This is a genomic window from Mesobacillus persicus (assembly GCF_900109925.1).
GTDB lineage: Bacteria > Bacillota > Bacilli > Bacillales > Cytobacillaceae > Mesobacillus_B > Mesobacillus_B persicus.
The window spans coordinates 1-56,325 of record NZ_FOBW01000019.1 but is presented as its reverse complement, the minus strand read 5'-3'; the positions used below and the strand labels follow the sequence as shown (position 1 = coordinate 56,325).

Annotated in this window: 71 protein-coding genes, 1 rRNA gene and 2 other annotated features (1 of these 74 only partly in view); of the genes, 68 read left to right on the top strand and 4 right to left on the bottom strand. The window is 41.0% G+C overall.

Annotated elements, in window-relative coordinates; all coding sequences use genetic code 11:
• From radA to rpsI, 62 genes are all read left to right on the top strand, one after another.
• A protein-coding gene (radA, locus tag BMX30_RS20195; protein WP_090749740.1) for a DNA repair protein RadA crosses the window boundary here: on the top strand, positions 1-534 show its final stretch. 846 nt of this gene lie to the left of the window's left edge; 534 of the gene's 1,380 nt are visible here — the last part of the coding sequence; its start codon lies beyond the left edge, outside the window; the stop codon is at positions 532-534.
• Between the two features lie 2 nt (positions 535-536).
• Positions 537-1,610, top strand: coding sequence for a DNA integrity scanning diadenylate cyclase DisA (disA, locus tag BMX30_RS20190; protein ID WP_090749727.1), 1,074 nt, complete (start codon positions 537-539; stop codon positions 1,608-1,610).
• A 200-nt stretch (positions 1,611-1,810) separates the two neighbouring features.
• A complete protein-coding gene (locus BMX30_RS20185; protein WP_090749725.1) occupies positions 1,811-2,899 on the top strand; it encodes a PIN/TRAM domain-containing protein in 1,089 nt (362 codons plus the stop codon).
• Positions 2,900-2,918: 19 nt separating this feature from the next.
• Positions 2,919-3,608 (top strand): 2-C-methyl-D-erythritol 4-phosphate cytidylyltransferase, encoded by a 690-nt coding sequence (gene ispD / locus BMX30_RS20180; RefSeq protein ID WP_090749723.1) that lies wholly within the window; start codon positions 2,919-2,921, stop codon positions 3,606-3,608.
• Between the two features lie 49 nt (positions 3,609-3,657).
• Positions 3,658-4,134, top strand: coding sequence for a 2-C-methyl-D-erythritol 2,4-cyclodiphosphate synthase (gene ispF / locus BMX30_RS20175; protein WP_090749721.1), 477 nt, complete (start codon positions 3,658-3,660; stop codon positions 4,132-4,134).
• Positions 4,135-4,183: 49 nt separating this feature from the next.
• The gene (gltX, locus tag BMX30_RS20170) at positions 4,184-5,638 is read left to right on the top strand and encodes a glutamate--tRNA ligase (protein ID WP_090749720.1); all 1,455 of its coding nucleotides are present in this window, start codon (positions 4,184-4,186) and stop codon (positions 5,636-5,638) included.
• 67 nt (positions 5,639-5,705) lie between these two features.
• Positions 5,706-5,930 (top strand) — a binding site (T-box leader).
• A 131-nt stretch (positions 5,931-6,061) separates the two neighbouring features.
• Complete coding sequence (cysE, locus tag BMX30_RS20165) at positions 6,062-6,730, top strand: serine O-acetyltransferase (protein WP_090749718.1); 669 nt, start codon at positions 6,062-6,064, stop codon at positions 6,728-6,730.
• Positions 6,711-8,108, top strand: coding sequence for a cysteine--tRNA ligase (gene cysS / locus BMX30_RS20160; RefSeq protein ID WP_090749716.1), 1,398 nt, complete (start codon positions 6,711-6,713; stop codon positions 8,106-8,108). Before cysE ends, cysS begins: the two co-directional genes overlap by 20 nt.
• Before the next feature lie 3 nt (positions 8,109-8,111).
• Entirely contained in the window at positions 8,112-8,531 is a 420-nt protein-coding gene (locus tag BMX30_RS20155) for a Mini-ribonuclease 3 (protein WP_090749714.1), read from the top strand.
• A complete protein-coding gene (gene rlmB / locus BMX30_RS20150) occupies positions 8,528-9,271 on the top strand; it encodes a 23S rRNA (guanosine(2251)-2'-O)-methyltransferase RlmB (protein WP_090749712.1) in 744 nt (247 codons plus the stop codon). The genes BMX30_RS20155 and rlmB overlap by 4 nt, the downstream gene beginning before the upstream one ends.
• Before the next feature lies 1 nt (position 9,272).
• Positions 9,273-9,782 carry an NYN domain-containing protein gene (locus tag BMX30_RS20145; RefSeq protein ID WP_090749710.1) on the top strand — a complete coding sequence of 170 codons (510 nt, stop codon included), beginning with the start codon at positions 9,273-9,275 and terminating at the stop codon, positions 9,780-9,782.
• Between the two features lie 72 nt (positions 9,783-9,854).
• Positions 9,855-10,505, top strand: coding sequence for an RNA polymerase sporulation sigma factor SigH (gene sigH, locus BMX30_RS20140; protein ID WP_090749708.1), 651 nt, complete (start codon positions 9,855-9,857; stop codon positions 10,503-10,505).
• 108 nt (positions 10,506-10,613) lie between these two features.
• Positions 10,614-10,763, top strand: a complete 150-nt coding sequence (gene rpmG / locus BMX30_RS20135; protein ID WP_090749706.1) for a 50S ribosomal protein L33 — start codon at positions 10,614-10,616, stop codon at positions 10,761-10,763.
• Positions 10,764-10,946: 183 nt separating this feature from the next.
• Entirely contained in the window at positions 10,947-11,126 is a 180-nt protein-coding gene (gene secE, locus BMX30_RS20130; RefSeq protein WP_090749704.1) for a preprotein translocase subunit SecE, read from the top strand.
• A gap of 116 nt (positions 11,127-11,242) precedes the next feature.
• Positions 11,243-11,776, top strand: a complete 534-nt coding sequence (nusG, locus tag BMX30_RS20125) for a transcription termination/antitermination protein NusG (RefSeq protein WP_090749702.1) — start codon at positions 11,243-11,245, stop codon at positions 11,774-11,776.
• A gap of 160 nt (positions 11,777-11,936) precedes the next feature.
• Positions 11,937-12,362 (top strand): 50S ribosomal protein L11, encoded by a 426-nt coding sequence (rplK, locus tag BMX30_RS20120; protein ID WP_139195424.1) that lies wholly within the window; start codon positions 11,937-11,939, stop codon positions 12,360-12,362.
• Between the two features lie 277 nt (positions 12,363-12,639).
• Positions 12,640-13,338 (top strand): 50S ribosomal protein L1, encoded by a 699-nt coding sequence (gene rplA / locus BMX30_RS20115; protein WP_090749698.1) that lies wholly within the window; start codon positions 12,640-12,642, stop codon positions 13,336-13,338.
• 50 nt (positions 13,339-13,388) lie between these two features.
• Positions 13,389-13,527: a sequence feature (ribosomal protein L10 leader region), on the top strand.
• Between the two features lie 35 nt (positions 13,528-13,562).
• Positions 13,563-14,063, top strand: coding sequence for a 50S ribosomal protein L10 (gene rplJ / locus BMX30_RS20110; RefSeq protein WP_090749696.1), 501 nt, complete (start codon positions 13,563-13,565; stop codon positions 14,061-14,063).
• 57 nt (positions 14,064-14,120) lie between these two features.
• Positions 14,121-14,483, top strand: a complete 363-nt coding sequence (gene rplL, locus BMX30_RS20105; RefSeq protein ID WP_090749694.1) for a 50S ribosomal protein L7/L12 — start codon at positions 14,121-14,123, stop codon at positions 14,481-14,483.
• Positions 14,484-14,594: 111 nt separating this feature from the next.
• Entirely contained in the window at positions 14,595-15,215 is a 621-nt protein-coding gene (locus BMX30_RS20100; RefSeq protein WP_090749692.1) for a class I SAM-dependent methyltransferase, read from the top strand.
• 220 nt (positions 15,216-15,435) lie between these two features.
• The gene (gene rpoB, locus BMX30_RS20095) at positions 15,436-18,996 is read left to right on the top strand and encodes a DNA-directed RNA polymerase subunit beta (RefSeq protein ID WP_090749690.1); all 3,561 of its coding nucleotides are present in this window, start codon (positions 15,436-15,438) and stop codon (positions 18,994-18,996) included.
• Positions 18,997-19,349: 353 nt separating this feature from the next.
• The gene (gene rpoC, locus BMX30_RS20090) at positions 19,350-22,949 is read left to right on the top strand and encodes a DNA-directed RNA polymerase subunit beta' (protein ID WP_090749688.1); all 3,600 of its coding nucleotides are present in this window, start codon (positions 19,350-19,352) and stop codon (positions 22,947-22,949) included.
• Positions 22,950-23,269: 320 nt separating this feature from the next.
• Positions 23,270-23,692, top strand: a complete 423-nt coding sequence (gene rpsL / locus BMX30_RS20085; RefSeq protein WP_090749686.1) for a 30S ribosomal protein S12 — start codon at positions 23,270-23,272, stop codon at positions 23,690-23,692.
• Positions 23,693-23,731: 39 nt separating this feature from the next.
• Entirely contained in the window at positions 23,732-24,202 is a 471-nt protein-coding gene (gene rpsG / locus BMX30_RS20080; protein ID WP_090749684.1) for a 30S ribosomal protein S7, read from the top strand.
• Between the two features lie 48 nt (positions 24,203-24,250).
• A complete protein-coding gene (gene fusA / locus BMX30_RS20075; RefSeq protein WP_090749682.1) occupies positions 24,251-26,329 on the top strand; it encodes an elongation factor G in 2,079 nt (692 codons plus the stop codon).
• Positions 26,330-26,449: 120 nt separating this feature from the next.
• Positions 26,450-27,637: an elongation factor Tu gene (tuf, locus tag BMX30_RS20070; RefSeq protein WP_090749680.1), complete on the top strand. Its 1,188-nt coding sequence runs from the start codon at positions 26,450-26,452 to the stop codon at positions 27,635-27,637.
• A 730-nt stretch (positions 27,638-28,367) separates the two neighbouring features.
• Entirely contained in the window at positions 28,368-28,676 is a 309-nt protein-coding gene (gene rpsJ / locus BMX30_RS20065) for a 30S ribosomal protein S10 (RefSeq protein WP_066102989.1), read from the top strand.
• A 35-nt stretch (positions 28,677-28,711) separates the two neighbouring features.
• Entirely contained in the window at positions 28,712-29,341 is a 630-nt protein-coding gene (rplC, locus tag BMX30_RS20060) for a 50S ribosomal protein L3 (RefSeq protein WP_090749678.1), read from the top strand.
• 25 nt (positions 29,342-29,366) lie between these two features.
• Complete coding sequence (gene rplD / locus BMX30_RS20055) at positions 29,367-29,990, top strand: 50S ribosomal protein L4 (RefSeq protein WP_090749676.1); 624 nt, start codon at positions 29,367-29,369, stop codon at positions 29,988-29,990.
• Positions 29,990-30,274, top strand: a complete 285-nt coding sequence (rplW, locus tag BMX30_RS20050) for a 50S ribosomal protein L23 (RefSeq protein WP_090749674.1) — start codon at positions 29,990-29,992, stop codon at positions 30,272-30,274. The genes rplD and rplW overlap by 1 nt, the downstream gene beginning before the upstream one ends.
• 24 nt (positions 30,275-30,298) lie before the next feature.
• A complete protein-coding gene (gene rplB, locus BMX30_RS20045) occupies positions 30,299-31,129 on the top strand; it encodes a 50S ribosomal protein L2 (RefSeq protein ID WP_090749672.1) in 831 nt (276 codons plus the stop codon).
• A gap of 57 nt (positions 31,130-31,186) precedes the next feature.
• Positions 31,187-31,465: a 30S ribosomal protein S19 gene (gene rpsS, locus BMX30_RS20040; RefSeq protein ID WP_090749671.1), complete on the top strand. Its 279-nt coding sequence runs from the start codon at positions 31,187-31,189 to the stop codon at positions 31,463-31,465.
• 18 nt (positions 31,466-31,483) lie between these two features.
• A complete protein-coding gene (rplV, locus tag BMX30_RS20035) occupies positions 31,484-31,825 on the top strand; it encodes a 50S ribosomal protein L22 (protein WP_090749669.1) in 342 nt (113 codons plus the stop codon).
• A gap of 3 nt (positions 31,826-31,828) precedes the next feature.
• Complete coding sequence (gene rpsC / locus BMX30_RS20030) at positions 31,829-32,485, top strand: 30S ribosomal protein S3 (RefSeq protein WP_090749667.1); 657 nt, start codon at positions 31,829-31,831, stop codon at positions 32,483-32,485.
• Between the two features lies 1 nt (position 32,486).
• A complete protein-coding gene (gene rplP, locus BMX30_RS20025; protein WP_090749665.1) occupies positions 32,487-32,921 on the top strand; it encodes a 50S ribosomal protein L16 in 435 nt (144 codons plus the stop codon).
• Positions 32,911-33,111, top strand: coding sequence for a 50S ribosomal protein L29 (rpmC, locus tag BMX30_RS20020; RefSeq protein ID WP_090749663.1), 201 nt, complete (start codon positions 32,911-32,913; stop codon positions 33,109-33,111). The genes rplP and rpmC overlap by 11 nt, the downstream gene beginning before the upstream one ends.
• Before the next feature lie 24 nt (positions 33,112-33,135).
• The gene (rpsQ, locus tag BMX30_RS20015) at positions 33,136-33,399 is read left to right on the top strand and encodes a 30S ribosomal protein S17 (RefSeq protein WP_090749661.1); all 264 of its coding nucleotides are present in this window, start codon (positions 33,136-33,138) and stop codon (positions 33,397-33,399) included.
• 40 nt (positions 33,400-33,439) lie between these two features.
• Complete coding sequence (gene rplN, locus BMX30_RS20010) at positions 33,440-33,808, top strand: 50S ribosomal protein L14 (RefSeq protein WP_090749659.1); 369 nt, start codon at positions 33,440-33,442, stop codon at positions 33,806-33,808.
• 34 nt (positions 33,809-33,842) lie between these two features.
• Positions 33,843-34,154, top strand: coding sequence for a 50S ribosomal protein L24 (gene rplX, locus BMX30_RS20005; RefSeq protein WP_090749656.1), 312 nt, complete (start codon positions 33,843-33,845; stop codon positions 34,152-34,154).
• A gap of 27 nt (positions 34,155-34,181) precedes the next feature.
• On the top strand, positions 34,182-34,721 hold the full coding sequence (rplE, locus tag BMX30_RS20000) for a 50S ribosomal protein L5 (protein ID WP_090749654.1): 540 nt from the start codon (positions 34,182-34,184) through the stop codon (positions 34,719-34,721).
• A 25-nt stretch (positions 34,722-34,746) separates the two neighbouring features.
• Positions 34,747-34,932 carry a 30S ribosomal protein S14 gene (gene rpsN / locus BMX30_RS19995; protein WP_001085700.1) on the top strand — a complete coding sequence of 62 codons (186 nt, stop codon included), beginning with the start codon at positions 34,747-34,749 and terminating at the stop codon, positions 34,930-34,932.
• Positions 34,933-34,960: 28 nt separating this feature from the next.
• Positions 34,961-35,359 carry a 30S ribosomal protein S8 gene (rpsH, locus tag BMX30_RS19990; RefSeq protein ID WP_090749652.1) on the top strand — a complete coding sequence of 133 codons (399 nt, stop codon included), beginning with the start codon at positions 34,961-34,963 and terminating at the stop codon, positions 35,357-35,359.
• A 30-nt stretch (positions 35,360-35,389) separates the two neighbouring features.
• Positions 35,390-35,926: a 50S ribosomal protein L6 gene (rplF, locus tag BMX30_RS19985; RefSeq protein ID WP_090749650.1), complete on the top strand. Its 537-nt coding sequence runs from the start codon at positions 35,390-35,392 to the stop codon at positions 35,924-35,926.
• 36 nt (positions 35,927-35,962) lie between these two features.
• A complete protein-coding gene (gene rplR, locus BMX30_RS19980; protein ID WP_090749648.1) occupies positions 35,963-36,325 on the top strand; it encodes a 50S ribosomal protein L18 in 363 nt (120 codons plus the stop codon).
• A gap of 24 nt (positions 36,326-36,349) precedes the next feature.
• A complete protein-coding gene (gene rpsE / locus BMX30_RS19975) occupies positions 36,350-36,850 on the top strand; it encodes a 30S ribosomal protein S5 (RefSeq protein WP_090749646.1) in 501 nt (166 codons plus the stop codon).
• 13 nt (positions 36,851-36,863) lie between these two features.
• Entirely contained in the window at positions 36,864-37,046 is a 183-nt protein-coding gene (gene rpmD, locus BMX30_RS19970; protein ID WP_090749644.1) for a 50S ribosomal protein L30, read from the top strand.
• A gap of 33 nt (positions 37,047-37,079) precedes the next feature.
• Positions 37,080-37,520 (top strand): 50S ribosomal protein L15, encoded by a 441-nt coding sequence (gene rplO / locus BMX30_RS19965; protein ID WP_090749642.1) that lies wholly within the window; start codon positions 37,080-37,082, stop codon positions 37,518-37,520.
• A complete protein-coding gene (secY, locus tag BMX30_RS19960; protein WP_090749640.1) occupies positions 37,520-38,815 on the top strand; it encodes a preprotein translocase subunit SecY in 1,296 nt (431 codons plus the stop codon). The genes rplO and secY overlap by 1 nt, the downstream gene beginning before the upstream one ends.
• Positions 38,816-38,873: 58 nt before the next feature.
• Entirely contained in the window at positions 38,874-39,524 is a 651-nt protein-coding gene (locus tag BMX30_RS19955) for an adenylate kinase (protein ID WP_090749638.1), read from the top strand.
• Entirely contained in the window at positions 39,524-40,273 is a 750-nt protein-coding gene (map, locus tag BMX30_RS19950; protein WP_090749637.1) for a type I methionyl aminopeptidase, read from the top strand. Before BMX30_RS19955 ends, map begins: the two co-directional genes overlap by 1 nt.
• A gap of 150 nt (positions 40,274-40,423) precedes the next feature.
• Positions 40,424-40,642, top strand: coding sequence for a translation initiation factor IF-1 (infA, locus tag BMX30_RS19945; RefSeq protein ID WP_025909748.1), 219 nt, complete (start codon positions 40,424-40,426; stop codon positions 40,640-40,642).
• A gap of 35 nt (positions 40,643-40,677) precedes the next feature.
• Positions 40,678-40,791: a 50S ribosomal protein L36 gene (gene rpmJ, locus BMX30_RS19940; protein ID WP_017473641.1), complete on the top strand. Its 114-nt coding sequence runs from the start codon at positions 40,678-40,680 to the stop codon at positions 40,789-40,791.
• A 20-nt stretch (positions 40,792-40,811) separates the two neighbouring features.
• The gene (rpsM, locus tag BMX30_RS19935) at positions 40,812-41,177 is read left to right on the top strand and encodes a 30S ribosomal protein S13 (protein ID WP_090749635.1); all 366 of its coding nucleotides are present in this window, start codon (positions 40,812-40,814) and stop codon (positions 41,175-41,177) included.
• Between the two features lie 24 nt (positions 41,178-41,201).
• Positions 41,202-41,591 (top strand): 30S ribosomal protein S11, encoded by a 390-nt coding sequence (gene rpsK / locus BMX30_RS19930; RefSeq protein ID WP_071458971.1) that lies wholly within the window; start codon positions 41,202-41,204, stop codon positions 41,589-41,591.
• A 164-nt stretch (positions 41,592-41,755) separates the two neighbouring features.
• The gene (locus BMX30_RS19925; protein ID WP_090749633.1) at positions 41,756-42,700 is read left to right on the top strand and encodes a DNA-directed RNA polymerase subunit alpha; all 945 of its coding nucleotides are present in this window, start codon (positions 41,756-41,758) and stop codon (positions 42,698-42,700) included.
• A 79-nt stretch (positions 42,701-42,779) separates the two neighbouring features.
• Positions 42,780-43,142, top strand: coding sequence for a 50S ribosomal protein L17 (rplQ, locus tag BMX30_RS19920; RefSeq protein ID WP_090749631.1), 363 nt, complete (start codon positions 42,780-42,782; stop codon positions 43,140-43,142).
• Between the two features lie 395 nt (positions 43,143-43,537).
• Positions 43,538-44,377, top strand: a complete 840-nt coding sequence (locus BMX30_RS19915; protein WP_090749629.1) for an energy-coupling factor ABC transporter ATP-binding protein — start codon at positions 43,538-43,540, stop codon at positions 44,375-44,377.
• Positions 44,353-45,222 carry an energy-coupling factor ABC transporter ATP-binding protein gene (locus BMX30_RS19910; protein ID WP_090749627.1) on the top strand — a complete coding sequence of 290 codons (870 nt, stop codon included), beginning with the start codon at positions 44,353-44,355 and terminating at the stop codon, positions 45,220-45,222. Before BMX30_RS19915 ends, BMX30_RS19910 begins: the two co-directional genes overlap by 25 nt.
• Positions 45,219-46,016, top strand: a complete 798-nt coding sequence (locus BMX30_RS19905; RefSeq protein WP_090749625.1) for an energy-coupling factor transporter transmembrane component T family protein — start codon at positions 45,219-45,221, stop codon at positions 46,014-46,016. Before BMX30_RS19910 ends, BMX30_RS19905 begins: the two co-directional genes overlap by 4 nt.
• A 10-nt stretch (positions 46,017-46,026) precedes the next feature.
• Positions 46,027-46,764 (top strand): tRNA pseudouridine(38-40) synthase TruA, encoded by a 738-nt coding sequence (gene truA, locus BMX30_RS19900; protein ID WP_090749739.1) that lies wholly within the window; start codon positions 46,027-46,029, stop codon positions 46,762-46,764.
• Between the two features lie 184 nt (positions 46,765-46,948).
• The gene (gene rplM / locus BMX30_RS19895; RefSeq protein ID WP_090749623.1) at positions 46,949-47,386 is read left to right on the top strand and encodes a 50S ribosomal protein L13; all 438 of its coding nucleotides are present in this window, start codon (positions 46,949-46,951) and stop codon (positions 47,384-47,386) included.
• Between the two features lie 20 nt (positions 47,387-47,406).
• Positions 47,407-47,799 (top strand): 30S ribosomal protein S9, encoded by a 393-nt coding sequence (gene rpsI / locus BMX30_RS19890; RefSeq protein ID WP_090749620.1) that lies wholly within the window; start codon positions 47,407-47,409, stop codon positions 47,797-47,799.
• Positions 47,800-48,431: 632 nt separating this feature from the next.
• On the opposite strand, the gene BMX30_RS19885 is transcribed toward rpsI, so the two are convergent.
• Both BMX30_RS19885 and BMX30_RS19880 read right to left on the bottom strand, forming a co-directional pair.
• On the bottom strand, positions 48,432-49,052 hold the full coding sequence (locus BMX30_RS19885) for a TetR/AcrR family transcriptional regulator (RefSeq protein WP_090749737.1): 621 nt from the start codon (positions 49,050-49,052) through the stop codon (positions 48,432-48,434).
• Positions 49,006-50,280, bottom strand: coding sequence for an MFS transporter (locus BMX30_RS19880; protein WP_090749618.1), 1,275 nt, complete (start codon positions 50,278-50,280; stop codon positions 49,006-49,008). Before BMX30_RS19880 ends, BMX30_RS19885 begins: the two co-directional genes overlap by 47 nt.
• Before the next feature lie 188 nt (positions 50,281-50,468).
• Between BMX30_RS19880 and BMX30_RS19875 the strand changes: the two genes are divergently transcribed.
• From BMX30_RS19875 to BMX30_RS19865, 3 genes are all read left to right on the top strand, one after another.
• The gene (locus BMX30_RS19875; RefSeq protein WP_090749615.1) at positions 50,469-50,912 is read left to right on the top strand and encodes a YbaK family protein; all 444 of its coding nucleotides are present in this window, start codon (positions 50,469-50,471) and stop codon (positions 50,910-50,912) included.
• A gap of 77 nt (positions 50,913-50,989) precedes the next feature.
• Entirely contained in the window at positions 50,990-51,703 is a 714-nt protein-coding gene (gene cwlD, locus BMX30_RS19870) for an N-acetylmuramoyl-L-alanine amidase CwlD (RefSeq protein ID WP_090749614.1), read from the top strand.
• A gap of 144 nt (positions 51,704-51,847) precedes the next feature.
• A complete protein-coding gene (locus tag BMX30_RS19865) occupies positions 51,848-52,909 on the top strand; it encodes an Mrp/NBP35 family ATP-binding protein (protein ID WP_090749612.1) in 1,062 nt (353 codons plus the stop codon).
• Positions 52,910-52,980: 71 nt separating this feature from the next.
• On the opposite strand, the gene gerD is transcribed toward BMX30_RS19865, so the two are convergent.
• Positions 52,981-53,565: a spore germination lipoprotein GerD gene (gerD, locus tag BMX30_RS19860; protein ID WP_090749610.1), complete on the bottom strand. Its 585-nt coding sequence runs from the start codon at positions 53,563-53,565 to the stop codon at positions 52,981-52,983.
• A 146-nt stretch (positions 53,566-53,711) separates the two neighbouring features.
• On the opposite strand from gerD, the gene BMX30_RS19855 reads away from it, so the two are divergent.
• Positions 53,712-54,374: a KinB-signaling pathway activation protein gene (locus tag BMX30_RS19855; RefSeq protein WP_090749608.1), complete on the top strand. Its 663-nt coding sequence runs from the start codon at positions 53,712-53,714 to the stop codon at positions 54,372-54,374.
• A gap of 430 nt (positions 54,375-54,804) precedes the next feature.
• On the opposite strand, the gene pdaB is transcribed toward BMX30_RS19855, so the two are convergent.
• Entirely contained in the window at positions 54,805-55,557 is a 753-nt protein-coding gene (gene pdaB, locus BMX30_RS19850) for a polysaccharide deacetylase family sporulation protein PdaB (protein WP_090749606.1), read from the bottom strand.
• Between the two features lie 133 nt (positions 55,558-55,690).
• Between pdaB and BMX30_RS19845 the strand changes: the two genes are divergently transcribed.
• Positions 55,691-55,924, top strand: coding sequence for a hypothetical protein (locus BMX30_RS19845; protein WP_090749604.1), 234 nt, complete (start codon positions 55,691-55,693; stop codon positions 55,922-55,924).
• A 265-nt stretch (positions 55,925-56,189) separates the two neighbouring features.
• Positions 56,190-56,325 (top strand): 16S ribosomal RNA (locus BMX30_RS19840); the annotation flags it as partial.

Here is a 56,325-nt window from a genome sequence, read left to right as displayed (position 1 = left end):
GAAATCTTCCTTGAGGAACGTTCCCAAGGCGCTTCAGGTTCGACGGTAGTAGCCTCAATGGAAGGGACACGTCCTGTGCTCGTAGAAATTCAATCCTTAATTTCACCGACCAGCTACGGGAATCCTAGGAGAATGGCTACTGGGATGGATCATAATCGGGTAAACCTCCTTATGGCTGTTCTGGAAAAAAGAGTCGGACTATTGTTGGGTAACCAAGATGCTTATTTAAAAGTAGCTGGAGGAGTGAAACTTGATGAACCAGCCATTGATTTAGCCATTGCGGTCAGCATTGCATCTAGCTTCAGGGATAGGCCAACTCGGGCTTCCGACTGTATTATTGGTGAGGTAGGCCTCACAGGAGAAGTGAGACGGGTTTCACGGATTGAACAGCGTGTTCAAGAAGCCGCGAAATTAGGTTTCGAGAGGGTCATCCTACCAGAGAACAACCTCGGGGGATGGACAGCACCAAAGGGAATTACCCTCATCGGTGTATCTTCTGTCAGCGAGGCATTAAAGGTCACACTGGAGGGGTAAGGTTGGAGAACCGGATGTCAGAAGATAAAGCATTAAGTGAAATTTTGCAGTTTATTGCCCCGGGGACACCGTTAAGGGAAGGCATTGACAATGTCCTTCGTGCGAACACCGGAGGGCTTATTGTGATTGGTTATAATGAAAAGGTCAAAGAGCTGGTCGATGGCGGGTTCGAGATCAATTGCAGATTCAGCCCAAGTTCTTTATATGAATTAGCCAAGATGGATGGAGCAATTATTTTAAATGATACAGGCAATCAAATTTTATTTGCAAATGCACAGTTAGCCCCTAACCCCGGTATTCCCTCTTCTGAGACAGGGATGCGGCATCGGACGGCAGAGCGGGTTGCGAAACAAACGAAGGCTCTTGTCGTAGCTATCTCGCAGCGTAGGACTGTCATCACCCTTTATCAGGGTAATCGAAGGTACTCGTTAAAAGATATTTCCGTAATACTAACAAAAGCAAATTTGGCTATTCAAACGCTTGAAAAATATAAAATTGTTTTGGAACAGAGCATTACGAACTTTGGATTGCTAGAGTTTGAAGAACTTGTTACTTATAATGACCTCCTTCAAGTGATGCATCGTTTTGAAATGGTATTAAGAATCAAAAATGAATTGTTAGCCTACTTGAGCGAACTAGGCATTGAGGGACGTCTTATTCGCCTCCAGATGCAGGAATTAATGACAGACATTGAAATTGAAGCCAATTTGATGATTAAAGACTATGTTTCCAATGCGGCGATTGACTCTGGGGATATAATGGTTCGCTTATTGGATATGGCAAGGTCAGGTCCAATAGAGGATACCGTGATATTAAAGATGCTAGGCTACCAAGGTTATGTTCATCTAGAGGAGCCAATCAATCCTCGTGGATATCGGATGTTGAATAAGATCCCTCGGTTACCACCCATAATCGTTGAAAATCTTGTAAGTCGCTTTCAGAATCTACCAACGATTGTCTCGGCGAGTGTGGCTGATTTAGATGATGTGGAAGGGATTGGAGAAGTGAGAGCGAAGAAAATAAAAGAGGGATTTAAGAGGATATTGGAACAACTTATTTCAGACCGCCATCTCTAACAGAAGATTTTGCTAATATTTGACACTACCTAAAGCGGGTGCTACTTTTAAACCAAAGGTAAGCACTATATAAATATGACAAATGAAGTGTTACAGATTTATTTTAAAAATGACATTCTGTTAAAAATGGACAAAAATCTCTTTAAGCGAAGGTTTCAATTTATGGAATTTGTTTATAATGTAAATAAGGAGGTGATGTGATGTTAAGACGCATTATTCAAGCTTGTTTTTTAATTATCGGAGGTACGTTAGGTATATTCTTAATCCCTGATTTGCTTTCCTTAATCAGCTTGGGAGATTTCCCGTTTCTAGCGAATCCGTATGTTTCAGCTATTCTTGGTGCACTTATTTTTTATTTCATTACTTTTTGGGCAGTCGATTATGTAACCAATTTTGTTAAATGGCTCGAAGAATCCTTGATAAAAGCACCGCTAGCCGACCTAATTACCGGTGGTGTTGGTTTATTCTTTGGTTTATTGGTTGCGTTTTTAATTGGTTTTGCCTTTAATGCGATCCAAGTTCCGGTTTTTAATACGGTTGCGCCAATTCTATTAACTCTCGTAATAGGGTACCTTGGTTTTCAGGTTGGGTTTAAGAAACGTGATGAACTGTTAAACCTCTTTTCTAGCCGTAAGAAAAAGGGTGGGGAAGAAGAAACGGAAGCGGAGAACAAGTCGGAGAACACTTGGAAAATTCTCGATACTAGTGTCATTATTGACGGGAGAATCGCTGATATCTGTCAAACTGGTTTCCTTGAAGGAACGATTATCATTCCACAATTTGTACTAGAGGAATTACAGCATATTGCGGATTCATCTGATGTGTTAAAACGCAATCGCGGTCGTCGAGGTCTTGACATCCTTAATCGTATTCAGAAAGAATTGAAGATTAAGGTTGATATTTATGAGGGTGATTTTGAGGAAATTCAGGAAGTGGACTCAAAGCTTGTTAAACTTGCGAAACTGACAAGTGGTGTCGTCGTCACAAATGATTTTAACTTAAATAAAGTTTGCGAACTTCAAGGCGTATCGGTACTGAATATTAATGATCTTGCGAATGCGGTGAAACCAGTTGTTTTACCAGGTGAGGAATTAAACATTCAGGTAATCAAGGACGGTAAAGAGCATAATCAGGGGATTGCCTATCTTGATGATGGCACGATGATTGTCGTCGAAGAAGGCCGAGATTATATCGGGAAGCGGATTGAAGTCCTAGTAACGAGTGTTTTACAGACCTCAGCAGGACGGATGATTTTCGCAAAGCCAAAGTTACTTGAAAAGGCGCTTTAGATAGATAGGAGATATGAATATGGCTTACCAGGTTATTCTCCCTGCTGCAGGGCAGGGAAAAAGAATGGGAGCAGGAAGAAACAAGCTTTTTTTGACACTTGAAAATACACCAGTATTGATACACACGTTGAGAGTATTTGAACAAGACCCTGAATGCGCAGGCATCATACTCTCAATTCATAAGGATGATGAGGAAACCTTCAAGGGACTATTGAAGGAATATCATATTCAGAAGGTGACAGACCTTGTCCACGGGGGCAAAGAACGCCAGGATAGCGTTTATAATGGCGTGAAGGCAATTCGGACCGATGGGATTGTTCTTGTCCACGATGCGGCAAGGCCGTTTGTTACATTGGATACCATTCATCAACTTGTGAAGGCAGCGGAAATAGATGGGGCTGCGATTGCTGGTGTTCCTGTCAAGGATACAATCAAAAAGGCTAAGGGTCTTCTAGTAACAGAAACAATTGAGCGTTCCAGCTTGTGGGCAGTCCAAACCCCACAAGCTTTTCTAGTTTCTGTGCTCCGAAAGGCACATGAAAAGGCGACAGAGGATCAATTTACCGGCACAGACGATTCAAGTCTTGTCGAAAGGCTGCCGCATAAAGTCGTTATTATTGAAGGAGATTATGATAATATAAAGCTGACAACGCCTGAAGATATTTATTTCGCTGAAGCCATTATAAAAAAGCGGAAAAGTTTGCGTTAAATAGAGAATTAGAGGAAAATATCTGTGACTTTAAAGGAGTAATTTTAAGATGTTTCGAATTGGACAAGGTTTTGATGTTCACCAGTTGACCGAGGGTCGCCCGTTAATTATTGGGGGAGTGACAATCCCTTATGAAAAGGGATTGCTAGGCCATTCAGATGCAGATGTCCTTTTGCATACAATTGCAGATGCCTGTCTAGGGGCAATCGGTGAAGGGGATATAGGGAAGCATTTTCCAGACACAGACCCTGAATTTAAGGATGCCGATTCCGCCAAATTGCTTGAGCATGTTTGGGGAATTGTAAAAGAAAAGGGCTATCAACTTGTTAATATTGATTGCACGATTATTGCCCAAAAACCGAAGATGGCTCCATACATGGATTCTATTAAGGAACGGGTTGCTGCTCTCCTTGAGGGTCAAGTAGGTCAGGTGAATGTAAAGGCAACGACAACCGAAAAGCTTGGATTCACGGGCCGTGGTGAAGGGATTGCGGCACAAGCGGTCGTCTTGCTTCAAAAAAGGTAAAGCTTTAGATTGAATGCCGAAATGGTAGATAAATAGTAGGAGGATTTTTATGTCAGAAATTCGTGTGCGTTATGCCCCGAGCCCAACGGGACATTTACATATTGGGAATGCTCGAACAGCACTTTTTAATTATTTATTCGCTCGTAACCAAGGCGGAAAGTTTATCATTCGAATTGAGGATACAGATTTAAAAAGGAATATCGAAGGTGGAGAAGAAAGTCAGCTCCAGTATTTGAAATGGCTCGGAATGGACTGGGATGAGAGCGTTGATGTTGGCGGGGAGTTTGGTCCATATCGTCAATCAGAGCGTATTTCTATTTACGATGAGTATACAAAACAGCTATTTGAAAAAGACCTTGTATATAAATGTTATTGTACCGAAGAGGAGCTTGAGGCTGACCGTGCGGCGCAAATGGAACGCAATGAGACACCTAAGTACTCCGGTAGATGTCGCCACTTATCAGAAGAAGACAGGGCGCAGTTTGAAAACGAAGGTAGAAAACCGAGTGTTCGCTTTAAAGTTCCTGCGGGGCAAGTCCTTCGCTTTGATGACATGGTTAAAGGTGAAGTCTCGTTTGAATCTGAGGGCTTTGGAGACTTTGTCATTGTAAAAAAAGATGGGATCCCTACATACAACTATGCAGTTGTCCTAGATGATTACCTAATGAAAATTTCCCATGTTCTTCGCGGAGATGATCATATTTCCAATACGCCAAAGCAATTATTAATCTATGATGCATTTGGTTGGAAAGCTCCGGTATTTGGACATATGACGTTAATTGTGAATGAAAGTCGGAAAAAGCTAAGCAAACGTGATGAGTCGATTATTCAGTTTATCGAACAGTATGAGGAGTTAGGATATTTACCAGAAGCTCTGTTCAATTTTATTACCTTACTAGGTTGGTCACCATCAGGCGAAGAAGAAATTTTTACGAAGGAAGAGATTATTGAGAAGTTTGATGCAGCTCGCTTGTCTAAGTCTCCGGCCCTGTTTGACCGACAGAAACTTTCCTGGATGAATAATCAGTACATGAAGAAAGCGGAACTTGAAAGAGTGATTGAGTTAGCTCTTCCTCATTTAGTTCAGGCGGGTAAAGTAAAGAATGATCGGACAACTGATGAAGAAACATGGGTTCGTAGCCTCATTTCTTTATATCAGGAGAAAATGAGTTATGGAGCGGAAATTGTAGAGCTTTCGGAGATCTTCTTCCAAGAGGAATTGACTTTTGAGGATGAGGCAAAAGATGTCCTTGCAGGAGAGCAAGTACCCGAAGTCCTACGGGCATTCCTACAAGAGATTGAAAGTCTTCCGGAATTTACTGCAGTGCAAATTAAAGGTGCTGTTAAAGCTGTTCAAAAAGGGACAGGTCACAAAGGACAGAAGCTATTTATGCCAATCCGTTCCGCTGTGACAGGTCAGACCCATGGGCCAGATTTAATGCTTGCCATTGAACTTCTTGGCTTTGATAAAGTAAAAAAACGAGTAGAAAATCTCCTAGCATAGAAATTTTTCAATCAAGATAGTTAACATTAGCTCAAAAATATAATATAGTAAGAGTAATTCGTATAGTTCGAAAGTGTGGAAGAGGAAAAGTAGAAAAGTGAAGCTTTTTAGAGAGAACCATCATCGGCTGAAAGTGGTTTAAGCCGCTCGCTTTTTGAAAATGCACCTCGGAGCCCCTGTATGAACGGAAATGTTCTAAGTAGTTCAGGGCGGGTCCTCCCGTTAACAGGTAAAGTTGAGGCTCTATTTCAGGGCTTAAACAGAGTGGAACCGCGCACCAAGCGTCTCTGTCATTTGACAGAGGCGTTTTTTTATTGTTTAAGGGAAATTGGGTCAGGTTTTTCCGGCACCCAGCTCGAGCTCACATAAGGACTTGAGCCGCTTACGCTTTTGCATTTTTGGAAATACTGGGGGATGGTAAACATGTTTAAAATGCTGAAAGAAGACATTGAAGTTGTATTTGACCAGGATCCAGCTGCCAGAAGCCGGTTAGAGGTAATCCTGACCTATGCTGGTTTGCATGCCATTTGGTCTCACCGACTAGCGCATGCCTTATTCAAGAGAAAGCTTTATTTTATTGCTAGAATCATCTCACAAATTAGCCGATTTTTTACCGGAATTGAGATACATCCGGGCGCGAAGATTGGAAGCCGGTTATTTATTGACCATGGGATGGGAGTGGTCATTGGGGAAACTTGCGAGATTGGTGATAATGTCACCATCTATCAAGGTGTGACATTGGGAGGAACAGGTAAAGAGAAGGGAAAACGCCACCCTACTGTGAAGGACAATGCCCTTATAGCAACTGGGGCTAAGGTTTTAGGGTCAATAACGATTGGTGAGAATTCCAAAATCGGTGGCGGCTCTGTGGTATTAAAGGACGTTCCGCCAAACTCAACCGTCGTTGGGGTACCGGGCCGTGTTGTCATTCAGGATGGGGTAAAAATCAAGAAGGACTTAAATCATTCAGATCTTCCAGATCCAATTTATGATCGATTTAAAGCGATGGAAATTGAGATTCAATTGCTTCAACAAGAGCTTAATGGATTAAAGGAAGAAAGGAGTAAAGTGAATGTCAATTCAAATATATAACACCTTGACTCGTCAGAAGGAAAAGTTTGTTCCCCTTGAAGAAGGGAAAGTAAAGATGTATGTATGTGGCCCGACCGTTTATAACTATATTCATATTGGAAATGCGCGACCACCGATTGTGTTTGATACGGTTCGCCGCTACCTTGAGTATAGAGGTTACGATGTAAGGTATATCTCTAATTTCACTGATGTTGATGATAAATTAATTCGTGCAGCAAACGAACTTGGAGAAGATGTTCCTACCATCGCTAATCGCTTCATCGATGCCTATTTTGAAGATATTACGGCATTGGGCTGTAAACGCGCCGATGTACATCCACGAGTTACAGAGACAATGGATCTAATTATTGAGTTTATTCAAGCACTAATTGACAAAGATTATGCGTATGAATCTAATGGGGATGTTTATTTTCGTACAAGGAAATTCCCTGAATATGGAAAGTTATCTCATCAATCCATTGATGAATTGAAAATTGGAGCTCGAATTCAAGTTGGTGAGAAGAAACAGGATGCTTTAGACTTTGCTCTGTGGAAAAAGGCAAAGGAAGGGGAAATTTCCTGGGAAAGTCCATGGGGAGAAGGAAGACCAGGTTGGCATATTGAATGTTCGGCAATGGCAAAGCGATATTTAGGAGATACCATTGATATCCATGCTGGTGGTCAGGACTTAGCTTTTCCGCACCATGAAAATGAAATTGCCCAATCAGAAGCACTAACAGGCAAATCGTTTGCACGCTATTGGATGCATAATGGATATATTAATATTAATAATGAAAAGATGTCTAAATCACTAGGGAACTTCGTATTAGTTCACGATATTATTAAGAATCACGACCCGCAAGTGTTAAGGTTTTTTATGCTATCTGTACATTATCGTAATCCAATCAACTATAGTGACGAGCTATTAGAGAATACAAAGGCCGCTTTTGAGAGGTTAAAAACATCCTATCAAAACCTGAAGCATCGTTCGGGCGCTAGCACAAACTTAACGACAAATAATCAGGAATGGTTAGATAAGATCACAGATCTTCATCAACAGTTTGTAAAAGAGATGGATGATGATTTTAATACAGCTAATGGTATATCCGTACTCTTTGAGCTATCAAAGCTTGCCAATCTGTATCTGTTGGAGAAAAATACAGCCGAGGTAGTCATTAAAAGCTTTTTAGATGAATTTGAATTGTTATTTGATATTTTCGGGTTGTCGCTAGCAGCAGAAGAACTTCTTGATGAAGAAGTTGAAGCAATGATTGAAAAGAGGATACAAGCTAGGAAGGATCGAGACTTTAAGCTAGCTGATGAGATTCGTGCTCAGTTAAAAGAAATGAACATCATCCTAGAGGACACAGCGCAAGGTACGAGATGGAAAAGAGGATAGTGAATGCTTTCATATAGTCAAAAGGTTGATGAAAAGCAGTTGAACAGCCTGGCTCTAGCTTATATGGGTGATGCCGTATTTGAAAAATATGTGCGGCTTCACCTCCTTCAAAGCGGTAGGGTAAGGCCAAATAAACTTCATAAAGAGGCAACGCGTTATGTTTCCGCTAAAGCACAGGCGAACATCATCCATGCCTTTATCGAAAACCAGCTTTTATCAGAAAAAGAAATAGCTGTGGTCAAGAGAGGGAGAAACGCTAAATCAGGGTCAGTCCCGAAAAACACAGATGTACAAACCTACCGCTACAGCACCGCATTTGAAGCACTAATAGGATATCTGTTCCTAGGGGGAAACGAAAAGCGCCTAGACGAATTAATTGAGGCCGCTTTTGCAATTATTGACGAGGGAGGAAGTTCATCATGAGCGAAGAATATATCGGTGGAAAAAACCCAGTTATCGAGGCACTCAAATCACACCGCGATATTAATAAGATCTTAATTGCAGAAGGTTCCCAACGTGGGCAGATGCAGCAGGTAATTGGATTAGCAAAAGAGGAAAATGTGATTGTCCAGTTTGTTCCGAAGAAGAAACTGGATCAGATGTACGAAGGTAGTCATCAAGGGGTCATTGCCCAAGTGGCAGCATATGAGTATGCGGAATTAGATGATTTATTCTCAGTAGCAGAAAAAAGGAATGAGACACCATTTTTCCTGTTGCTAGACGAGATTGAGGATCCACATAATCTTGGTTCTATTATGAGAACAGCCGACGCTTCTGGAGCACACGGGATAATTATTCCGAAAAGAAGGGCTGTTGGCTTGACGGCAACGGTTGCTAAATCTTCGACAGGCGCGATTGAACATATCCCTGTTGTAAGGGTCACGAATATGTCCAGAACAATAGATGAATTAAAAGAACGCGGTATCTGGGTGGCGGGTACAGATGCAGCTGGTAAGGAAGACTATCGTGCTTTTGATGGAACGATGCCGCTAGCACTAGTCATTGGTAGCGAAGGAAAGGGAATGGGCAGAATCATTCGAGAAAAATGCGATTTTCTTCTACGGCTTCCAATGGTAGGCAAGGTTACATCCTTAAATGCCTCTGTTGCAGCGGCCTTATTGATGTATGAGGTTTACCGCAAACGTAATCCCCTAGGGCAGTAAGATGGACATCCTGCTTGTAGACGGATATAACATTATCGGGGCTTGGCCGGAATTACGAGCATTGAAAATGAAGGACTTGGCAGCGGCAAGGGATCTTCTTGTTGAGAAAATGGCAGAATATAAGGCCTATACAGGGTATCGCGTGATTATTGTTTTTGATGCTCATTATGTTCAAGGTACGGAGCAGAGATATAAGAATCATCAAGTAGATGTCATTTATACCCGGGAAAATGAGACGGCTGATGAGCGAATTGAAAAGTTGGCAATAGACCTTAGCAATCGTAAAACTCAAATCCATGTAGCTACATCTGATTTTACAGAACAATGGGCGATATTTGGACAGGGTGCTTTAAGAAAATCAGCACGAGAACTGTACACAGAAATGAGTGTTATGGAACGGAAAATTGAAAAAAAGGTGCAAACAATCCAGAAAAAAAAGCCTGTTAGTAGAATCCCACTTAGTGATGAGGTAGCTGAATTATTTGAAAAATGGCGCCGTGGTGGAAATTAACTAGGTTGACGCCTAAAAAATTCCTGCTGTATAATATTTCTATCCATGGAAAAGTCCGGTGGGGGGATCTTGGTGAATGCTGATTTCGGAACGAAAAAGTCCTTGAAGTATGTAGAGTTAGAAGATGAAGAAATAGTAGAAGCGGTTCATAATGGTGAAAGTGAGGCGCTTGATTTTTTAATCAATAAATATCGAAACTTCGTACGAGCAAAGGCTAGATCCTATTTTTTAATTGGTGCAGATAAAGAGGATATCGTCCAAGAAGGCATGATTGGGCTCTATAAAGCGATTCGCGACTTTAAAGAGGACAAGCTTGCTTCATTTCGGGCGTTTGCTGAATTATGTATTACCAGGCAAATTATCACCGCAATTAAAACGGCTACCAGACAAAAGCATATCCCACTTAATTCATATGTCTCCTTAGACAAACCAATCTATGATGAAGAATCAGATAGGACCTTAATGGATGTCCTTTCAGGAGCAAAAGTCATGGACCCAGAGGAGTTATTCATTAACCAAGAAGAATTTGATCGGATAGAAATCCAGATGGAGGAACTTTTAAGTGACCTGGAACGAAAGGTACTCGCCCTTTATTTAGATGGTCAGTCCTACCAGGAAATTTCTGAAGAGTTAAACAGACATGTGAAATCAATCGATAACGCTCTTCAACGGGTAAAGAGGAAACTGGAAAAGCACGTTGAATTGAGAGAGTTCACGCCATAGAATTAACAAGGAATAGTCATAATACAGCCTTCAATCCAATTCGACAGTTATTGACACCGACCTTCAGGACATGATAAAGTTTTAAAGACATAAATTAGTAGGTGTATGATGAAGAATAAGATAACGCTTGCTTGTGCAGAATGCGGGACACGCAACTATACCACCACAAGTAGTAGCGAAAATCAAACAGAGCGTCGTGAGTTAAAAAAATTCTGTAAGAACTGCAATGCACATACAGTTCATCGGGAAACAAAATAACTTTAATAATAGCTCTTTTCTCAAAGTTTGTTACTCCCTGAGATAAAATAGGATTCTTCTATTAGTTTTACCTGATAAATAACTTTTTCTGTGTTAAAATCGGCTTTAGGATTTTAACAACAATCTTTACGAAAACAGCCTTATTAATAGATTGCTCGCTATTTACAAGTTGGAGGTTACAAAATGCGCATCACTAAGTTTTTACCAGAAGTAGCTCGTGAAATGAGGAAGGTTAGTTGGCCTAAACGTAGGGAACTATTTCGTTATACAATTGTAGTTTTAACGACCGTCATCTTTATGGCGCTATTTTTTACTGTTGTAGACCTCGGGTTTTCTGAATTGATTCGTTTAATCCTTGAATAACCTATGCGTTCTCATGGTATAATGGAGAATAACGCAGGAAGTTTTTTTAAAACCCGGATAACGGGTTTTTTGTTTGCTGAAAAAAGAGGGAGGGACGGACGCTTAAGTCCTCTGTGATGGAAAAGAATTGGTATGTTGTACATACGTATTCAGGATATGAGAATAAGGTAAAGACAAATCTTGAAAAGCGTGTTGAGTCAATGGGTATGCAGGATAAAATTTTCCGTGTTGTTGTTCCGGAAGAAGAAGAAACAGATATCAAAAATGGAAAAAAGAAGGTTGTTAAGAGAAAGACGTTTCCAGGTTATGTTTTAGTTGAATTGGTTATGACGGATGACTCTTGGTATGTTGTTCGAAATACACCAGGGGTAACAGGATTTGTCGGATCATCAGGACACGGTTCTAAGCCCTCAGCTTTACTTCCAGACGAAGTGGCCATGATCCTAAAACGCATGGGTGTTGAAGAACGCCGCGTGGACATCGACTTTGAATTGGGTGAAACAGTACAAGTAAGTGAAGGTCCATTTACGAACTTTACTGGCTCAATAGAAGAAATAGATAAAGACAAAGGCAAGCTTAAAGTACTAGTTAACATGTTTGGTAGGGATACCCCAGTTGAACTGGAATTTTCACAGATAAAAAAATTATAACTTGAAATTAAAAACGATAAGTGGTAATATTTCATAGGTCAGTATGTCTCGTATATGGGACAAACATATAATATGTTCTTTATCTAAGAGGATAAAGACTGAACTGAGTGGGAGGGGAACACCCTATTACCACATCACGGACTTTAAGGAGGTGTGTCTCGTGGCTAAAAAAGTAATTAAAATTGTAAAATTACAAATCCCTGCTGGTAAAGCAAACCCAGCGCCACCGGTTGGTCCTGCACTAGGTCAAGCAGGTGTGAACATCATGGGATTCTGTAAGGAATTTAATGCACGTACAGCTGATCAAGCTGGCTTGATTATTCCTGTTGAAATCACGGTATTTGAAGACCGTTCATTTACATTTATTACGAAAACTCCCCCTGCTGCCGTTCTTTTGAAAGTAGCAGCTGGAATTCAGTCTGGTTCTGGTGAACCAAACCGTAATAAAGTAGCAACAGTCAAGCGTGACAAAGTGCGCGAGATTGCGGAACAGAAAATGCCTGACCTAAACGCTGCAAGCGTTGAAGCAGCAATGCGCATGGTCGAAGGTACTGCCCGCAGCATGGGTATCACGATTGAAGACTAATTGCTGATGCAGGAAATGTAGGGGTTGCGATGATGAATAGTTTCTCTCGCAACCTTTACTTTGTTCGAAATTATAGTCTATCGCAATTGAGTGATGGACTTTTCTAGATGTCTGGCTGCGGCGCCTAGCTCCTCGGGTCATAAGTCAATCCGTCATTAAGGTTAAAGAACAACCTTTATGCCGGCTTGCCTTATGCCTGTCGGAGCTGACCGAGGCGCCTTCGCCTTTCTGAGTGGGAGGAAATTCCGCTAAAACCACATTATAGGAGGAAATAAATATGGCTACAAAAGGTAAAAAGTATCAAGAAGCCGTGAAACTAGTAGATCGCACAAAAGCATACTCTGTTTCAGAAGCTATTGAACTTGCGAAAAAAACAAGTGTTGTTAAATTTGATGCAACTGTTGAAGCAGCATTTCGCTTAGGAGTTGACCCTAAGAAAGCTGACCAGCAAATCCGTGGAGCAGTTGTGCTTCCAAATGGAACTGGTAAAACTCAACGCGTTCTAGTATTCGCTAAAGGTGAAAAAGCAAAAGAAGCAGAAGCTGCTGGTGCAGATTATGTGGGTGATTCTGAGTTCATCAACAAAATCCAACAAGGTTGGTTCGAGTTTGATGTAATCGTAGCAACACCTGACATGATGGGTGAAGTGGGTAAATTAGGTCGCGTATTAGGACCAAAAGGTTTAATGCCAAACCCTAAGACAGGCACTGTTACTTTTGATGTGACTAAAGCTGTTAATGAAATCAAAGCTGGTAAAGTTGAATACCGCGTTGATAAAGCTGGAAACATCCATGTTCCAATTGGTAAGGTTTCTTTCGAAGATCAAAAGCTTGTTGAAAACTTCAACACAATTTTTGAAACGATGATGAAAGTTAAGCCTGCAGCTGCTAAAGGAACATACATGAAGAACGTTGCTGTATCTACAACAATGGGACCTGGCGTTAAAGTTGATCCTTCAACCGTTAATGCAAAATAATTCCAATTGACATTCTGAGTTACATTTAATATAATGTATCTTGTTGTGATAATAGAATAACATTTGTACCGCAGACAGCAGGTGCTTAACCGCTTAATTTCCTGCCGAGGTCATACGATAGAATTACTGATTCACTATTGTATACAAACCTCCCTGCCTGTAAAGACATGGAGGTTTTTTTATTGACCGGTATGAGTGTAGATAAATCTACAGGAGGTGTAAAGATGAGCAGTGTTATCGAAATAAAGAAACAACTAGTTGACGAGATTGCCGATAAGTTAAAAGCTAGTAAATCAACAATCGTTGTTGACTACCGTGGTTTAACTGTAGGTCAAGTAACTGAACTTCGTAAACAGCTTCGTGAAGCAGGCGTTGAGTTCAAAGTTTATAAAAACTCTATGACTCGCCGTGCAGCTGAAGCAGCTGATCTTGCTGGTCTGAATGAAGTATTAACAGGCCCTAACGCAATTGCATTCAGCACGGAAGATGTTGTTGCTCCTGCGAAAATTCTTAACGATTTCGCTAAGAAAAACGAAGCGCTTGAAATTAAAGCGGGTGTCATTGAAGGAAATGTCGCTTCCGTTGAAGACGTTAAGGCTCTTGCTGAACTACCGTCTCGCGAAGGTTTACTATCTATGCTACTCAGCGTGCTTCAAGCACCTATCCGCAACCTTGCTCTTGCTACAAAGGCAGTTGCAGAACAAAAAGAAGAACAAGGCGCGTAAGCTAAGCTACCGTTAAAAAAATAAAAAACTCAACCAACCTTAAGGAGGAAATTAACAATGACTAAAGAACAAATCATTGAAGCAGTTAAATCTATGACTGTTTTAGAACTAAACGATTTAGTAAAAGCAATCGAAGAAGAGTTTGGCGTAACTGCAGCTGCTCCTGTAGCTGTAATGGGTGGCGCTGTTGCAGACGCTGCTGCTGAGCAAACTGAATTTGATCTAATCCTAGCTTCTGCTGGAGATCAAAAAATCAAGGTTATCAAAGTTGTACGTGAAATCACTGGTCTTGGGCTTAAAGAAGCAAAAGAACTTGTTGATAACGCTCCAAAACCACTTAAAGAAGGCATTGCTAAAGAAGAAGCTGAAGAGCTTAAAGCTAAGCTTGAAGAAGTTGGCGCTAACGTAGAAGTTAAGTAATTAAACAATGAAGAAAGCTCGCTATCTAGCGAGCTTTTTTTAGCTGTTTATTTATAAAAGTAGAATGAGAACTTCTAGAAATGGTCATGCTTTTTATAGGTGGTGGATATCGTGTCAAATCATTACTATTCTAAGAATCCGGAAGTGAAAAGCAATCCTATGATTTGGGATTTTAAGCTTAGGGGAAAATCCTTTCGGTTTAAAACAGATCGTGGAGTATTTTCAAAGAATGAAGTCGATTTCGGTTCTCGATTGTTAATAGAAGCTTTTCAAATTGAAAAGAATGATAGTCTCATTTTAGATGTTGGCTGCGGTTATGGACCAATTGGTTTATCTTTGGCAAAGAGTTATCCGGATGCGACTGTCCATATGGTTGATGTTAACCAGAGGGCGATTGACCTTGCAAAGGAAAACGCAGTCTTAAATCAGGTTGAAAACGTCAAGATTTATGAAAGTGATCGCCTTTTACAGGTAGTTGGGAATCAGTTTCATGCAATCTTAACGAACCCTCCTATCCGAGCGGGCAAAAGTGTTGTTCATGAAATTTTTGAGCAGAGTTTTGATCGTCTTGAGGCTTCGGGAGAATTATGGGTTGTTATTCAGAAGAAACAGGGTGCGGCTTCTGCAATTGATAAACTTGAGTCAATGTTTGGTGAGGTCGAGATAGTCGAGAAGAAAAAGGGCTATTTTATTCTAAAAGCAAAAAAAGTTGACGTTGAAAATCTGCTATGATAACATTATAAAATGCCATAGATTAGTTTTCTTTTCAATTGCTAAAAATAAACTTATTAAGTATATTTTAGCGTGTATGGGGAAAACTAACAAAATAATGTACGCCTAGGAAATGTGGTTTTTAAACTTGAAAACCCTTTTTCTTTTTGTCTTATGAAAATAGTATCAATGAAGTACAAGAATAATGGAATAATTACGCTTGATTTGAGGGGTGAATCAGTTGACAGGTCAACTAGTTCAGTATGGACGACACCGCCAGCGGAGAAGCTACGCGCGCATCAGTGAAGTTTTGGAACTGCCGAATTTAATTGAAATTCAAACAGCTTCCTATCAATGGTTCCTGGATGAGGGACTACGGGAAATGTTTCAGGATATTTCCCCGATTGAAGATTTTACTGGGAACTTATCGCTAGAGTTTATTGATTATAGTCTTGCCGAGCCAAAGTATCCAGTAGATGAATCAAAAGAAAGAGATGTTACATACTCTGCTCCATTAAGGGTGAAGGTCCGTCTTGTCAATAAAGAAACTGGAGAAGTAAAGGATCAGGATGTCTTTATGGGGGATTTCCCACTTATGACAGAAACTGGTACCTTTGTTATTAATGGTGCTGAAAGGGTTATCGTATCCCAGTTAGTACGTTCTCCTAGTGTTTATTTCAGTGCGAAAATGGATAAGAACGGAAAAAAAGGATACTCTGCTACTGTTATTCCTAACCGTGGAGCATGGCTTGAGTACGAGACTGATGCGAAGGATGTTGTATACGTTAGGATAGATCGTACGAGGAAACTCCCTGTTACGGTTCTTTTGCGTGCTCTTGGCTTCGGATCTGACCAAGAAATCATTGATTTAATTGGAGATAACGAGTACATCCGCAATACACTTGAAAAAGACAATACAGAGAGCTCTGAGAAAGCGTTGCTCGAAATCTATGAGCGTCTTCGTCCGGGTGAACCCCCTACCGTTGATAACGCTAAGAGTCTCCTTGTCTCAAGATTCTTTGATCCGAAGCGTTATGACCTAGCTAATGTAGGTCGTTATAAGATTAATAAGAAGCTTCATATTAAAAATCGTCTTTTTGGGCAAAAGTTAGCTGAAACTTTAGTTGACCCTGAAACAGGCGAGATTATTGCAGAGCAAGGTGTAACCCTTGATCGTAGAACTCTAGACAAAATTCTTGATAGTCTTGAAAAGAATGTCGGCTTTGAAACGCATAATCCGTTTGGTGGCGTTGTTGAAGAAGATATCCAACTTCAGTCAATTAAGATTTACGCTCCAAATGACGAAGGAGAAAAAGTCATTAACATCATCGGCAATGCCTATGTTGAGGAGCAAATTAAAAATATTACACCAGCAGATATTATTGCTTCAATTAGTTATTTCTTTAATTTATTGCATGGTGTCGGCGATACAGATGATATCGACCACTTAGGTAACAGACGTCTACGCTCTGTTGGTGAACTTTTACAGAATCAGTTCCGTATCGGTCTTTCTAGAATGGAACGTGTGGTTCGTGAGAGAATGTCAATTCAAGACACAAACACAATTACACCACAGCAGTTAATTAATATTCGTCCTGTAATTGCCTCTATTAAGGAGTTCTTTGGTAGTTCTCAGCTTTCTCAGTTTATGGATCAAACGAATCCGTTGGCAGAACTAACACATAAGAGACGTTTATCAGCATTAGGGCCTGGTGGTTTAACACGTGAGCGTGCAGGGTTTGAAGTCCGTGACGTTCACTATTCACACTATGGTCGTATGTGTCCGATCGAAACACCAGAAGGTCCAAACATTGGTTTGATTAACTCCCTTTCTTCTTTTGCAAAGGTGAATCGTTTTGGGTTTATTGAAACGCCTTACCGCCGTGTCGACCCTGAAACAGGTAAGGTAACATCCCACTTTGATTACCTAACTGCAGATGAAGAAGATAACTATGTTGTGGCTCAGGCAAATGCGAAACTATCTGAAGAAGGAGATTTCCTTGACGATATGGTTGTCGCACGTTTCCGTGGTGAGAACACAGTCGTTCGACGTGAACGCATTGATTACATGGACGTATCTCCAAAACAGGTTGTTTCTGCTGCGACAGCGTGTATCCCATTCCTTGAGAACGATGACTCTAACCGTGCTCTAATGGGTGCGAACATGCAACGTCAGGCTGTGCCATTAATGCAGCCGGAAGCGCCTAGAGTAGGTACAGGGATGGAGCACGTTTCAGCGAAGGATTCTGGTGCTGCTGTCATTTGTAAGCACGAAGGAATCGTTGAACATGTTGAAGCACGTCAAGTTTGGGTGCGTCGTATTACAGAAGTAGATGGTCAAGAAGTTAAAGGTGACCTTGATAAATACAAGATGCAAAAATTCATCCGTTCAAACCAAGGTACATGTTACAACCAACGCCCAATTGTGAGTGTTGGCAACCGTGTAACTAAAGGGGAAATTCTTGCTGATGGTCCATCGATGGAGGCTGGAGAACTAGCACTAGGAAGAAACGTGCTTGTAGGCTTCATTAACTGGGATGGCTATAACTATGAAGATGCCATCATCATGAGTGAGCGTTTAGTGAAGGATGATGTTTATACATCTATCCATATTGAAGAATACGAGTCAGAGTCTCGTGATACAAAACTTGGACCTGAAGAAATTACTCGTGATATTCCAAATGTCGGTGAAGATGCCTTGCGTAATCTTGATGAACGTGGAATTATCAGAGTTGGTGCAGAAGTAAAAGATGGAGATCTACTTGTAGGTAAGGTAACACCAAAAGGGGTTACTGAATTGACGGCAGAAGAACGTTTACTTCATGCAATCTTCGGAGAAAAGGCAAGAGAAGTACGTGACACTTCGTTGCGTGTCCCACATGGTGGCGGCGGTATTGTACTAGATGTTAAAGTCTTCAATCGTGAAGATGGCGACGAACTTCCACCAGGTGTTAACCAATTAGTCCGCGCTTATATTGTTCAGAAGCGAAAAATTTCTGAAGGGGATAAAATGGCTGGACGACACGGTAACAAAGGGGTAATCTCTCGTATTCTTCCTGAAGAGGATATGCCGTTTTTACCTGATGGTACACCAATTGATATCATGCTAAACCCACTGGGTGTTCCATCGCGGATGAATATCGGACAGGTGCTTGAGCTTCATTTAGGAATGGCAGCAAGGTACCTTGGCATCCATGTAGCATCACCTGTATTTGATGGTGCACGTGAAGAAGATGTTTGGTCTACCATTGAAGAAGCTGGTATGGCACGTGATGCAAAAACAGTCCTTTATGATGGTCGTACTGGTGAAGCATTCGACAACCGTGTTTCTGTTGGTGTTATGTACATGATTAAACTTGCACACATGGTTGATGATAAGCTTCATGCTCGTTCGACCGGCCCTTACTCACTTGTTACGCAACAGCCACTTGGTGGTAAAGCACAGTTTGGTGGTCAGCGTTTCGGAGAAATGGAAGTATGGGCGCTTGAAGCATACGGTGCTGCTTATACGCTTCAAGAAATTTTAACAGTGAAGTCTGATGATGTTGTCGGACGTGTTAAAACATACGAGGCAATTGTTAAAGGCGAGAATGTTCCTGAACCAGGTGTTCCTGAATCTTTCAAAGTATTAATGAAAGAACTTCAGAGTCTGGGTATGGATGTTAAGATTCTTTCAGGTGATGAAAAGGAAATCGAAATGAGAGACTTCGATGAAGATGAAGAATTACAGCACGCTGAAACTTTGACGATTGCTCCTGAGACTGAAGGTTCTGATTCGGAAAAAGTAGGTACAAAGGAATAAAAGAAACGATAGTTGGTGTGATAGCCAGATAGCTAGCAAGGCTGTTTGGCATCACTCCACTTTTGTAGTGTCTAGCTATAGCGCTTGGCTCCACAAGTCAAAGCCAACCCCTACATGAAGGTAAAGAATACCTTTTATAGGGGCGTCAAGATTTGTGGAATCAACCTAAGCGCTTCCGCTTTCATATTGCCCGAGTTGTAGCGCTTAGCTTCTCGAGTCATAACCCACTCTTCATGAAGGTGAAAAAACACCTTTTTAATAGGAATAGGGGGCGTCTAGACTCTAGGAGCTGCCAAAAGTGCTTCCGCTCTCATTAAAGGGATTAACCCTAGATTAAAAGGGAGGTAGGCCCCTTGCTGGATGTCAATAATTTTGAATACATGAAGATTGGCCTTGCTTCACCAGATAAGATTCGTTCTTGGTCATTTGGTGAAGTTAAAAAGCCAGAAACTATTAACTACCGAACATTAAAACCGGAAAAAGACGGCCTGTTTTGTGAACGCATTTTCGGCCCAACAAAAGATTGGGAATGTCATTGTGGTAAGTACAAGCGAGTTCGTTATAAAGGTGTAGTATGTGACCGTTGTGGCGTTGAAGTTACACGTGCAAAAGTCCGTCGTGAGCGTATGGGTCATATTGAATTAGCAGCACCTGTTTCCCACATATGGTATTTTAAAGGAATTCCTAGCCGAATGGGTCTTGTCCTTGATATGTCACCGCGAGCACTTGAAGAAGTTATTTACTTTGCTTCATATGTAGTAACGGATACAGGCGACACGGCTCTTGAGAGAAAACAGTTACTTTCTGAAAAGGAATATCGTGCCTATAAGGATAAGTACGGCAATAAATTCCAAGCAGCAATGGGTGCTGAAGCGATTAAAAAGCTTCTATCTGATATCGACCTTGATAAAGATGTTGAGGGATTAAAGGAAGAGCTAAAGACTGCCCAGGGACAACGTCGTACACGTGCGATTAAACGGTTAGAGGTTTTAGAAGCATTCCGTAATTCTGGAAATGAACCGTCTTGGATGATTCTTGATGTCCTACCAGTTATTCCACCAGAACTCCGCCCTATGGTTCAGCTTGATGGTGGTCGTTTTGCGACTTCTGACTTGAATGATCTATACCGCAGGGTTATTAACCGGAACAACCGCCTTAAGCGTTTGCTTGATCTAGGTGCGCCAAGTATCATTGTACAAAACGAAAAACGGATGCTTCAAGAAGCGGTAGATGCCCTTATCGATAATGGTCGTCGCGGCCGTCCTGTAACTGGACCGGGAAATCGTCCATTAAAGTCTCTTTCTCATATGTTGAAAGGGAAACAAGGTCGTTTCCGTCAAAACCTACTAGGTAAACGTGTAGACTATTCAGGTCGTTCGGTTATCGTAGTTGGTCCTAATCTTAAAATGTATCAGTGTGGACTTCCTAAAGAGATGGCACTTGAGCTTTTCAAGCCGTTTGTAATGAAAGAGTTGGTTCAAAAAGGACTTGCTCATAATATTAAATCGGCCAAACGTAAAATTGAAAGAGTTCAGCCAGAAGTGTGGGATGTTTTAGAAGATGTGATTAAAGAACATCCGGTATTACTGAACCGTGCCCCAACGCTTCATAGATTGGGAATCCAAGCATTCGAACCTACATTAGTAGAAGGTCGTGCGATTCGTCTTCACCCGCTTGTTTGTACTGCTTATAACGCAGACTTTGATGGTGACCAAATGGCTGTCCACGTACCACTTTCTGCCGAAGCACAAGCAGAAGCTCGTTTGCTCATGCTTGCAGCTCAAAACATCTTGAACCCTAAAGATGGTAAGCCTGTTGTAACTCCGTCCCAGGATATGGTTCTTGGTAACTATTATTTAACTTTGGAACGCGATGGTGCAGTTGGTGAAGGAATGATTTTCAAGGATAGGAACGAAGCGTTGATTGCCTATCAAAACGGCTATGTTCACCTTCATACAAGAGTAGCTGTTCATGCCGGATCATTAGGTAACCAAACGTTTACGGAAGAGCAAAATACTCAACTTCTGTTGACAACGGTTGGTAAGCTTATTTTCAATGAAATTTTACCAATTTCGTTCCCATATATTAATGAGCCGACTAAAACAAATCTTGAAGAAAAAACTCCTGAAAAATATTTTGTTGGTAAAGGAACGGATATTAAGGCCGTCTTTAAGGAAAGAGAGTTAGTCGATCCTTTCAAAAAGGGAATCCTAGGGAATATCATTGCTGAAGTCTTCAAGAAATTCCAAATCACTGAAACTTCAAAAATGCTAGACCGTATGAAGGATTTAGGTTTCAGATATTCTTCTAAAGCTGGTATTACGGTTGGTGTATCAGATATCGTCGTTCTTCGTGAAAAAGAAGAAATCATTAATGATGCTCAAACCAAAGTTGACAATGTCATGAAACAGTTCAGACGTGGTTTGATTACTGAAGATGAACGTTATGATCGTGTAATCTCCATTTGGAGTGCAGCGAAAGATACAATCCAATCTAAGTTGATGAAATCCTTGAGTAAAACGAATCCAATCTTTATGATGAGTGATTCCGGAGCGCGTGGTAACGCATCAAACTTTACCCAGCTTGCTGGGATGCGAGGACTCATGGCCAACCCGGCTGGACGTATTATCGAATTACCAATCAAATCAAGTTTCCGAGAAGGACTTACAGTATTGGAATACTTTATTTCAACTCACGGTGCCCGTAAAGGTCTTGCTGATACAGCCCTTAAGACAGCTGACTCTGGTTATCTTACTCGTCGTCTTGTTGATGTGGCACAGGATGTCATTGTCCGTGAAGATGACTGTGGAACTGACCGTGGACTAAATGTTTCGTCATTGAAAGATGGAACGGAGGTCATCGAAGCTCTTGAAGAAAGACTGATTGGTCGTTATTCAAGAAAAACTGTAAAACACCCTGAGACAAATGAAATAATTTTAAGGGAAAATGACCTTATTACTGAGGATTTAGCACTGGAAATTGTTAATGCTGGATTTGAGGAAGTTTGGATTCGTTCTGCCTTTACATGTAATACGCGCCATGGTGTATGTAAGAAGTGTTACGGACGTAACTTGGCTACTGGTCAAGAAGTTGAGGTTGGGGAAGCAGTTGGTATTATTGCCGCTCAATCTATCGGTGAACCAGGAACACAGTTAACGATGCGTACATTCCATACTGGTGGTGTTGCTGGAGACGATATTACCCAAGGTCTACCTCGTATTCAGGAGATTTTCGAAGCGCGTAACCCTAAAGGGGTAGCGGTCATTTCTGAAATCAGTGGAGTAGTTGTTGGTATTAACGAGGGTCGTGATCGCCAGCATGAAATTATCGTTCAAGGTGAAGTAGAATCGCGTACGTATAACGCTCCATATACAGCAAGATTAAAAGTAGCTGTGAACAGTCAAGTTGCACGTGGTCAGGAACTAACTGAAGGTTCAATTGATCCGAAAGAGCTATTAAGAGTAAAAGACGTGAAGTCTGTCCAAGAATACCTGCTTAGTGAGGTACAAAAGGTTTACCGTATGCAAGGGGTAGAAATTGGCGATAAGCACGTTGAAGTAATGGTTCGTCAGATGATGAGGAAAATTAGGGTTGTCGATGCAGGTGAGACCGAGGTTCTACCAGGCACACTGCTTGAAATCCATCAGTTTACTGACGCTAACCGCCGAGCATTACTTGAAGGAAAATTGCCAGCAACAGGACGTCCGGTTCTTCTAGGTATTACGAAAGCTTCCCTAGAAACTGACTCATTCCTATCAGCTGCATCCTTCCAGGAGACAACTAGGGTTCTTACTGATGCAGCCATCAAAGGTAAGCGCGATGAACTTCTAGGGTTAAAGGAAAATGTTATCATCGGAAAACTTGTCCCTGCTGGAACAGGTATGCAAAGATACCGCAAGGCAGAGCCAATTTTGGTGGATGAAACACCAGATGATGCAGTACCTGTTGAGTAACCTCAATTAAAAGTGCGGTACTTCCAACTTAAAGGAAGTACCGCATTTTAAATAAAGCATATCCATTTTATTTAAAAAAATGAATATAATGTTGACATCTTATGAATGAGGTGCTAATATAGCAAAGGTGCTCCTACTTAACTGACACTTTGTAGATATAAGGTCAGGGAAGCCTGCAAGACAGATCCTGGAGCTGCTGTGTCGTATAACTATTGTAAAAACTGTTTTTGTGGTGAGTCACTGCAAGGACTTTGTTTTTTAGCAAAAAATGAACCACCTGGATGTGTGGGTCTACCAAAGAAATGAAAGGAGGAAAAACAATGCCTACAATTAACCAATTAGTACGCAAACCTCGTAAATCTGCCGAGGAAAAATCTAAATCACCAGCGCTTAACAAAGGCTACAACAGCTTCAAGAAGGCGCAAACTAACCTTACATCTCCACAAAAGCGTGGTGTATGTACACGTGTTGGTACAATGACACCGAAGAAGCCAAACTCAGCGCTTCGTAAATATGCTCGTGTGCGTTTGACAAATGGAATCGAGGTAACAGCTTACATTCCTGGTATTGGCCACAACTTACAAGAACACAGTGTTGTTCTTATCCGTGGTGGACGTGTAAAGGATTTACCAGGGGTACGTTACCACATCGTTCGTGGAGCACTTGATACTGCAGGCGTAAACAACCGTATGCAAGGTCGTTCTAAATACGGTACGAAGCGTCCTAAAGCACCTAAGAAATAATAACAACAAATTACACCCTTTCTGAAAGGAGGAAATATAATGCCACGTAAAGGTCCAGTTGCAAAAAGAGACGTTTTACCTGATCCGATTTACAAATCAAAGTTAGTTACTCGTTTAATTAACAAAATGATGGTTGATGGCAAGAGAGGTAAATCTCAAAAGATTTTATACTCTGCTTTTGATATCATCGCTGAGCGTTCTGGAAAAGATGCAATCGAAGTATTCGATCAAGCACTTAAGAACATCATGCCAGTACTAGAAGTAAGAGCACGCCGTGTAGGTGGTGCTAACTACCAAGTACCAGTTGAGGTGCGTCCAGACCGTCGTACAACTCTTGGTCTTCGTTGGTTGGTTAACTACTCCCGTCTACGCGGAGAGAAGACAATGGAAGAGCGTTTAGCTAACGAAATCCTAGATGCTGCTAACAACACAGGTTCTGCTGTTAAAAAGCGCGAAGATACACACAAGATGGCTGAAGCAAACAAAGCATTTGCTCACTATCGCTGGTAGGATAATCTTCAAAACTAAAACACTCATACAAGGAAGGAGAAATACCCAATGGCAAGAGAGTTCTCCTTGGAAAGAACACGTAATATAGGGATTATGGCTCACATTGATGCTGGTAAAACAACAACAACAGAGCGTGTCCTCTATTATACTGGTCGAATCCACAAGATCGGCGAAACACACGAAGGTGCTTCTCAGATGGACTGGATGGAGCAGGAGCAAGAACGTGGTATCACGATTACTTCTGCTGCTACAACAGCTTCATGGAAAGAACACCGCGTAAATATCATTGATACACCGGGACACGTAGACTTCACAGTAGAAGTTGAACGTTCCCTTCGTGTACTTGATGGTGCAGTTGCTGTACTTGATGCACAATCTGGTGTAGAACCGCAAACAGAAACAGTTTGGCGTCAGGCTACTACTTATGGAGTACCACGCGTAGTTTTCGTAAATAAAATGGATAAACTAGGTGCGGATTTCTTATACTCTGTAGGTACAATCCATGATCGTCTACAAGCAAATGCACACCCTATTCAGCTTCCTATTGGTGCTGAAGATGAATTCAGCGGAATTATCGACTTAGTTGAAATGAACGCTAGATTCTACGCAAATGACCTTGGTACAGAAATCACTGAAGGTGATATTCCTGAAGAATACAAAGAACTAGCTGATGAATACCGTGAAAAACTTCTTGAAGCGGTAGCAGAATTAGATGAAGAATTAATGGAAAAATACCTAGGCGGAGAAGAGTTAACGACTGAAGAAATCAAAGCTGCAATCCGTAAAGGTACTACAAACGTTGAATTCTATCCAGTAATCTGTGGTTCAGCATTTAAAAACAAAGGTGTTCAGTTAATGCTAGATGCCGTTATTGACTACCTTCCATCACCATTAGATGTACCTGCGATTCAAGGTCATCTACCTGATTCTGAAGAAGTAGTTGAGCGTCATCCAGATGATAACGAGCCATTCTCTGCATTGGCATTTAAAGTTATGACTGACCCTTATGTTGGTAAATTAACGTTCTTCCGTGTGTACTCAGGAACACTTGATGCTGGTTCATACGTAAAGAACTCAACAAAAGGTAAACGCGAACGTGTTGGTCGTATCCTACAGATGCATGCAAACAGCCGTCAGGAAATCTCAACTGTGTACGCAGGAGATATTGCTGCAGCAGTAGGTTTAAAAGATACAACTACAGGCGATACTTTATGTGATGAAAAATCTGAAGTTATTCTAGAATCTATGCAGTTCCCAGAGCCAGTTATCCAGCTTTCTGTTGAACCAAAATCAAAAGCTGACCAAGATAAGATGACTACTGCACTGCAGAAACTTCAAGAAGAAGATCCTACATTCCGTGCGCATACTGACCAGGAAACTGGACAAGTTATCATCGCGGGTATGGGTGAGCTTCACTTGGACATCATCGTTGACCGTATGAAACGTGAATTTAAAGTAGAAGCAAATGTGGGTGCACCTCAGGTTGCCTACCGTGAAACTTTCCGTGGTTCAGCTCAGGTAGAAGGTAAATTCGCTCGCCAATCTGGTGGACGTGGACAATATGGACACGTTTGGATTGAATTCTCTCCTAATGAAGAAGGAAAAGGCTTCGAATTCGAAAATGGTATTGTCGGTGGGGTTGTTCCTCGTGAATACATTCCTGCTGTACAAGCTGGTTTAGAAGATTCACTTGATCGTGGTGTACTTGCTGGATATCCATTAGTTGATATTAAAGCAAGACTATACGACGGTTCATACCATGACGTTGACTCCTCTGAAATGGCGTTTAAAATTGCTGCTTCAATGGCACTTAAGAATGCTGCTTCAAAATGTAAACCGGTTATTCTTGAACCAGTCATGAGAGTCGAAGTTGTTATCCCTGAAGAATACCTTGGAGATATCATGGGTATGATCACTGCTCGTCGTGGACGAGTTGAAGGTATGGATGCTCGTGGTAACGCACAGGTAGTTCGTGCGATGGTTCCACTTTCAGAAATGTTTGGTTATGCAACAGCTCTTCGTTCAAGTACTCAAGGACGTGGTGTATTCTCAATGCACTTCGACCACTACGAAGAAGTTCCTAAATCTGTTTCTGAAGAAATCATCAAAAAAAATAAAGGTGAATAATTGATTTTCATCGTTTAATCAAGTATAACTACTATGTAAGCCATAGCTATGAGGAGGGTATCCCCCTTTTCATAGCCTAAAATATACTTAACTTTTCTAATAATAAGGAGGACTCCTAAAATGGCAAAAGCTAAATTCGATCGTTCTAAGCCACACGTAAATATCGGTACAATCGGTCACGTTGACCATGGTAAAACAACTCTAACTGCTGCAATCTCTACAGTTCTTTCAAAAGCTGGTGGCGGAGAAGCACGCGGATACGATCAAATCGATAACGCTCCAGAAGAAAAAGAGCGTGGAATCACAATCAACACTTCTCACGTTGAGTATGAAACTGCTAACCGTCACTATGCACACGTTGACTGCCCAGGACACGCTGACTATGTTAAAAACATGATCACTGGTGCTGCGCAAATGGACGGCGGAATCCTAGTTGTTTCTGCAGCTGATGGTCCAATGCCACAAACTCGTGAGCACATCCTACTTTCTCGTCAGGTTGGTGTTCCTTACCTTGTTGTATTCATGAACAAGTGTGACATGGTAGATGACGAAGAGCTTCTTGAACTAGTTGAAATGGAAGTTCGTGACCTTCTTTCTGAATATGATTTCCCTGGCGATGACATCCCAGTTATCAAAGGTTCTGCTCTTAAAGCTCTTGAAGGAGAAGCTGAGTGGGAAGAAAAAGTTCTTGAACTTATGACTGCTGTTGATGAGTACATTCCATCTCCAGAGCGTGACACTGAAAAGCCTTTCATGATGCCAGTTGAGGACGTATTCTCAATCACAGGTCGTGGAACAGTTGCTACTGGACGTGTTGAGCGTGGACAAGTTAAAGTCGGTGACGTTATCGAAATCATCGGTCTTGCTGAAGAGCCAAAATCTACAACTGTAACTGGTGTAGAAATGTTCCGTAAGCTTCTTGATTATGCTGAAGCTGGTGACAACATCGGTGCACTTCTTCGTGGGGTTGCTCGTGAAGATATCCAACGTGGACAAGTACTTGCTAAGCCAGGTTCAATCACTCCACACACAAACTTCAAAGCAGAAGTTTATGTTTTATCTAAAGAAGAAGGTGGACGTCATACTCCATTCTTCACAAACTACCGCCCACAGTTCTACTTCCGTACAACTGACGTAACTGGTATCTGTAACCTTCCTGAAGGTGTAGAAATGGTTATGCCTGGTGATAACATCGAAATGACTGTTGAGCTTATCTCTCCAATCGCAATCGAAGAAGGAACTAAGTTCTCTATTCGTGAAGGTGGACGTACAGTAGGCGCAGGCGTTGTAGCAAGCATTCAAGAGTAATATTCTCTTGTTAAAAGACTGATGAGTGACGACTCATCAGTCTTTTTTTATGTCCATTTTCTCAAGTTTAGTTTCTTTCGGCGTTAATGGAATTATGGCTTCCCATTTTCAAAACGATGAAGATCTTCTGTAGGCCTTCCAAATCTTCTCGGGGATGAATAAGTGGCTTCTGATTGCCTCCTGATTGCCTCCTGGATGTCTTTTTATTCAATGGTTTTACATCCGTTAAAGCCATTGAAAATATCATTGGTAACGCATATAGGAATTGTGTTTGTTTTTATAGGTTTTACTGGCGGGATACTCCAAACCATATATGCATGACTAACTAAGACCGTTCACACCCTGTTTATATAGAAGAAACATGGTTTAATTGGACCAAAAATTGATTGTTTAATCACAGTAAATCAAACATTTATATAGCAATATGCTACAACTTGGAGAGTTTATGATGAATTGGTAAGAGTTGCTGTGAATAAATCCTTCAAATAATAGAAACTAGACTTGAAATCCTTAGAACTAGGCACTATAATAGTAAAAGTGTGCTAAGCATGCAGGAAAACATATTAAGTGTTGCAAATGCAATTGTTTTTCTGTATAATAGACAATGTTGGTCTTCGACTGCGATGATGCGGAAGGTTGCCGACACACCCGGCCGCTTTGCCATGGCGAGTGTGTGGGAAATTTTCGCGGAGAATGTCTATTTCAAAATAGGCGAAAAGGAGGGAAAATAATGGCAAAACAAAAAATTCGTATCCGTTTAAAGGCGTATGATCATAGGATTCTAGATCAGTCTGCAGAAAAGATTGTTGAAACGGCGAAACGTTCTGGGGCAGCTGTATCAGGACCGATTCCGCTTCCAACTGAAAAGAATGTTTACACAATTCTTCGTGCGGTTCATAAGTACAAAGATTCTCGTGAACAGTTCGAAATGCGTACGCATAAACGTCTAATCGATATTGTGAACCCAACACCGCAAACAGTTGATTCATTAATGCGTTTAGACTTACCATCAGGCGTTGATATCGAAATCAAATTATAATTAGATAAATATAAACTATGTAGGAGGTGTGACTAATGACCAAAGGAATCTTAGGAAGAAAGATTGGTATGACTCAAGTATTTGCTGAGAACGGTGATCTTATCCCGGTAACAGTTGTAGAGGCGACTCCAAACGTTGTCCTTCAGGTGAAAAATGCTGAAACTGATAACTACGAGGCAATCCAACTAGGTTTTGAAGATAAGCGTGAAAAGCTTTCTAACAAGCCAGAGAAGGGCCATGCGACTAAAGCTAATACTACTCCTAAGCGCTTCGTACGTGAAATCAACGGAGTTAACTTAGCAGAATATGAAGTTGGTCAGGAAGTCAAAGTTAATTTATTCGCTGAAGGCGAATTAGTGGATGTTACAGGAATCTCAAAGGGTAAAGGTTTCCAAGGTGCTATCAAACGCCACGGACAATCACGTGGACCAATGGCTCACGGATCTCGTTACCACCGTCGCCCTGGTTCAATGGGTCCTGTTGCTCCAAACCGTGTATTCAAAGGTAAATTATTACCTGGACGTATGGGTGGAGAACAGATTACAGTTCAAAACTTAGAAATCGTAAAAGTTGACGAAGAACGCAACCTTCTATTAATTAAAGGAAACGTTCCTGGTCCTAGAAAAGCATTACTAAAAATTAAAAGTGCGGTAAAAGCGAAGTAACGTTTAGAGAAAGGAGGAAAAAGGAATGCCTAAAGTAGCATTATTTAACCAAGCTGGATCACAAGTTGGCGACGTAGAACTTAATGATTCTGTCTTTGGTATCGAGCCAAACAACCATGTAATGTTTGAAGCGGTTGTTGCGCAAAGAGCTTCCTTACGCCAAGGAACTCACAAAACAAAAATTCGTTCTGAAGTAGCAGGCGGTGGGCGTAAGCCATGGCGTCAAAAAGGTACAGGACGTGCCCGTCAGGGATCGATTCGTTCTCCACAATGGCGCGGTGGTGGTACAGTATTTGGACCAGTTCCACGCAGCTATAGCTATAAACTACCTAAAAAGGTACGTCGTTTAGCAATCAAATCTGCACTTTCTTCAAAAGTAGTTGCAGAAGAAATCCTTGTGCTTGAAAGCTTAAGCTTTGATGCACCAAAAACTAAGGAATTTGCAAGTGTATTAAAGGGTCTTTCAATCGAAAAGAAAGCATTAATCGTTACTGCTTCTCTAGATGAAAATGTAGCTCTTTCTGCACGTAACATTCCTGGAATCACTGTTGTTTCCGCTGAAGGAATCAATGTATTGGATGTTTTAAATCATGACAAGTTAATCATGACTAAAGCAGCCGTTGAAAAAGTAGAGGAGGTGCTTGCATAATGGATGCACGCGATATCATTAAGCGCCCCGTAATCACTGAACGTTCATCTGACTTAATGGCTGAGAAGAAGTACACTTTCGAAGTTGATGTTAGAGCGAACAAAACACAAGTTAAAGATGCAGTTCAGGAAATCTTCGGTGTTACAGTTAAGAACGTAAACATCATGAACTATAAAGGTAAGTTTAAGCGTATGGGTAAATTTGGCGGCTATACAAATAAGCGTCGTAAAGCTATCATTACGTTATCTCAAGACAGCAAAGAAATCGAATTATTCGAAGTCTAATTAAATAGAAGAGGAGGGAATAACATGGCGATTAAAAAGTACAAACCTACCTCCAATGGTCGTCGTAACATGACAGCGTCTGATTTCGCTGAAATCACTACTGACAAGCCGGAAAAATCCTTACTTGCTCCGTTGCATAGAAAAGGCGGCCGTAATAACCAAGGTAAGTTAACTGTTCGTCATCAAGGTGGCGGCCACAAGCGTCAATACCGTGTCATCGATTTCAAACGTAACAAAGATGGCATTCCTGGACGCGTTGCCACGATTGAGTATGATCCAAACCGTTCCGCAAACATTGCGTTAATCAATTATGTAGACGGTGAAAAAAGATATATCCTAGCACCAAAAAACCTAGTAGTTGGAATGGAAATTATGTCCGGCCCAACAGCAGATATTAAAGTAGGTAATGCGTTACCACTAATTAATATTCCTGTAGGTACTGTTGTTCACAACATCGAACTTAAACCAGGTAAGGGTGGACAATTAGTCCGTTCAGCTGGTACAAGTGCACAAGTACTTGGTAAAGAAGGCAAATACGTTCTTATTCGCTTGAACTCAGGTGAAGTACGTATGATTCTTTCTGAGTGTCGTGCAACTGTTGGTCAAGTTGGAAATGAACAACATGAACTTATCAACATTGGTAAAGCAGGACGTTCACGTTGGTTAGGCAAGCGCCCAACAGTTCGTGGTTCTGTAATGAACCCTAATGATCACCCACACGGTGGTGGTGAAGGTCGTTCTCCAATCGGACGTAAGTCACCTATGTCTCCATGGGGTAAACCAACTCTTGGATTCAAAACTCGTAAGAAGAAAAATAAATCCGACAAGTTTATTGTACGTCGTCGTAAAAAATAACGGGATTGAGCTACGGTTCAAAAGAGCCGTAGGACAATCACGAAGGGAGGTTCAATCATGGGTCGCAGCTTAAAAAAAGGACCTTTTGTTGATGATCATTTAATTAAAAAGATCGAAAAGCTTAATGAGACTGAGGGTAAGCAGGTTGTAAAAACTTGGTCCCGTCGCTCAACGATCTTCCCGCAATTCATCGGACACACTATTGCCGTTTATGACGGTCGTAAACACGTGCCTGTATATGTGACAGAAGACATGGTAGGCCATAAGCTTGGAGAATTCGCTCCAACTCGCACATATAAAGGCCATGCCAGTGACGATAAGAAAACAAGACGTTAATGAGAGGAGGCTATCCTAATGCAAGCAAAAGCTGTTCTTAATACAGTTCGTATTGCTCCTCGTAAAGCTCGTTTAGTACTAGATTTAATTCGAGGAAAGCAAGTTGGCGAAGCGGTGGCGATTTTAAAACTCACCCCGAAAGCTGCTTCACCAATCATTGAAAAGTTACTAAAATCTGCACTTGCAAATGCAGAGCATAACTACGAAATGGATGTAAACAACCTTGTTGTATCTCAAGCGTTCGCAAATGAGGGTCCAACTCTCAAGCGTTTCCGCCCACGTGCACAAGGACGTGCAAGTGCAATCAACAAGCGCACAAGCCACATTACAATCGTTGTATCAGAAAAGAAGGAGGGATAATTAGTGGGTCAAAAAGTAAATCCAGTCGGTTTGCGTATCGGTGTCATCCGTGATTGGGAGTCCAAATGGTACGCAGGTAAAGACTACGCTGATCTTTTACACGAAGACATTAAAGTTCGTGAGTACATCACTAAGCGCTTGCGCGATGCTTCTCTTTCTAAAATTGAAATTGAGCGTGCTGCAAACCGCTTAAATGTAACAGTTCACACTGCTAAGCCAGGAATGGTAATCGGTAAAGGTGGTACTGAAGTCGAAGCACTTCGTAAAGCCCTTAACGCACTTACTGGCAAACGTGTTCACATTAACATCCTTGAAATCAAAAGAGCGGACGTTGAAGCTAAACTAGTAGCAGAAAACATCGCCCGTCAATTAGAAAACCGTGTTTCTTTCCGTCGTGCTCAAAAGCAAGCGATCCAGCGTGCTATGCGTGCAGGCGCTAAAGGAATCAAAACAATGGTATCAGGCCGTCTAGGCGGAGCAGATATCGCTCGTTCTGAACATTACAGCGAAGGAACAGTACCTCTTCATACTCTTCGTGCAGATATCGACTATGCAACGGCTGAAGCTGACACTACTTATGGTAAGCTAGGCGTAAAAGTATGGATTTATAAGGGAGAGGTCCTTCCAACGAAGAAGAAAACTGAGGAAGGAGGCAAATAATATGTTATTGCCAAAACGCGTTAAATATCGCCGCGAACACCGTGGAAAAATGCGCGGACGCGCAAAAGGTGGCACTGAGGTAGCATTTGGTGAATTCGGTCTACAAGCTACTGAAGCGTCCTGGATTACAAACCGTCAAATCGAGGCAGCTCGTATTGCAATGACTCGCTATATGAAACGTGGCGGTAAAGTTTGGATTAAGATTTTCCCTCACAAGCCTTATACAGCAAAGCCTCTAGAAGTACGGATGGGTTCCGGTAAGGGTTCTCCAGAAGGTTGGGTAGCTGTTGTTAAGCCTGGGAAAATTATGTTTGAAATCGCGGGAGTATCTGAAGAGGTAGCTCGTGAAGCATTACGTCTTGCGTCCCACAAGCTTCCTGTTAAGACGAAGTTTGTAAAACGAGAAGAAATTGGTGGTGAATCCAATGAAAGCTAATGAAATTCGTGACCTTACCACTGCCGAAATCGAACAAAAAGTGAAATCTTTAAAAGAAGAGCTTTTTAACCTGCGCTTTCAATTAGCGACTGGGCAACTTGAAAACACAGCTCGCATCCGTGAAGTACGGAAGGCGATTGCCCGTATGAAAACTGTGATTCGTGAAAGAGAGATCGGCGTTAATAATTGATAACCAGAGAGGAGGCCCTTCACAATGAGTGAACGCAACCAGCGTAAGGTCTATACTGGACGTGTTGTTTCTGACAAGATGGATAAAACTGTCACTGTTCTTATCGAAACATACAAAACACATTCTCTATATGGCAAGCGCGTAAAATACTCTAAAAAGTTTAAGGCTCATGATGAGCAAAACGTTGCAAAAATCGGTGATGTAGTTCGTATTATGGAAACTCGTCCACTATCTGCAACAAAACGCTTCCGCTTAGTAGAAGTAGTAGAAAAAGCTGTTATTATCTAAATCGTTCGGATAAAGGCATTTCCGAAGGGAGGTTACTCGCATGATCCAACAGGAAACTCGTTTAAAAGTTGCTGACAATTCAGGTGCTCGTGAAGTACTTACTATTAAAGTACTAGGTGGTTCTGGTCGTAAGACTGCAAACATCGGCGATATTATCGTATGTACTGTCAAACAAGCAACACCAGGTGGCGTTGTTAAAAAAGGTGATGTAGTGAGAGCTGTTATCGTTCGTACAAAGACAGGCGCACGTCGTTCTGACGGTACTTACATCAAGTTTGACGAAAACGCATGTGTAATTATTCGTGACGATAAAGGCCCACGCGGAACTCGTATTTTCGGACCAGTTGCACGTGAGCTTCGTGAAAACAACTTCATGAAAATCGTTTCATTAGCTCCAGAAGTATTATAATTTAAATTCAAATGGCTTTAAGGAGGTGCGACAGATGCATGTCAAAAAAGGTGACAAAGTAATGGTCATCTCTGGTAAGGACAAGGGCAAAACTGGGAATATCTTAGCTGCATTCCCTAAGCAAAGCCGCGTTCTAGTAGAAGGTATTAATATCGTGAAGAAACACGCTAAACCTTCACAGGAGAATCCACAAGGTGGAATTCTCAGCCAAGAGGCACCTATTCATGTATCAAATGTTATGCCTATCGATCCGAAGTCTGGTAAACCAACCCGTGTTGGATACACAGAGCAAAACGGTAAGAAGGTACGCGTAGCAAAAAAATCCGGTGAAGTTCTCGATAAATAGTTTATAGAAGAAGGGAGGTACTCATAAATGAACCGCCTAAAAGAAAAGTACAGAAAAGAAATTTCTCCTGCTCTAATGAGCAAGTTTAACTATAAATCCGTAATGGAATTACCAAAGTTAGAGAAAATTGTAATCAACATGGGTGTAGGTGACGCTGTTGCTAATGCAAAGTCATTAGATAACGCAGTTGAAGAACTAGCTTTAATTTCTGGTCAAAAACCACTTGTAACTAAAGCTAAAAAATCAATCGCTGGCTTCCGTCTTCGTGAAGGTATGCCAATCGGAGCGAAGGTAACTCTTCGTGGCGAGCGTATGTATGAATTCCTAGACAAATTAATTTCAGTATCACTTCCACGTGTACGTGATTTCCGCGGTGTTTCCAAGAAGTCATTTGATGGTCGCGGAAACTACACAATGGGTGTGAAAGAACAATTAATCTTCCCTGAAATTGATTACGATAAAGTAAGTAAAGTACGTGGCATGGATATTGTTATTGTAACGACTGCTAACACTGATGAAGAAGCTCGTGAACTATTAACAGCATTCGGAATGCCATTTCAAAAGTAATCTCTAAATAGAGGGAGGCGAAAACGTGGCTAAGAAATCAATGATTGCGAAACAAAAACGCACGCCTAAATTTAAGGTACAAGAGTACACACGCTGTGAGCGCTGCGGACGTCCGCACTCTGTATACCGTAAATTCAAGCTTTGCCGTATTTGTTTCCGTGAATTAGCATACAAAGGACAAATTCCTGGTGTGAAAAAAGCAAGCTGGTAAACCCCGATTTGGGAAGGAGGTAAAAACAATGGTCATGACAGATCCGATTGCAGATATGCTTACTCGTATTCGTAATGCGAATATGGTTCGTCACGAAAAATTAGAAGTACCTGCTTCTAACATGAAAAAAGAGATCGCTGAAATCCTTAAGCGTGAAGGTTTCGTTCGTGATGTAGAATATATTGAAGATAACAAACAAGGCATCATCCGTATCTTCCTAAAATACGGTGCCAACAACGAGCGTGTTATTACTGGTCTTAAGCGTATTAGTAAACCTGGTTTACGCGTATATGCTAAGTCTACTGAAGTACCACGTGTACTTAACGGCCTTGGTATCGCACTTGTGTCAACATCAAACGGCGTATTATCTGATAAAGAAGCTCGCGCTAAGCAAGTGGGCGGAGAAGTATTAGCATACGTCTGGTAATAGATTTTTCAAAGAATGGAGGTGCAATGAATGTCTCGCGTAGGTAAAAAACCAATTGAAATCCCTGCTGGTGTTACTGTTACGAATGAAAACAATCATGTTACAGTAAAAGGACCAAAAGGCGAATTATCTCGTACTTTTAACCAAGATATCCAAATCGTAATCGAAGAGAATGTAATCACAGTCTCTCGTCCATCTGATGCAAAGGATCATCGCGCGCTGCACGGTACAACTCGCGCAGTCCTTTCTAACATGGTAGAAGGTGTAGCTAAAGGCTTTGAAAGATCATTAGATCTTATCGGTGTCGGTTACCGTGCTTCAAAGCAAGGTAAAAAGCTAGTATTGAACGTTGGATATTCGCATCCAGTTGAAATCGAACCTGAAGAAGGTATCGAAGTCGAAGTTCCAACTAACACGAAGGTAATTGTTAAAGGAACTGATAAAGAACGTGTTGGTGCTCTTGCTGCCAATATCCGTGGAGTACGTCCACCAGAGCCGTATAAAGGCAAAGGTATTCGTTATGAAGGCGAATTTGTACGCCGCAAAGAAGGTAAGACTGGTAAGTAAGGCTGCTTAAAAAGCCTAACGAAAGGAGTGACGTAAATGATTACGAAAGCTGATAAAAACGCTACTCGCCGTAAAAGACATGCTCGTGTCCGTTCTAAAATCAGCGGTACAGCAACTCGTCCTCGTTTAAATGTGTTCCGTTCTAACAAACACATTTATGCTCAACTAATCGACGATGTTAATGGAGTTACTTTAGCGAGTGCTTCTACTGTAGATAAAGAAGTAAGCCTAGATTCTTCTAGCAATCTTGATGCAGCTGTTAAGGTTGGAGAGTTAGTTGCTAAGCGTGCTGTTGAAAAAGGTCTTAGTGATGTTGTATTTGATCGTGGAGGATATCTATACCATGGCCGTATTAAGGCTTTGGCAGATGCTGCACGTGAAAACGGCCTACAATTTTAAAACAAAAAGGAGGGACATAAATAGATGCGTCGCATTGATCCAAACAAACTTGAACTTGAAGAACGCGTAGTTACGGTAAATCGTGTTGCGAAGGTTGTTAAAGGTGGTCGTCGTTTCCGTTTCACTGCTCTAGTTGTAGTTGGTGATAAGAACGGTTATGTCGGATTTGGTACTGGTAAAGCACAAGAAGTACCTGATGCTATCCGTAAAGCAATCGAAGATGCGAAAAAGAACTTGATTCATGTACCAATGGTTGGTACTACTATCCCTCACCAGGTAATCGGACACTTTGGTGCTGGTGAAATCCTTCTTAAGCCTGCTTCTGAAGGTACAGGAGTTATCGCTGGCGGACCAGTTCGTGCGGTATTAGAACTTGCGGGTGTTCAAGACATCCTGTCTAAGTCTCTTGGAACAAACACGCCTATCAACATGGTACGTGCTACTATTGATGGGTTAACACAATTAAAGCGTGCTGAAGACGTAGCGAAATTACGCGGAAAATCAGTAGAAGAACTGTTAGGATAAGGAGGGAAATCAAATGGCAACTAAATTAGAAGTTACCCTCACACGCAGCTTGATCGGTCGTCCGCAAGATCAGCGTGAAACAGTTAAAGCTCTAGGACTGAAGAAAATGCACCAAACAGTTGAGCACCAAGATAATGCTGCAATCCGTGGCATGGTTAATAAAGTGTCTCATCTTGTAAAGGTGACTGAAAAATAATTAAAATTGCTTTTAGAACAAGGAGGTGCCAACATGAAACTTCACGAATTAAAGCCTGCAGAAGGTTCTCGTCAAGAGCGTAAGCGTAAAGGCCGTGGTATCGGATCTGGTAATGGTAAAACAGCTGGAAAAGGTCATAAAGGTCAAAATGCTCGTTCAGGTGGTGGAGTTCGTCTAGGTTTTGAAGGTGGTCAAACACCTTTAGCAAGACGTCTACCTAAACGTGGTTTTACAAATATTCATCGTAAGGAATATGCAGTTGTGAACCTCGATACTTTAAACCGTTTCGAAGACGGAACCGAAGTGACTCCAGAACTTTTGATTGAAACAGGACTAATCAAGAAGGAACTAGCAGGAGTTAAGATTCTTGCAAAAGGTAACTTGGAGAAAAAGTTAACTGTTAAAGCTCATAAGTTTTCTTCAGCAGCACAAGAAGCAATTCAAGCTGCCGGCGGTCAAACTGAGGTGATCTAATGTTTCAAACAATCTCCAATTTTATGCGCGTGGGTGAAATCAGAAGCAAAATTCTCTTCACCCTTTTAATGTTGATTGTATTTCGACTTGGCGCATTTATTCCTGTGCCAGGTGTGAATTCTGATATATTAAAAGCACAAGATACAATGAGTGCTTTTGGTGTACTCAATGTCTTTGGCGGCGGTGCACTTCAAAATTTCTCCATCTTAGCGATGGGAATCATGCCATACATTACGGCATCTATTATTATTCAGTTGTTACAAATGGACGTAGTTCCAAAGTTTACTGAATGGTCAAAGCAAGGGGATGTTGGGCGTAGGAAACTTGCTCAATTCACCCGATACTTTACAATTATCCTTGGTTTTATTCAGGCCCTTGGGATGTCATACGGGTTTAATAACCTCGCTGGTGGACTATTAATTAGTGATGCAGGGATTGCTAGTTACTTGATGATTGCTACTGTACTTACAGCTGGTACTGCATTTTTAATGTGGCTCGGTGAACAGATTACAGAAAAAGGTGCTGGAAACGGGATCTCAATTATCATTTTTGCTGGGATTGTTGCAGGACTTCCAACGATTGTTAATCAAATCTATTCTCAACAGCTTGAAAATGCTGGGGAAGCACTTTTCTTACGTATCCTTACGGTTGTTCTTATTATTCTAGCAGTAATTGTTATTATTGTTGGGATCATCTTCATCCAAGAGGCGTTAAGAAAGATTCCAATTCAGTATGCTAAAAGAATGTCAGTTGGTAATAGCCAAGCTGGTGGACAATCAACGCATCTACCTTTAAAAGTTAATGCTGCAGGGGTAATTCCTGTGATTTTCGCCATCTCTTTTATCATTGTGCCTCCAACGATCGCACAGTTCTTTGGAACAAATGATGTTACCATCTGGATTCAAAATACTTTTGACTATACTCGACCGCTCGGAATGATTATCTATGTTGCATTAATCATCGCCTTCACATACTTCTATGCTTTCATCCAGGTAAACCCGGAGAAGGTTGCTGAGAATTTGAAGAAACAAGGTGGTTATGTACCAGGTATTCGTCCAGGTAAAAACACCCAGGAATACTTAACGAAAGTCTTAGGACGTTTGACATTTGTGGGTGCAATATTTCTGGCTGTCATTTCCGTGTTACCAGTCTTCTTTATTAAAATCGCTGGCCTACCTCAATCGGTGCAAATCGGTGGTACAGGTTTACTGATTGTTGTCGGTGTTGCACTTGATACCATGAAAAAACTTGAAGGTCAGTTAGTGAAGAGACACTATAAAGGTTTTATAAAATAGATGGTTTAGGGGACGGTTGTCCCTTAATCCTTCATTAGAGACTAAGGGGGGAATTCTTGTGAATTTAGTTCTAATGGGGCTACCGGGTGCTGGAAAAGGTACTCAGGCCGAAAAAATTGTTTCAAAATACAACATCCCTCATATCTCAACAGGAGATATGTTCCGTGCGGCTATTAAAGAAGGAACGGAACTTGGTATGCAAGCGAAGTCCTTTATGGACCAAGGCGCCCTTGTGCCAGATGAAGTTACGATTGGGATTGTCCGTGAAAGACTAAGCAAGCCGGATTGTGAAAAAGGCTTTCTTCTTGACGGTTTTCCACGCACTGTTGCACAAGCTGAAGCACTAGAAACAATGCTAGCTGATCTTGACAAAAAAATTGATTATGTAATCAATATTGATGTCGATCAAAGCATTTTAATGGAGCGTTTGACTGGACGTAGAATCTGTAAAGATTGTGGTTCTACTTACCATTTGGTCTTTAATCCTCCAGCGAAGGATGGCGTATGTGACCGTTGTGGAGGCGAATTGTATCAGCGTGCTGATGACAATGCAGACACTGTTCAAAATCGTTTGGATGTTAATATCCAACAAACGAAACCATTATTAGATTTTTATGAAGGCAAAGGCTACTTACGCAATATTAACGGGCAACAAGAAATCAATACGGTTTTTGTTGAAGTTGAGAAATTGCTAGGGAGCTTGACTTAATGATCAATTGCAAGACTTCTCGTGAGATTGAACTCATGCGGGAAGCCGGGCGCATTGTTGCATTGACCCATCAGGAGTTAAGAAAACACATTCATCCTGGTATTACAACAAAGGAACTTGATGCCATTGCTGAGGATTTCATCTGTAGGCAAGGAGCAACTGCTTCTTTTAAAGGATATAATGGTTTTCAAGGTAGCATATGTGCTTCGGTAAACAATGAGCTAGTTCACGGGGTTCCTGGAGGACGGGTACTTAGTGAAGGCGATATAATAAGCATCGACATCGGTGCAAATTACGATGGATATCATGGTGATTCTGCCTGGACATATCCAGTTGGGGAAATCAGTGAAGAAGTGCAGCGTCTCTTGGACGTAACTGAGGAGTCACTCTACCGAGGCCTAAACGAAGCTAAGCCGGGTGTACGACTAACGAACATCTCCCATTCCATTCAATCGTATGTGGAAACAAACGGCTTTTCGATTGTGCGTGAGTATGTCGGACATGGAATCGGGCAAGAATTACATGAGGAACCACAGATTCCACATTTTGGACTGCCTAATAGGGGGCCAGTACTTAAACCCGGTATGGTTCTGTGTGTCGAACCAATGGTGAACGCTGGAAGCCGATATGTGAAAACACTAGCTGATAATTGGACCGTTGTGACAGTCGATGGGAAATTATGTGCTCATTTTGAGCATACGATTGTAATTACCGATACTGGATATGAGATATTGACAAAGCTAGATTAGATAAAAAGATGTGCTGTCAAATCTCAAAGAAGCGATCTTCATTTGCTAGCATCATATTAGCAGACGGATACAATCCAATGTGTTATAATCAGAAGGTTGACGAAAGCCCTGTTTGTAAACCACATTTGACGAGAAGGGAGATAAAGTTCAATGGCAAAAGACGATGTAATTGAAGTGGAAGGCACGGTATTGGAAACTTTGCCGAATGCCATGTTTAAGGTAGAATTAGAGAACGGTCATACAGTTTTAGCTCATGTATCTGGTAAAATCAGAATGCATTTTATCCGTATCTTACCTGGAGATAAGGTAACAGTTGAGCTTTCTCCATATGATTTGACTCGCGGAAGAATTACCTACCGCTTTAAATAAACTGGTTGCTCCGTACTATTAAGGAGGTTAGAGTAATGAAAGTGAGACCATCGGTTAAGCCAATTTGCGAAAAGTGCAAAGTCATCCGCAGAAACGGCAAAGTAATGGTGATCTGTGAAAACCCAAAGCATAAACAAAAACAAGGCTAATCCTAAGGAGGTGCACATAAGTGGCACGTATTGCTGGTGTAGATATTCCACGTGAAAAGCGTGTAGTAATTTCTTTAACTTACATTTTTGGAATTGGTAGACCAACTGCTGAAAAGATTCTTTCTGAAGCTGGTGTATCAGTAGATACTCGTGTTCGTGATTTAACTGAAGACGAGCTAAATAAGATTCGTGAAATCGTTGATAGATTAAAGGTTGAAGGTGACCTTCGTCGTGAAGTTTCCCTAAACATCAAACGTTTAATGGAAATTGGTTCATTCCGCGGATTACGTCATCGTCGTGGACTTCCTGTTCGTGGTCAGAACACGAAGAACAACGCACGTACTCGTAAAGGTCCTCGTAAGACTGTAGCTAATAAGAAAAAATAATTTGTAAAGGAGGTCAACAGTTAAATGGCTCGTAAAACTAATACACGTAAACGCCGCGTCAAAAAGAATATTGAGGCAGGAGTTGCGCATATTCGTTCAACTTTCAATAATACAATTGTAACTATTACCGACGTTCATGGTAATGCTATTTCTTGGTCAAGTGCAGGTGCTCTTGGATTCAGAGGATCACGTAAATCTACTCCATTTGCTGCACAAATGGCTGCTGAAACTGCAGCTAAAACATCTATGGAACATGGTATGAAAACTCTTGAAGTAACTGTAAAAGGTCCTGGTGCTGGTCGTGAAGCTGCTATCCGTGCTCTACAAGCTGCTGGACTAGAAGTTACAGCTATCAGAGACGTAACTCCAGTTCCACATAACGGCTGCCGCCCACCAAAACGTCGTCGTGTTTAATTTTTCTGTATAGAATTTGTATCTGTGTCAATAATGGGATATGATACAAAATATTCGTGCAGATCATTAGTCCAGTTGTTGTGCACATACGGGAACGTATACATGGGGACTTTCGGTTAGGAAAACCTACCGGGGTTTCGACGTTTTGAAGGAGGGTATATTTGATGATCGAAATAGAAAAACCAAAAATCGAAACGGTTGAGATCAGCGATGATGCCAAATACGGCAAGTTTGTCGTAGAACCGCTTGAGCGTGGATATGGTACAACTTTGGGTAACTCCTTACGTCGTATCCTATTATCCTCACTCCCAGGTGCCGCTGTTACTTCCATTCAAATCGATGGAGTACTTCATGAGTTTTCTACTGTTGAGGGTGTTGTAGAAGATGTTACTTCTATCATTCTTAATGTCAAGAAACTAGCATTGAAGATCTACTCTGATGATGAGAAAACACTCGAAATTGATATGCAGGGTGAGGGAGCTGTAAGTGCTGGGAATATTACACACGATAGCGATGTAGAGATTCTGAATCCAGACCTTCATATTGCAACTCTTTCAAGCAAAGGTTCATTACGGATGCGTCTAACTGCTAGAAGAGGCCGTGGGTACACGCCTGCTGATCAAAACAAACGAGAAGACCAACCGATCGGGGTTATCCCAATCGATTCCATCTATACTCCGGTTTCACGTGTTACCTATCAAGTAGAGAATACACGCGTGGGACAGATGACTAACTTTGATAAGCTGACATTTGACGTATGGACAGATGGAAGCAACGGACCTAAGGAAGCAGTAGCACTTGGGGCCAAAATCCTGAATGAGCATTTAAACCTGTTTGTCGGTCTTACCGATGAGGCACAAAATGCAGAAATCATGGTTGAAAAAGAAGAGGATCAAAAGGAAAAGGTTCTAGAAATGACTATCGAAGAACTTGACCTTTCTGTTCGTTCATATAACTGCCTAAAGCGTGCTGGAATTAATACTGTTCAAGAACTTGCTCACAAGACTGAAGAGGATATGATGAAGGTTCGTAACTTAGGAAGAAAATCATTAGAAGAAGTAAAAGCAAAACTAGAGGAACTAGGCTTAGGCTTACGTAAAGATGACTAGTTAACTTGAGATTAACTAGGCATTTTACTGTCACCTCTTAAAATACTTCTACTGAACTTCAAAAAAGGAGGGAAAACTCATGGGATACAGAAAGTTAGGACGTACAAGTTCACAGCGTAAAGCTATGCTGCGTGATTTAACTACAGACCTAATCATCAATGAGAGAATCGAAACAACTGAAACTCGTGCGAAGGAGCTTCGTTCAGTTGCTGAAAAAATGATTACTTTGGGAAAACGTGGTGACCTTCATGCACGTCGTCAAGCTGCTGCTTGGGTTCGTAATGAAGTTGCTGATGCAGAAACTAACCAGGATGCACTTCAGAAGTTATTTGCTGACATCGCACCACGTTATGCAGAGCGCCAGGGTGGATACACTCGTATCATGAAGCTTGGGCCACGTCGTGGAGACGGTGCACCAATGGTAATCATCGAGCTAGTTTAATAATTTAAACTCTCACAACAAGGGCGATGGACAGTTTAAACAAACTTGTTTCATCCCCTTTTTTTATTAGATATTCAATTTTAATAGACCGAACAAGCCAAATCGAGCGTTACGATGAGCATACCTAAAAAGGGAAAAGCGAATCACTGATTTAGTGTAAAGGTATCATTCTAGCTGATATATAGCTAGCATCGTTTTTCTTGTATGACTCGTCTAGCTCATGCACCTCCTCCCCGTCCATTAAGGATGTTATGTATTTGCGGATAATCTTTCCGCTGGGACGAGGTGCAGGCTTTTTTTGTATATAAAGGAATATTCTTTATGGGTATATTGTGACTTATGATAAGGTTTTAATAGATAAAGTAAAGATTAGCTGAGTTAAGGGGAGGAAAGGTATGGAATTGCCTTTTGTAGTTTTAGAAGATATAAGCTTTCAATATGATTCGCAAGAGTCCCTGGCTTTAAACAAGATTAATTTGAAAGTTTATGAAGGGGAATGGCTAGCGATTGTCGGACATAATGGTTCCGGAAAATCAACGTTGGCTAGATTATTAAATGGGCTCCAATTTCCTAAAGAGGGTTCTATAACAGTAGCGGGTATATCGCTTGGTGAAGATACGATTTGGGATATACGGAAACATATTGGAATGGTTTTTCAAAATCCTGATAATCAGTTTGTTGGTACAACCGTCCAGGATGATGTGGCTTTTGGTCTTGAAAACAGTGGCGTATCGGTGGATATTATGGCTGAGCGAGTGGTTGATTCATTGAAAAAGGTAAATATGGAATCTTTTCTAGATCAAGAGCCACACCAACTGTCAGGGGGACAAAAACAAAGAGTAGCTATAGCTGGAGTACTAGCCCTAAGGCCTTCAATCATTATCCTTGATGAAGCTACTTCGATGCTTGACCCTAGAGGTAGAGGGGAAGTCATTGAAACCATCATGAAGTTACAACAACAGGAGAATATTACAGTAATTTCAATCACCCATGATCTCGAAGAGGCAGCAAAAGCTGATCGGATTATTGTAATGAATCAAGGGGAAGTTTATCGAGAAGGGACTCCAGTAGAAATTTTCCAAATGGATGAAGAACTTGTGGGGCTTGGTCTTGATATTCCCTTCCCAGTTAAAATTAGTAAAATGCTTAAACATAAGGGAATCAACTTAGATAGGCATTACTTAACAGAAGAAGAGTTGGTGGCAGAATTATGGACATCTCACTTAAAAATGTAGAATACCGCTATTCAGCCGACACTCCATTTGAGCGCTTAGCCATTCAAGATGTATCGATAGATATCCCATCAGGATCCTATACGGCCATTATTGGTCACACAGGCTCTGGTAAATCAACAGTCCTTCAACATCTTAACGCCTTATTAAAACCGACCAAAGGCACCGTTCTGATAGGTAATAGAGAGATAAAGGCAGGTCGGAAGGAAAAAAACCTAAAAGGGATTCGCGAAAAGGTTGGAATTGTCTTTCAATTTCCTGAGCATCAGCTTTTTGAAGAAACGGTTGAGAAGGATATTTGTTTTGGTCCGATGAACTTTGGTGTCTCAGAGGCAGAAGCAAAGAGGCGGGCAAAGGAAGCAGTTAAACAGGTTGGTTTGCCAGATAATATTCTGGAAAAATCACCATTTGACTTATCTGGTGGTCAAATGCGACGTGTAGCTATCGCAGGTGTATTAGCGATGGAACCGGAGTGTATTGTCCTTGACGAACCAACGGCAGGGCTGGATCCACGTGGTCGTAAAGAAATTATGGACTTATTTTATAGTCTTCATAAAGAACGAGGACTAGCCACGGTACTTGTCACTCACAGTATGGAGGATGCAGCAAGGTATGCTGATAAGATTATTATTATGCATAAAGGAACAGTTTTAAAAATAGGTACTCCTTTGGAGATTTTTTCTTCACCGGAAGAATTGATTTCCCATGGTTTAGATGTCCCGGATGTTGTTCGTTTTCAAATGAAACTAGAGAAGGTTTTTGAGACGAAATTTGATAGTATCTGTTTAACGGCCGATGAGCTAACTCAACTTGTGGCTACTTTCCTAAAAGGGAGGAAACCACAATGATGGAGAAAATGATTATAGGTCGGTATGTACCCGCAGATTCCATGCTTCATCGTATGGACCCACGATCAAAATTAATTCTTGTGTTTCTATTTGTTTGTGTGATATTTTTAGCCAACAATAGCTGGACTTATGCAATATTAGTTATTTATACTCTAGTGATGGCTGGCTTTTCAAAGATCCCAGCTAGGTTTTTAATAGGGGGATTAAAGCCAGTACTCTGGCTAGTCATATTTACCTTTTTCCTTCACTTGTTTTTAACAAAGGAAGGGGAGGTCATTCTTGATTTAGGTTTGTTTAAAATTTATGAAGAGGGACTTAGACAAGGTATTTTTATATCGTTAAGGTTCTTTCTGTTAATTTTAATTACGTCGTTGCTAACCTTGACAACGACCCCTATAGAAATTACCGATGGTCTTGAAAGACTGCTAGGACCATTGAAAAAAGTGAAGTTTCCCGTACATGAGCTTGCTCTAATGATGTCGATTGCGCTTCGGTTTATTCCAACCTTAATGCAGGAAACAGATAAAATTATGAAGGCTCAGACGGCAAGGGGCGTTGAATATTCGAGCGGCCCGATTAAGGAACGTCTAAAGGCAATTGTCCCATTATTGATCCCTTTATTTATTAGCTCCTTTAAACGCGCTGAAGAGCTTGCTGTGGCCATGGAAGCTCGTGGCTATCGAGGTGGTGAAGGTCGGACAAAGTATCGGCAGCTGTCCTGGTCCAAGGTTGATACAGGAATGCTTTTATTTTTAATGGCTGTAACAGCTTTGCTGGTTGTATTTAGAGGATGAAGAGGTTTTCATTATGCGATTGAAATGCACAGTTTCTTACGATGGAACAGGATTTGCAGGTTATCAAGTCCAACCCCAAAAACGAACCGTCCAAGGGGAGATCGAGGCGGCACTTGCCAAAATTCACAAGGGTCAAAGGATAAAAATCCATGGGTCTGGAAGAACTGACGCTGGTGTTCATGCAAAAGGTCAGGTGATCCATTTTGATACGCCCTTGAATCTCCCAGTGACTAGGTGGCCCATTGCAATTAATACAAGCTTACCAGAAGATATTGTGATTCTTTCAGCTGAGGAAATGGATCCAGAGTTTCATGCTCGGTACGATGCAATTGGTAAAGAGTACCGTTATATGATTCAACTATCAAAGCAACGTGACCCCTTTCTGCGCCATTATGCCTATCAATATTCTTATCCAATTGATGTTAGATTAATGGAAGAAGCCGCTAACTATTTAACGGGAACCCATGATTTTACAAGTTTTTGTTCGGCAAAGGCAGAGGTAATAGATAAAGTGAGAATAATCAAAACGATTGAATTTCTTGATGAAAACGGACTGCTTGTGATTCGTTTTGTTGGGAATGGATTTTTATATAATATGGTCCGAATCCTTGTTGGTACCCTTCTTGAAGCGGGACGAGGAGAACGAGAGCCGAGCACATTTAAGGAGATTCTTGAAAAGAAGGATCGGAAATATGCTGGTAAGACTGCACCTGGTCATGGCTTATATCTTTGGGAAGTTTTTTATTAAGTTGTAATAAAAAAATCTATGACAACTAATCCTGGTGTTGACATTAGGACTCTAAAGTTATATCATATTCAGGTATGATATTTTTAAACCCACTGGTAAGCCCCGGAACTTATCTGTGTTGTAATATATCAAATGACTTGCGAAATGAAAAAAGATTTTAATGGATAATTTAGGAGGGACTCATATGCGTTCAACATTTATGGCTAATGCCAAGAATATCGAGCGTAAATGGTATGTAGTAGATGCAGAAGGCCAAACTCTTGGTCGTCTTGCAAGCGAAGTTGCAGCCATCTTGCGCGGTAAACATAAACCAACTTTCACTCCACATGTGGATACTGGTGATCATGTAATCATCATCAATGCTTCAAAGATTCATTTGACTGGTAATAAAATCAACGACAAGATTTACTACCGTCACACAATGCACCCAGGTGGTTTGAAGCAAAGAACGGCTCTTGAAATGCGCACAAACTACCCTGAAAAAATGCTTGAGCTAGCAATCAAAGGAATGCTTCCAAAGAACTCTCTTGGACGTCAAATCTTCAAGAAGCTTCATGTATATGCTGGTAGTGAGCATCAAAATCAAGCACAAAAACCTGAAGTTTACGAACTTCGCGGATAATTATTAAGGAGGTTATTTACTTGGCACAAGTTCAATATATCGGAACAGGTCGTCGTAAGAGCTCCGTTGCACGTGTTCGTTTAGTACCTGGCGACGGCAGAATCATCGTAAACAATCGTGAAATTGAAGATTATATCCCATTCGCAGCATTACGTGAGGTTGTAAAGCAGCCATTAGTGGCAACTGAAACTCTTGGTGCTTATGACATCCTTGTAAACGTTAATGGCGGAGGATACACTGGTCAAGCTGGCGCAATCCGTCACGGCGTTGCTCGTGCATTGCTTCAAGCTGATCCTGAATTCCGTCCAGCTCTTAAGAGTGCAGGACTATTAACACGTGACCCACGTATGAAAGAGCGTAAGAAATACGGTCTTAAAGGTGCGCGTCGTGCTCCTCAGTTCTCAAAGCGTTAATTTTCGCTATCAAAACTCTCAAACCTATTATTGGTTTGGGAGTTTTTTTGTGTTTAGGAATGTTGAGCTAGGATATATAATCTGCCAGTGTAAAAGGCTGTTATCGTGTTGCTAATGAGGATATTAACTTGCGAAAAAGCTAATTTGAACGTTATAAGTAAATTTGCAAAAAAATAATATAAGTTGGCTTGATTTTTTGAAATGACAACTTATCTTAATTCCTTTAATAAGAAGTCATTTCATCATTCAGAACAGCTATAGCAATAAAAGCGGAATTTTCCCGTTAAATTCTGAATGAGCCCTTCAATATGACCGTTTCTCTGATTTCATTTGCGTTTTGGTCACATTGAGCCCTTCAATGTGACCGTTTCTCTGATTTTACTTGCGTTTTGGTCACATTGAGCCCTTCAATGTGACCGTTTCTCTGATTTTACTTGCATTTTGGTCACATTGAGCCCTTCAATGTGACCGTTTCTCTGATTTCATTTGCATTTAGGCACATTAAGCCCTTCAATGTGACCGTTTCTCTGGTTTTACTTGCATTTTGGTCACATTGAGCCGTTCAATTAGAGCTCATTTTGGGGTAAGGTAAATAAGGGGAATTTTTCCGCCATGCCCACATCTCGAAAATTTTACCCTTCCACCCCTAATGCCATCCTCAAATACTCAATAAACATATTGGATTGTTCTTTTAATTTAACATCCTCGTTTGGTAGGATGGCATACTCTAGGGCAAGGCCGTCAATAAAAGCAACAATGGAGCGGGCGAGGATATCGCTAGAATATTTGCTGCTAAACTCTCCGCTTTCCTGGCCTGCTCTAATCACATCTTGGTATACCTTAATACCTAGCTGATAACGCTCCTGACCATATTTCCGCCGTCGTTCGTCGAGTCTGCCTGTAATGAAGAATTCTAAATTACTCGGTGCCATTTCATCCATTTCATCGTTGGGCTCCATGTCATCTCCAAATATGCTTTTTAAGAGTAACTTCCAGTAAGAGCCCTCACTCATATTAAGGACGTTCTGAATATTTGCATACTCGCTTGATAACCTTTCCTCTAATATGGCTTCATAAAGCTCCTCTTTATTAGAGAAATACTGGTACAGGCCGCCTCTGCTAACTCCGGCTGCGTCCATCACATGCTTCATTGTTGCCCTTTCATATCCATGTTCGATAAAAACAGCTCTGGCGGCTTCTAAAATTTTAGCTCGACGTTGTTTCAGGTGTTCCTTGCTGACTTTTGGAGACATTTAACTTCCCCCGATTTATTTTGTTTTTTGCTAGGAATCCAATGAAGGAGACCGATAGTAAGAGTGAGGCTGTAATAATAAATGTCGGAACGACCCCTAAGATCGTAGCGAGCCATCCTCCCAATAAAGGTCCTATTATGGTTGCTGTTGTGGTTACACTATTGATTACACCAAATACTCTCCCAGTCATATGAACTGGAGTTTCAATTTGTACCGCTGTTTGAAAAGGAACAAATACGAAGGTCGCGGTAAACCCTGCTGCAAATCCTAATAAAGGGCCCCAGATGCTTGCGTTGGCCATATCAATATGTGTTAATACAGCCATCATACCAAAGCTTACTCCAATTCCACAAACGCCAATTAGCATTGAATTGAATGCATTATACTCTGTTCTTTTTGCTAAAATAAATCCCGCAAGTAACATCCCAGTCCCGGAGGCAGTCACAATGTATCCAAACAAATCTGGAGAAACAGCCGTTAGTTCTCTTATCAACACGATGATTTGTGAATCTGAAAGCTGGAGAATAAGAAGGCTGAAACCTAGGAAGAACATACCTACCAATAAAAATGCATTTGATCTGATAAACGTAAAGCCAACGAGTAATTCTTCCTTAAAGGAAACGTTAATCTGTTCACCCTGGTCAGAGTCTATTTTTACAGGGTGTACTGCATTCGGTAAGAAAGCGATTAATAGGGCTGAGAAGAGAAAGGTGGAAGAATCAATGATAAACACCGTTTGTGCACCAAAGGCAGTAACTAAAGCTCCGCTTAATAAAGGACCTAGGATTTTTGTGCTTGAATCAATCATTGAGGTGATTGCCATCGCACTCTTCATATCCTTTTCAGGAACCAATTCTTTTAATTTTCCATTCTTAGCGGGGATAAAGAACGAAGAAAATACACCAATGATAAACAGGCATATATACACCATCCAAATGGTATCAGCTATTGTTAGGAGAAGAATTAGGCTTGCACGAACGAGGTCAGAAGTAATCATTAGAGCCTTTCGGCTAAACCGGTCGGCAAGCGTTCCCGTAATAGGACCAAACAGTGCCATTGGAACGGCAAGACATAAGATAATCAGCGATACCTCCATCGGCGAAGCATTCCACTTTAATCCGACAAGCGTAATGATGGCAATAATGCTTAGCCAATCCCCGATACTTGAAGTTGCTTGAGCCAACATTAACATGATATAACCTTTATTTTTTAACAACCCTTTTGTCACTAAATCCAACCCCTTTAAAAACGACACCAGTGTCGCTTATTTGTAATCTCATTATAACGACACTAGTGTCGTTTTTCAAGCCTAATTATTAATGGATTTTTATTTTAAATTTGGAAATGGAATCCCCGGAGAACTTTGCATTTCTTGGATAAGGTGGTATCAAACTAGTTGCAAGGGGTGAGTATTGAATGAATGTGGTAACAACTTTTAATGAGAAAAAGCGAGAAAAGCAAATTAAATATGAACGCTCATTGTTGCGGGAGTTATCGATACAAAGGCTACATGCAAGCGTAAAGGCTTCATTCGGATCATCAAGGCTGGCAACTGGCCTCCTTATGAATTCAGGAATTGAAGAAGCGTGTTATGATGTTGCAATTGAAGCTTATTTACTTGGTGGAAGATATAGTCGCTTCGGTTATTTCGGTGAATCGCTTGAGATGGCTCGCGAACGCTCTTATGACGAGGAAAAGCATCTTATTGATACCTTATATAACTTTTTCCTCTTTTGGGGAAATGGGGACGAAGGAATGGCCGGAGAATCACTCTATTATTTATGCGAGCGGTATGTTGAGGGGTGGTGGAAAGAGGGATTTCAAAAAGGCGAGAAGAAGCACAAGTTGAAAATGCATTAAAACAAGGTTCTAAACATCCTTCCTGTCCCATATATTTTTAAAAATGGGACGAGTAAGATGGAAGGATGGTTTACCTTATGAGAAAAAAACTAAGGGTCGTGCTGTTTGTCATTGCACTTATGTCTTTATTTATTATTTTGCAGTATGACTTTGAAGAAAATGATGCATGGAAAATGCAAAACCTTCCTCTTTCCGGGAAAATCATATTATTAGACCCTGGGCATGGTGGTCCAGACCCTGGCGCTGTAAAAGAAGATGGGATTGAGAAGGACATTTCCTTAAGTGTCAGCTTAAAACTCCGCGATTACCTACAACAACAGGGTGCGCTAGTGATGATGACTCGTGAGACGGATATTGATCTCGCCGATAAGGAATTAAAGGGATATAGTAAAAGAAAAGTACAGGATCTTAAAAGGCGTTTAGACATGATAAATCATTCTGATGCCGATTTTTTTGCGAGCATCCATTTAAATGCGATTCCATCTGCAAAATGGAAGGGTGCTCAAACCTTTTATTCGGGTCATTATAAAGAGAGTAAGCGGGGAGCTAAATTTATTCAGGAAGAGCTTCGGAGAAATCTTGAAAATACAAACCGGGAAGCAAAGACATCAAACGATATATATTTATTAAAAAACTCAAAGATACCTGGTGTTCTTGTTGAGATAGGTTTCCTTTCGAATCCTACAGAACGGGAAATGTTAAAACAAGAGCAATACCAGGAGCAGGTTGCTGCCTCCATTTATCAGGGGATTATGCGGTACTACACAAATGAACGGAAAATTTTTAAGTGAAGGGGCCAAAGCTCCTTCTTTTCTTTTTTAGGTAATATAAGGTAAGATAGTAGGAAGCGGTTTCAAGTGTGATTGGATTAACATCTTGTCACGAAAGCCTTATGTTATAATTTAATAGATAATAATAGAGGAGGGTTTACTTTTATGTTAACAGAGGGACAAGTAAGAGAACTCATCGGCGAATTGAATGAGCCTTTTTTACATAAAACACTTGGTGAACTTAACGCAATTGATGAGGTTAAGATTAAGGAAGAGAAAAATCATATTAGTGTGAAAATATCAATTGCTAAGACGGGGACAGCCGAACAACTTCAGCTACAGTCTGAAATTGTTAATGTTTTAAAAGAAGCAGGTGTTGGAACAGTTGGCCTTCGTTTTAATCAATTCCCTGAAGAAGTGCTAGCCCAATATCAGTCAGAAAGCGTTGGTAGTAGTGCAGATGAGGGCCTTCTTTCTCCTGCTAGTAAAACTACCTTCATTGCGATTGCGAGTGGAAAGGGTGGAGTTGGTAAATCGACGGTTTCTGTCAATTTAGCTGTTTCGCTAGCTCGCCTAGGTAAGAAGGTCGGGTTAGTAGATGCTGATATTTACGGTTTTAGTGTTCCTGATATGATGGGAATTACTCAGCGGCCGGTTGTTCGAGGAGAAAAAATCATTCCAGTCGAAAGATTCGGGGTTAAAGTCATTTCCATGGGCTTCTTTGTCGAGGATAATGCACCGATTATCTGGCGCGGACCGATGCTAGGCAAAATGCTAAATAGCTTTTTTAATGAAGTAGAGTGGGGCGACCTAGATTATTTACTATTAGATCTACCTCCAGGCACAGGAGATGTCGCATTAGATGTTCACTCCATGCTACCTGCATGTAAAGAAGTCATTGTTACGACTCCACACCCAACCGCTGCATTTGTTGCGGCTCGTGCAGGTGCGATGGCATTGCGGACAGACCATGAACTCCTTGGCGTAATTGAAAACATGGCTTATTTTGAGAGCCAATTAACAGGCGAGAAAGAATATGTGTTTGGCCAGGGCGGTGGCGACAAGCTTGCTGAAGAACTGAACACGGAATTATTAGGAAGGTTGCCACTAGGACAACCCGATTGGAACGCGGAAGACTTCGCACCATCTGTTTACCAGGAAGATCACAAACTAGGTGCGATTTACATGGATGTAGCGAAGCAAGTTGTAAACAGCTTAGAAAAATGATAAACACAAGACAAGCCTTTCCTAAAGCAGGGAAAGGCTTGTTTTTTACATTATCGAATACTCGTTCGGTATTAGGATTCTTCTTCTTTCTTCTCTTGTTGTTTGCTTATTTCATCAGATGCTTTTACAACAATCTCCTGAATTTTAGCTTGAAATAGAGGGCTTTCAAAGGTTTCGGTAATGACGGTTTGCATATGTTGGCGATACTCAGTGCTCTTTAGCAAGGTAATCAACTCTTTTTCCAGTTCAGGATCCTTCAGTATTTCCACCATCATTCCGCGATATTCCGGGTCTTTCATCAGGTTCTTTATCAAGGTTTCATGCTCAGTCTGCATACTTTTTGCGTAGGCCTCAGCAAACTTTGGATCTTCGAAGGCGGTTTTCCAGAATTCCTTACCCTTTTCAGACGTCAATGTTTGTTCGATTGTATCCGAAACCACTGTCTGCTCCATTATCAAGTTTTGTTGCATTTCTTTATCTTTCATGATTTCTTGAATGGCCTTTTTCCCATCATCTGTTTTAAGTATATCGACAACCATCTTCTTAGTTGCATCATAGTCCATTTCTTCCCCACTTGTTTCCATAGGTGCACAGCCAGATATTAGACCTAATAATAACAATAAAATGGGGATAAGGAACTTAGAGCCATTAAACATATTCATACCCCTTTCAAGAGAAATACACCCTACACTTATGATGCAAATATCTTTTAAATATTATGCAGTCAAGCGTCTATACCTAGATTTTTCTAGTTGTGATTGGTACAATCAAGGAGTGAATTTTATTATTGGGGGAAAATATAGTGACAAGCAGGAATTGGGTAAAATTATTCATCTCCACCTTGCTTATCGGGGGCCTCGCTACAGGTGTTACAGGATTTATTGTGCGATGGGCGGAATTTGCAAGGTTTTTCAAGGAATTCAACATCATTGAAATTCTCGCTATTTTATTTTGGCTAATTGGTGTCGGCTTTATTTTCAGTCTTTTAAGTCAGGCGGGCTTCTTTGCTTACCTTACAATCCACCGATTTGGTCTAGGTATTTTTAAATCCGTTAAACTCTGGAATGCCATTCAAGTAGTCCTAATTGGTATAGTCCTATTTGACCTCGTATATTTACGCTACGAATTATTTGCGGCGGATAACGACAGTCTATTACCATACATAGGTCTCATGCTGCTTGTGCTTATTCCAGGTTTGATTGTGGCTTATCTAAAGGCACGCCAAACGAATAAGTCAGCGTTTATCCCTGCGTTATTCTTTATGATTGTCGTTACAGTGCTTGAATGGGTTCCGATTTTAAGGGTAAATGAAGAGAGTTGGGTTTACTTAATGATCTTCCCTTTGCTTATTTGTAATGCTTATCAGTTACTGATGCTGACAAAGATAAACGAAAAGTCGCTTGAAGAGCGGAAATCGATTCAGTTAAAAACAAATAAACCAACCAAAAAACCGTCCAATGCTTAACGGACGGGTTCTATTTGAAGTGCAATAGGCTTTTCGTACAGTAATTTAATTCGGCAAGTAAATTAGAAATGCTTGGAGACATATGCTCCAAGCATTTTTTATCCCAAAATAAAGACCAGTTCAGCGGTTTCCAAATCTTCAAGAATCGCTAAGCAATAATATAAGCGGAGAAATTCCTCTTAATGAGGAAATAGCACGAAAAAAAGCCTAAATAGACGGAGATATTCCGCCTATTTAGTCGAAAAGCATGAAAATGGACCATTTTCCTATGCTTAACCGGAAAAACTCCGCTTATATCCCCCGAATCGAGCTCTATCATGCAGTCTAACCGGAAAAACTCCGCTTATTGGTGTGCCAATTTAATTTTGTATTCGAAAATCGAACCCGCCAGGATTAGTCCTGACGGTTTTTTCTTTATTAAGCGAGATAGTTATTCTACCTCTGCTGATTGAGATTTCCCATTTGCGATCATTTCTGAGACGGTTAACATTTTTAGGTTCTTACCTTGAATTTCACTTAAAACCACCGGCAATGCATCTGCTGTTTGCTTTGCGGAATCAGAGGCATGCATTAGGATAATATCCCCTTTCTTAGCCTTTTTCACATTATTGACAATGACTTCTACACCAGGATTCGTCCAGTCTTTTGAATCTAAACTCCAATGAACAACGGTATACCCCATTTTCTCAGCGACATTTAAAGTTTTTTTGTCGAAGTGCCCAGTAGGGGCCCTGAGTAACTCAATATCCTTGACATTCAATTTCTTAAAAACTTCCTGAGCTTTTGAGATGTCTTGCCTGATTTTTGATTCTTCCAACTCGGTATAATCCTTGTAGTCATAACCTAGTATGCCGATTTCATACCCTTCCTTCACAATTCGGTTAACTAAATCAGGATGCCTTTCTGCCCATGCCCCCGATAGAAAGAAGGTAGCGGAGGGGGTATTCTTGTTCTTCAAAATATCGAGAATAGGCTCTGCCTTCTCATCCCCCCAGCCAATATTAAAGGTTAGGGCAATATCCTTCTCACCTTTATAGATTGCTTTTGGACCTTCTTTCGTCGAAAAAACAGGAACTTGCGCAATACTTTCTACATAAAAGAACCATGCTGTGAATAATGCTGCAACAACAATAATTAAAGCTTGTTTAATTGATTTTCCATTTAACACTAAAAAGAATTTCAAAATTACCACCTCGTCCCATTGAACTCCTTGTCTAATTTTTATGAGCAAATTATGAGGATATGTATAAAACTTGTGAATATAAAGCGAATGGTTGGAAAAGATACAAGAACTAACAATTAATAGGAGTGTTGTTATGCTAGGTTTTCTAGTCAGTCAAAAGGAAAGAAAAGAATTAGAGTATCTTATTAAAAGAGAGATGGATGAAATCTTGTTTGATATGAAAGATGAACGGATTGACCATGTTGTAAAAAGATCTATGAGCGAGAGATATAAGATCTTATTTTCTTTGTTTAAAAGAGTTGCACCTCCAGCTGAATGTATGAAGTATATGACTACTGAAAAAGGCGCCTCAAAAAAATCCTATTAAAAAAATTAGTTTAAAAAAAGTGGGTAGAACATGTTGACTTTATTTGTGATGCCTGTTATATTAATAAACGTCGCCGACAGATGACGGCAAAACAACTTAACAAAAGTTGTTGACATTAAGCTCGGCAACGTGTTATAGTATTAAAGTCGCTTTGAGCGAATGTTCTTTGAAAACTAAACAAACAAGCGTCAACAAACAATATTTATCATGACTTCTATTATAGAAGTACATGAGCCAACGTTTTATTTTATGAGCTAATCACTCTTTATTGGAGAGTTTGATCCTGGCTCAGGACGAACGCTGGCGGCGTGCCTAATACATGCAAGTCGAGCGGACTGATGGGAGCTTGCTCCCTGATGTTAGCGGCGGACGGGTGAGTAACACGTGGGCAACCTGCCTGT

Excerpts from the sequence above, each read along its gene's own strand:
- cysS (WP_090749716.1), top strand. The coding sequence starts at position 6,711 with ATGTCAATTCAAATATATAACACCTTGACTCGTCAGAAGGAAAAGTTT.
- rplL (WP_090749694.1), top strand. The coding sequence starts at position 14,121 with ATGACTAAAGAACAAATCATTGAAGCAGTTAAATCTATGACTGTTTTA.
- BMX30_RS20155 (WP_090749714.1), top strand. The coding sequence starts at position 8,112 with ATGCTTTCATATAGTCAAAAGGTTGATGAAAAGCAGTTGAACAGCCTG.
- rplJ (WP_090749696.1), top strand. The coding sequence starts at position 13,563 with ATGAGCAGTGTTATCGAAATAAAGAAACAACTAGTTGACGAGATTGCC.
- secE (WP_090749704.1), top strand. The coding sequence starts at position 10,947 with ATGCGCATCACTAAGTTTTTACCAGAAGTAGCTCGTGAAATGAGGAAG.
- rpmD (WP_090749644.1), top strand. The coding sequence starts at position 36,864 with ATGGCAACTAAATTAGAAGTTACCCTCACACGCAGCTTGATCGGTCGT.
- rplA (WP_090749698.1), top strand. The coding sequence starts at position 12,640 with ATGGCTACAAAAGGTAAAAAGTATCAAGAAGCCGTGAAACTAGTAGAT.
- BMX30_RS19845 (WP_090749604.1), top strand. The coding sequence starts at position 55,691 with ATGCTAGGTTTTCTAGTCAGTCAAAAGGAAAGAAAAGAATTAGAGTAT.
- rplB (WP_090749672.1), top strand. The coding sequence starts at position 30,299 with ATGGCGATTAAAAAGTACAAACCTACCTCCAATGGTCGTCGTAACATG.
- rplQ (WP_090749631.1), top strand. The coding sequence starts at position 42,780 with ATGGGATACAGAAAGTTAGGACGTACAAGTTCACAGCGTAAAGCTATG.
- rpmC (WP_090749663.1), top strand. The coding sequence starts at position 32,911 with ATGAAAGCTAATGAAATTCGTGACCTTACCACTGCCGAAATCGAACAA.
- rpsK (WP_071458971.1), top strand. The coding sequence starts at position 41,202 with ATGGCTCGTAAAACTAATACACGTAAACGCCGCGTCAAAAAGAATATT.
- BMX30_RS19925 (WP_090749633.1), top strand. The coding sequence starts at position 41,756 with ATGATCGAAATAGAAAAACCAAAAATCGAAACGGTTGAGATCAGCGAT.
- rplO (WP_090749642.1), top strand. The coding sequence starts at position 37,080 with ATGAAACTTCACGAATTAAAGCCTGCAGAAGGTTCTCGTCAAGAGCGT.
- BMX30_RS19910 (WP_090749627.1), top strand. The coding sequence starts at position 44,353 with ATGGACATCTCACTTAAAAATGTAGAATACCGCTATTCAGCCGACACT.
- rplW (WP_090749674.1), top strand. The coding sequence starts at position 29,990 with ATGGATGCACGCGATATCATTAAGCGCCCCGTAATCACTGAACGTTCA.
- rplE (WP_090749654.1), top strand. The coding sequence starts at position 34,182 with ATGAACCGCCTAAAAGAAAAGTACAGAAAAGAAATTTCTCCTGCTCTA.
- nusG (WP_090749702.1), top strand. The coding sequence starts at position 11,243 with ATGGAAAAGAATTGGTATGTTGTACATACGTATTCAGGATATGAGAAT.
- BMX30_RS19875 (WP_090749615.1), top strand. The coding sequence starts at position 50,469 with ATGAATGTGGTAACAACTTTTAATGAGAAAAAGCGAGAAAAGCAAATT.
- rpsH (WP_090749652.1), top strand. The coding sequence starts at position 34,961 with ATGGTCATGACAGATCCGATTGCAGATATGCTTACTCGTATTCGTAAT.
- gltX (WP_090749720.1), top strand. The coding sequence starts at position 4,184 with ATGTCAGAAATTCGTGTGCGTTATGCCCCGAGCCCAACGGGACATTTA.
- cysE (WP_090749718.1), top strand. The coding sequence starts at position 6,062 with ATGTTTAAAATGCTGAAAGAAGACATTGAAGTTGTATTTGACCAGGAT.
- fusA (WP_090749682.1), top strand. The coding sequence starts at position 24,251 with ATGGCAAGAGAGTTCTCCTTGGAAAGAACACGTAATATAGGGATTATG.
- map (WP_090749637.1), top strand. The coding sequence starts at position 39,524 with ATGATCAATTGCAAGACTTCTCGTGAGATTGAACTCATGCGGGAAGCC.
- BMX30_RS20145 (WP_090749710.1), top strand. The coding sequence starts at position 9,273 with ATGGACATCCTGCTTGTAGACGGATATAACATTATCGGGGCTTGGCCG.
- BMX30_RS19915 (WP_090749629.1), top strand. The coding sequence starts at position 43,538 with ATGGAATTGCCTTTTGTAGTTTTAGAAGATATAAGCTTTCAATATGAT.
- rpmJ (WP_017473641.1), top strand. The coding sequence starts at position 40,678 with ATGAAAGTGAGACCATCGGTTAAGCCAATTTGCGAAAAGTGCAAAGTC.
- rpsL (WP_090749686.1), top strand. The coding sequence starts at position 23,270 with ATGCCTACAATTAACCAATTAGTACGCAAACCTCGTAAATCTGCCGAG.
- rpsE (WP_090749646.1), top strand. The coding sequence starts at position 36,350 with ATGCGTCGCATTGATCCAAACAAACTTGAACTTGAAGAACGCGTAGTT.
- BMX30_RS19885 (WP_090749737.1), bottom strand. The coding sequence starts at position 49,052 with ATGTCTCCAAAAGTCAGCAAGGAACACCTGAAACAACGTCGAGCTAAA.
- rlmB (WP_090749712.1), top strand. The coding sequence starts at position 8,528 with ATGAGCGAAGAATATATCGGTGGAAAAAACCCAGTTATCGAGGCACTC.
- rplM (WP_090749623.1), top strand. The coding sequence starts at position 46,949 with ATGCGTTCAACATTTATGGCTAATGCCAAGAATATCGAGCGTAAATGG.
- tuf (WP_090749680.1), top strand. The coding sequence starts at position 26,450 with ATGGCAAAAGCTAAATTCGATCGTTCTAAGCCACACGTAAATATCGGT.
- secY (WP_090749640.1), top strand. The coding sequence starts at position 37,520 with ATGTTTCAAACAATCTCCAATTTTATGCGCGTGGGTGAAATCAGAAGC.
- cwlD (WP_090749614.1), top strand. The coding sequence starts at position 50,990 with ATGAGAAAAAAACTAAGGGTCGTGCTGTTTGTCATTGCACTTATGTCT.
- gerD (WP_090749610.1), bottom strand. The coding sequence starts at position 53,565 with ATGTTTAATGGCTCTAAGTTCCTTATCCCCATTTTATTGTTATTATTA.
- rpsQ (WP_090749661.1), top strand. The coding sequence starts at position 33,136 with ATGAGTGAACGCAACCAGCGTAAGGTCTATACTGGACGTGTTGTTTCT.
- rpsS (WP_090749671.1), top strand. The coding sequence starts at position 31,187 with ATGGGTCGCAGCTTAAAAAAAGGACCTTTTGTTGATGATCATTTAATT.
- rplD (WP_090749676.1), top strand. The coding sequence starts at position 29,367 with ATGCCTAAAGTAGCATTATTTAACCAAGCTGGATCACAAGTTGGCGAC.
- rplR (WP_090749648.1), top strand. The coding sequence starts at position 35,963 with ATGATTACGAAAGCTGATAAAAACGCTACTCGCCGTAAAAGACATGCT.
- rplF (WP_090749650.1), top strand. The coding sequence starts at position 35,390 with ATGTCTCGCGTAGGTAAAAAACCAATTGAAATCCCTGCTGGTGTTACT.
- rplX (WP_090749656.1), top strand. The coding sequence starts at position 33,843 with ATGCATGTCAAAAAAGGTGACAAAGTAATGGTCATCTCTGGTAAGGAC.
- rpsG (WP_090749684.1), top strand. The coding sequence starts at position 23,732 with ATGCCACGTAAAGGTCCAGTTGCAAAAAGAGACGTTTTACCTGATCCG.
- BMX30_RS19905 (WP_090749625.1), top strand. The coding sequence starts at position 45,219 with ATGATGGAGAAAATGATTATAGGTCGGTATGTACCCGCAGATTCCATG.
- BMX30_RS19865 (WP_090749612.1), top strand. The coding sequence starts at position 51,848 with ATGTTAACAGAGGGACAAGTAAGAGAACTCATCGGCGAATTGAATGAG.
- rplN (WP_090749659.1), top strand. The coding sequence starts at position 33,440 with ATGATCCAACAGGAAACTCGTTTAAAAGTTGCTGACAATTCAGGTGCT.
- ispD (WP_090749723.1), top strand. The coding sequence starts at position 2,919 with ATGGCTTACCAGGTTATTCTCCCTGCTGCAGGGCAGGGAAAAAGAATG.
- rpsJ (WP_066102989.1), top strand. The coding sequence starts at position 28,368 with ATGGCAAAACAAAAAATTCGTATCCGTTTAAAGGCGTATGATCATAGG.
- rplV (WP_090749669.1), top strand. The coding sequence starts at position 31,484 with ATGCAAGCAAAAGCTGTTCTTAATACAGTTCGTATTGCTCCTCGTAAA.
- infA (WP_025909748.1), top strand. The coding sequence starts at position 40,424 with ATGGCAAAAGACGATGTAATTGAAGTGGAAGGCACGGTATTGGAAACT.
- ispF (WP_090749721.1), top strand. The coding sequence starts at position 3,658 with ATGTTTCGAATTGGACAAGGTTTTGATGTTCACCAGTTGACCGAGGGT.
- rplC (WP_090749678.1), top strand. The coding sequence starts at position 28,712 with ATGACCAAAGGAATCTTAGGAAGAAAGATTGGTATGACTCAAGTATTT.
- BMX30_RS20185 (WP_090749725.1), top strand. The coding sequence starts at position 1,811 with ATGTTAAGACGCATTATTCAAGCTTGTTTTTTAATTATCGGAGGTACG.
- rplP (WP_090749665.1), top strand. The coding sequence starts at position 32,487 with ATGTTATTGCCAAAACGCGTTAAATATCGCCGCGAACACCGTGGAAAA.
- rpmG (WP_090749706.1), top strand. The coding sequence starts at position 10,614 with ATGAAGAATAAGATAACGCTTGCTTGTGCAGAATGCGGGACACGCAAC.